The following is a 54,711-nucleotide window of genomic DNA, read 5'->3' as shown; positions in this document are numbered from 1 at the left end:
CTGTGGTCCTCTCCCCCGTGCCTGGCCCCAACGACCCACACGAAAATTTACTGTACGGTACGGCGACCGCGTTGGTGTGCTTTTTAACTGCGTCTTAACCGGTCTAACCGCGCAGGAGTAATCCCCGGCCGACGAGTCCGTCAACGGCCGCCTCCAGCAGTGCTTCATAGCCGTCGGGCAGTCCATGCCGGGCTTCGATCCGGCTCGCTAAAGTCTGCATCGAGACGGGGCGCTGGGCGGATTGCCAGATGACGGGTCCGATTCCGCTCAGCCTGGTGAGTTCGGTTTCCGTCAGGACCAGCAGGTCATCGCCGATCTCCACCGCGTCAACGACGTCGCACCTCCGCAGCCAGCCTGCGGGGATTGGTTCTGATGGTAGTTCGCGGGCCCGGTGAACTGCTGCTGGCTCCGTTTCCGGCTCGGCGAGTGCAGGAGTCCATGCCTTGGTGACCTCCGAGCCTTTATTGCACTCCCTCAAGAACAACGGCGCCAGGCTGTCCTTCAGGTCGGCCGCCTCGGAATAGCTAACCCGGAACACACCGCCGACGCTGTCAATCAGCCGGCACAGGGATTGCAGCGGCTGGACCACGGCAGCCTGGGATGACGTGTCCGGAATCAGCGCAAGCACGGCCTCCACCAGAGGGACCGGCTCGATGACAGGAAGCTGATAGTCCCCGCCGGCAATCCTGTCGAGCAGCGCGATGGCTTTGATCCGGGGACTATCCGGCGCGAGCCGCAAGCCCAGTTCATCCGGACCCACCTGCAGCTTGGCAGCACCTGGCGTTGCCTGTTTGACTGACAGCGGCTTCGGGTAAGGCACAACAGTCCCATCAGTCCGGATGGCAACGGTTTCGTCAGTTATATAGCCTAGGGTCCGGGCGAGCTGCGAGGATGCCGTGGTCTTGCCCGTGCCGGACTTGGCCACCAAGGCGATGACAGCACCTTCGGGATCCGCGACGCCACAAGCGTGGAGCATCGTCAACTCGCCGGCGCGCTCGAGGATGGCAGCGACGGTGACTTCCGACGTCACGGCTTCAGCCAGGTCCTCGAAGGTGTCCGCGCCGAGATGCCGCACGCTTTCGCCGGACAGCCTCGAATCGAAGCACAGGGTTGCTGTGAAGGGCAGATTGAAGGCGCAGGACTCCACATCCGGTGCGATGGGGCGGGGACCGCCCATACATCGGCTCCAAGCCACCTCCATTGCTTGCCGCTGAGCTGGGTTGACGGCTGGACCCCAATTAATTGTGAAACTAGTGCCCAGAACGTCGATGTGCAAATCGCTCGAGACATTCAACTAGTTTCACCAATTCCGGCAACATTCGTGGATTTCTTCCCCTGCGCCGTCAAGCACCCACGCCTCCAGCGCTGTTCCGACATAGCACTCCCAAGATGATTTGCGGTCTCTTTCTGCTGGCCATTAGATCACTAATGGCTTACCCGCGAACCGGACTATCTACGGCTTCCTGAGAGTAGCATTCGCATAAACTGGGGCCAGAACGGTGGACGTGTTGGTGGCAGAGTCGTTAACGGTGACAGTCACTTTGACGGTGTAGTTCAGTGTGCCGGTGTTCGGCGCCGCACCATTGCCCGTTCTGGAATACGATCCGAAAGTGAAAGTCCCAGACGTACCATTGGCTGGCACAGACAGTGCTCCGTGCCAGCTTCCGGCCGTCACGGCTGTGTTGTTGATCGTGCCGATCACGAGCCCGACGCCGGAGTTGGCCGTGGTCGTATCTGCAGGATCAATGGCGATAGCGACACTCACGGACGAGGTTCCCGAGATGACAGCACCGGTCGTCGAGACGGTGAAGCCCTTGGGTCCCGTTCCCAGCACAGATGGTTTTCCCGAGACGATCGGATCAACCGTAGTGGGGACAATGCTTGCAGACAATACCGGCTTCAGAGTGGCAACAAAAACCATGGCGGGCAGCACAGTCTTCTTGGTAGCTGACTCCACAATGGTGACAGTCACGGTGACGGCGTAATTCAAAACGGTGTCTTTCGCCACTGTTCCCGTACCGGTTCTGCTGTACGCGAAGTTGTAAGGCGAGGACTGGCCGCTGGGCGGCAGGGCCGATGCGGTGACAGCGAGACCGACACCAGCCGCCGTCGCAGCTGCGTCGGGCTGGACGTCGATGACGACGGAGATGGCTCCCGTCACAGCCACGCCAGTCGTGGTGACCGCGAAGCCCATGGGTCCCGTTCCGTGCATCTCCGGAGTCCCCCCGACCGTCGGAAGGCCGCTGCCGGCAACAAGGGCTGCCGACAATGTCGGCGTCGGCGTCGTCGACGCCGCCGCAGCCGGCGCGGCAATCGCTGCCGCGATAACCGGCACACTCCACGCGGCACCCTTTACAACGGCACGGCGGTCGAAACTCGCCTTCGGTGCGGCCAGGCTCTTTGTCTCCGACATCTTTTACCCCAAGTTCTAGTGCGGCGGAGAACCCCCAGTCGGGCCAGCTCCTGCCGATCGTTTCGGCATCTTTGGACGACTGTACGCAGAAAAGCATGAATCTTCAATATCAAGATGCTTTATTTTCAAGAACGACAGAATGCGGCCCTATCTTCTCTTGAAGCTGTGAGGGGCCCGTCGCGGCTAGACTCGGAAACCACGCCGCTGGCACGAGTCTCGCTAATGGAAGTTGGGAAAACCTTGGATACGCCTCGCCCCGTTCGGATCCTGACGGTCTGTACCGGCAACATCTGCCGCTCGCCGGTGGCCGAGCGCCTGCTGCAGGCGGGCCTGGATCAGGTGCAGGCCGATGCTTTTGTGGTGCGCAGCGCCGGCACGAGGGCCATGGTGGGCGATCCGATCCAGCCGAGTTCCGCGGACATCATCAGGACCTATGGCGGCACGCCGGACGGCTTTGCGGCCCGCCAGCTGACGCCAAAGATCCTCAGGGAGTCCGATTTGGTGCTGGCGATGACCGCCAAGCACCGCGGCGAGGTGATGCAGATGGATGCCTCATTGCTGAAGAGGACCTTCACTATCCGCGAGTTTGCCCGGATGCTGAAGGCCCTTGAGCAGCGCGACGCTACCGCACCCGGAACCTCCGCCGTCGTCGACATTCCCGCCTTTTGGCGGGAACTCCCCGGCCGGGCGGCATCGGTGCGGCACCTGGCCCTGGCACCGGACGCCACGGACAACGACGTCGTGGATCCCTACCGGCGCGGTCAGGAGTTCTATGACCAGATGGAGGATGAGCTCGCCCCGGCCATCCTCGCCATTCTGCGACTCGCCCGGCTGCACAGCTGATCAGCCTCTTTCCGGCACATGCTGACAGCTATCCTCGGCACGAACCAGGTTGCCTGATGCTGCGCCTCGCTGAGGTAGGGCTGACCCTTGCGCCGGCCGTCAGGCGGGGATGATCCGAAACAGGAAGCGTGTCCGCACCATCACCCAAAGCACGGCCAGCACACACCACGTACGCAGCCGTGTTCACCAGGACGCGGCCGTCCTGCAACGCGGGGATGTCGTCCGCGATCTGATGGCCACCGGACGCCCGTCTGTTGAGAGTGTCCAGGGGCTGGCTGCCCGGGGGGCCTATGCCGCCAGGCGCAGGGCCCGCGCCCGGGTGCGGGCACCGCCGTCGTGCCTAGCTTCGGCCTGGGCGGGAGCCACGATGCTGAGCTGGCATTCCGACTGAAGCGGATCAATGGCGGCCGGCAGGTGGTGGGAGGCCGAGCACTCCCGCAGCTGCTCAAGGGCCGCCGGCTCGACCCGGGCGTGGCTGACATCCAACACCAGGCGGAGCCCTTCTTTCAGGTGGTTTGCGCGCTTGACCACTACGTACAGGGCCTGGAGGCTCTGGGCCGTCACATGCCCTTGCGCTGCTACTTCCGCCTGACCGCAATCGAGGTCAAGCCTGACAAGAACCCGGAGTTTGTGGTTCAAACGATTCCCCTGTTCGTGTGTGTACCGCTTGGCCGCGACGCTGCGACCGCTTTGGCCGCGACGCTGCGACCGCCACCCAGCCTAGGCAGGGAGTGTGACGTAGGCAACAGTCCGCTTCACATCGGGGAAACCTCGCGTTATCTGCCGCTCTATTGAGCCGGAAGTATTGATCGCCGGACCCGGTGTACTGTAGTGGGGTCGCCACGGCGCCCCTCCGGCGCCTGACATTGGCCCAGGACGCGACGCAGGGGACATCTCCGGCGCGATGGCCTCGGATACCGTGGGCGACGACGACGCGGCGAACAAGTTCGAGAACGGCAACTGATTCCCGCCGCGTGATCCGGCGCGGCAGGCCAGGGAGGCCGGGGCGGGGTGGGAGGTCCTTGGACCCATAGTCCGCGGCGGGCAGCGGTGATAGCGTCCGCCCATGGGGAACGCTCCGGAGCCAGCAGCCGCGGCTTCCGCGGCGCCCACGCCCCCGTCGCCTTCTCCCGCAGCCGGGACCGGCCGACGTCGGATACTCCTGGTTCTGGGCGTGCTGCTCGTGCTCGCCGTCGCTGCCTCGGCCGCAGTGTTTGTTCTCACCCGGCCCCGGACCGTGGGACCCGCTCCGGCGGGAGCCACGCCGCCGGCCGCCGGCCCGGCTGCTGCGCCGTCGACGGCACCCACCTCCACGCCGGAACCACCCGCCGTCGCCCTTAACATCCTGCTGATCGGAAGCGACAGCCGGGTCAATGCGCGGGCGGCGGCCGCCGCCGGCAGCGCCTCGGACCAGCGCGGGGACGCCCTCGTGCTCATCCACCTGCCGGCGGACCGGCAGAGCATCTACGGCATCTCGATCATGCGCGATCTCTGGGTGGACATCCCCGGCCACGGCGAGGCGAAGATCAACTCCGCGCTGGCCCTGGGCGGGCTGCCCCTGATGACCCAGACGGTGGAGGCGCTGCTTGGTACGCACATCGACCACACAGTCATGCTCGATTTCCAGGGGTTCGCGGCCATGACCGACGCGCTCGGCGGTGTCGACGTCGATATCAAGCAGTCCTTCACCGGCACCGTGGATGACAAGGTGCATTTTCCGGCGGGCGTGAACCGGCTCAACGGCCTGGAGGCCCTGGCTTTTGTCCGCGAGCGCCATGCCTTCCCTGACGGCGACTACCAGCGGGTCCGGAACCAGCAGACGTTCCTGAAGGCCGTGATGGCCAAGATGGCATCCGACGGCGGCCTGGCGGACCGCGACACCGTCCGGAAACTCGTCACGACGGTGCTGCCGCACGTGACCCTGGACGCGAGCTTCACCCCGGCGTCGCTGGAGGACCTCGCCTTCAGCCTCCACAACACGGTCCCCGGGCATGGCGTGTTCTTCACGCTGCCGACCGCCGGTACCGGGACCAGCCGGGACGGCCAGTCGATCGTCCTGCAGGACCGTGCCGGGACCGCCGCACTCTCCGCCGCGCTGGGCTCGGGAACGCTCGCCGGCTACGTGGCGGCCAACAATCTGCAGAACGGCAACTGAAGCGCCGCTCTTCGGTACATTGGGTCCATGACCCAGACACCCGTCCAGCCGTCCCCGCAGCCTCCCGTCGCCCGGAAAGTCCCCTCGGTGCGCACCCACCACGGCGACTCCTTCGAGGACAACTACGAGTGGCTCCGGGACAAGGAATCCAAAGAGGTCGTGGACCTGCTCAAGGCAGAGAACGACTACCAGGAGGCGGTGACCGCGCACCAGGAGCCGCTCCGCGAGGCCATCTTCCAGGAAATCAAGGGCCGCACCCAGGAAACCGACCTCTCCGTCCCCAACCGCAAGGACGGCTGGTGGTACTACACCCGCTCGGTCGAAGGCAAGGAGTACGGCATCCACTGCCGCGTGCGCGGCCAGGACACCGGGGACCGCGTCGCGGACTGGACTCCGCCGGCGGTCGAGGCAGGCGTCGTGGTTCCCGGCGAGGAGGTCCTCCTCGACGGCAACATCGAGGCGGAGGGCAAGCCGTTCTTCGCCGTGGGCGGGGCCGCAACGACCATCGACGGCACCCTCTACGCCTATGCCGTGGACAACGCCGGCGACGAGCGTTTCACGCTGCGCATCAAGGACCTCCGCACCGGCGAGCTGCTGCCGGACGTGATCGAGAATGTCTTTTACGGTATCTCCTTCTCCCCCGACGGCAGCCGGATCTTCTACACCGTGGTGGACGATTCCTGGCGGCCGTACCAGGTCAAGTCCCACGTGCTCGGCACCCCGGTCAGCGACGACGAGGTCATCTATCAGGAGGACGACGTCGCCATGTGGCTCGGCTTCGAGCTCTCCGCCGACCGGCGCCACCTTGTGCTGAGCATCGGTTGCTCCGAGTTCAGCGAAACCCGCCTGCTGCGCTTTGATGACCCCGACGCCGGACTCCGCACCGTGATCTCCCGCGACGAGCGCATCCTGTACGAGGCCGAACCGTTCCTGCTGGCCGACACCTCCGGCCGCGGCCAGGAACGGATCCTGCTCACCCACAACAAGGACGCCATCAATTCCATGGTGTCGCTCGTGGACCCGGCCGAGCTCGCGAAGCCGCTCGACGAGCAGCACTGGAGCACCGTCGTCGCGCATTCCGAGCAGGTCCGGGTCAACGGCGCCGGGGTGACGTCGACCCACTTGGTGGTCTCGATCCGCAAGGACACGATTGAACGGGTCCAGGTCCTGCCCCTGGCCGGGCTGGGCACCCCGGAGCAGGGCGCCGCCGTGGAACCGGCCTTCGACGAGGAGCTGTACACGGCCGGCGTCGCGGGCTCCGACTACGAGGCCCCCGTAATCCGGATGGGCTATACCTCGTACTTCACCCCGTCCCGGGTCTACGACTTCGTCCTGCCCACCCCGGAGCTTCCGGCCGGTGAACTCCTGCTGCGCAAGGAGAGCCCGGTACTGGGCGGCTACTCGCCGTCCGACTACGTCGCCACCCGGGAATGGGCCACGGCCGACGACGGGACCCGCGTCCCGCTCTCGGTCCTCCGGCACGCCTCGGTCCTGCAGGATTCAACGGCGCCCGGCCTGGTGTACGGTTACGGCTCCTACGAGATGAGCATGGATCCGGGCTTCGGGATCCCCCGGCTTTCCCTGCTGGACCGGGGCATCGTGTTCGTGATCGCGCACATCCGCGGCGGCGGCGAACTGGGCCGGCACTGGTACGACGACGGCAAGAAGCTGCGCAAGAAGAACACGTTCACCGATTTCATCGCCGCGACGGACTGGCTCGCGGGATCTGGCTGGGTGGACCCGGCCCGGATCGCCGCGATGGGCGGCTCCGCGGGTGGCCTGCTGATGGGCGCCGTCGCCAACCTGGCACCGGAAAAGTACGCCGCCATCGTGGCGGCCGTTCCGTTCGTGGACGCGCTGACCACCATCCTGGACCCCGAACTGCCGCTCTCGGCGCTGGAGTGGGAGGAATGGGGCAACCCGATCACCGACCCGGAGGTGTACGAGTACATGAAGTCGTACACGCCGTACGAGAACGTCCGGGCCGTGGCCTACCCGAAGATCGCCGCGGTCACCTCGTTTAATGACACGCGGGTACTTTACGTGGAGCCCGCCAAATGGGTGCAGCGGCTGCGCGAAGTGAACACCGGCAGCGAGCCGATTGTCATGAAGATCGAGATGGAAGGCGGCCACGGGGGCGCCTCGGGCCGGTACGTGCAGTGGCGCGAGCGGGCCTGGGACTACGCGTTCGTGGCCGATTCCCTCGGCGCCACCGAGCTGCTGCCGGGGGCCGGGCTGAAGTAGATCCTCCACCCCCATCGGTTGCTCCGCAGGCGCCCTTTTGAGGCTTCACAAGGGCCGTTGCGGAGCAACCGATGAAGGCGCGCCGGGCGCTCGCCCATTCTCCAAGGTTGGCCGCTATGAGAACTCTCATAGCGGCCATTTTCGTCGAATCGGCGGGTTTGGCTGTGCGGGGACCCATCGGCTGCTCCGTAGGCGCCCTTTTGGGGGTCCATTAGGGCAGTTGCGGAGCAACCGATGGGCTGCCTGTTGCCTAATTGGTCATCATGCTTACTATTTACTGGCATGATGGGCACTTCGACGTGGAACCCGGCCGCTGGGGGCGGGGCGTCGCTGGGCTTTGACCGGGCACAGGGTGCCGGAGATGGAGTTTGTTGTGAGCGTTGAGCAGGGAATGACCCCGTTGACTGATGATGAGCTGATGGCGCAGGGCGGCACGGCCCTTCCGGACAAGGAGGTTGCGTCCGTCCTGGACCTGAACGCCGACCTGAACCTGGGCATCAGCGCCGCGGCGCCGATCGACCTCGGCGTCGCAGCCAACGCCAACGTTGCCGCCCCGATCGACGCCGGCGCCTCGGCCAATGTTCTCTCCGTCGGGTCCGAATCGCAGGCACTGGCCGATCAGGGAACCCTCATCAACCAGGGCATCACGGGCGATGCCACGGCGCATTCCGTGCAGGACAGCGGCATCGACCAGGGCACCGCCGCCGCCCCGGCCACCGCGCCCGCCTCCACCGATCCGGCCCCGGCCACGGCTCCAGTCACAGATCCGACCACGGGCCTGGGCGGCACAGACTTGGGCGGCACGGCCCCGGACCTGGGCGGCGCGCTGCCGACGGATGTCGCCGGAGCCGCCGGTGCCGCTGGGGCCCTGAACGGCAACCTGCTCAATGTCGACGTGAACCTGGACGCCAATGCGGGCATCGCAGCGCCCATCAACGGGGCCGTGGCCGCCAACGCCAACGTGGCCGCGCCGATCGACGCGGCCGTCGGCGCCAACATCGGCTCGATCGACAGCAACGCGTACGCAGTTGCCCACCAGGACGCCATCATCAACCAGGACATCCACGGTGATGCCACGTCCTCGGCGGATCAGCAGTCCACCCTGAAGCAGTAGCACCTCGATGAGCACTGTGCACGGAGGGCCGTCCGAACAGGGCGGCCCTCCGGTCCTGCCTGCCGGCGGCGGTGCGGGAACTGCCGGCGCCACTGCCGCTGAAACTCCTGCTGAAGCTGCCGCCGCGAGTGGCCGCCCGGCGTCGTCCGTGGCGGTCAGCCGGCAGCCCGTTCCGGCGCGGGCCGCCGGCATCCAGCTGATCGGGGAGGCGAAGGGGTCCGGCTACAAGGAAGCCCCGTCCCTGGTGCGCCGTTCCGACGGTCAGACCATCCAGCTCACCCGCCTGCTGTACCTCGTGCTCGAGGCGATCGACGGCCGCCGGGACACGGAAGAAATCGCCGAGCACGCCAGCAACAGTTTCGGACGGCTGGTCAGTGCCGATAACGTCCGGACGCTGATTACCTCCCAGCTCCTCCCCCTCGGACTCCTCCGGCGGGCGGACGGTTCCGAGCCCGAGGTGAAGAAATCGAACCCGCTGCTGGGCATGCGCTTCCGGTACTCGGTGACCGATCCGGAACGCACCCGGAAGCTCACAGCACCGTTCGCCACGCTGTTCCACCCCCTGATTGTGGTGGCCGTGACTGCTGCCTTCCTGGCCACCTGCTGGTGGGTGCTGATGGTCAGAGGGCTGGCGTCGGCCACGCATGAAGCATTCGCCAACCCCGGCCTGGTGCTCCTGATTCTGGTGGTCACCGTGTTCTCTGCCGGTTTCCACGAATTCGGCCATGCCGCCGCTGCCCGCCGCGGCGGGGCAACCCCCGGCGCCATGGGCACGGGACTGTACCTGATGTGGCCGGCCTTCTACACGGATGTCACCGATTCCTACCGGCTCGGGCGGGGCGGCCGCCTCCGCACCGACCTCGGCGGACCGTACTTCAACGCGATCGTGGCCGTCGCGATCATGGGCTTCTGGTGGGCCACCGGCTTCGATGCGCTGCTGCTGGTGGTGGTCACCCAGATCCTGCAAATGGTCCGGCAGCTGATGCCGATGGTCCGTTTTGACGGCTATCACATCCTGGCCGACGCCACCGGCGTCCCGGACCTGTTCCAGCGGATCAAACCCACCCTGCTCGCCTTGATACCCTGGCGCCGCACCGACCCCGAAGCCCGGCTCCTGAAGCCTTGGGCGCGGGCGGTAGTCACCATTTGGGTGCTGGTCACGGTTCCCCTGTTGGTCTTCAGCATGGTCACTATGGTGCTGACCCTGCCGCGCGTCCTCGGGACCGCCTGGGACAACGGACTGAAGCAGCAGGCCATGCTCTCCCACAGCATCTCCACCGGCGACTTCGCCGACGCCGCCGTACGGGTGATCGCGATCGCCTGCCTGGCGCTGCCGGTGCTCGGCATCCTCTACGTTCTGCAGCGCCTGGTCCGCCAGCTCGTCGCCGGGCTGTGGCACAAGACCCGCGGCAAGGCGCTGCAGCGGGCCACCGCCATCGCCGCGATCGCGGCTGTCACCGCCGGCCTCGGGTGGGCCTGGTGGCCCGGCGGGGACGCCTACCGCCCCGTCCAGCCCTACGAGCGCGGCACCCTGAGCGACGCCACCGTGGCACTCTTCCCGGCCACGGGCCGGATCGCGGAGGGCCAGTCAGGAAGGACCGTTGCCTTGTGGCCGGAGGGGGCCCGGAAACCCACGCGCGACGAGCCCCAGCTCAGCATGGTCCTGGTGCCGCGGCAGGCCGGCACGGCCGGCACCGCAGGTCCTGCGGACGCCGCGGCGGCGCCGACTGCTCCTTCCTGGGTTTTCCCGTTCGACAAGCCGGCCGCTCCCCAGGACGACGGCAACCAGTCCCTCGCGGTCAATACCACCGACGGTTCCGTGGTGTACGACGTCGCCTTCGCCCTGGTCTGGGCCGATGACGGCGACGCGGTGGACACCAAAAATGAGGCCTATGCCTTCGCCAGCTGCGCGGACTGCGCCGCAGTGGCCGTGGGTTTCCAGGTGGTCCTGATTGTGGGCCAGACCGATGTGATCGTCCCGGAGAACCTCTCGGCGTCGGCCAACTACAACTGCGTACGGTGCCTGACCTATGCCTTGGCGAGCCAACTGGTGCTCACCCTGGACGGTCCCCTGAGCAGCGACGGCACGGCCAGGCTCAACGCGCTGTGGCAGGAGATCGCCGCGTACGGCCAGGACCTGCGGAACCGGCCACTTTCGGAGATCCAGGACCGGCTCAGCGCGTACAAGGAACAGATCATGGCGGTCATCAAGGCCGATCCCAGTGCTACCCCGGCCGGGTCCTCCGGCACGGCCGGGACGCCGGGGGCCACCCCTGGTGCGACGCCGGGGGCCAGCCCCTCCGCGACACCCGGTGCGACATCCGGCGCCACGGGAGCCACCCCGGGCAGCACGCAGGCCCCGTCACCGGGCGCCGGCGGGACCACGGCGCCAACCGGCGGTGCTGCGCCGACTGGCGGTGCGGCGCCGTCGGGTCCCACCGCGGGCTCCGGCGCCACGGTGCCGGCAGAGCAGCAACCGACTGCGCCAGCTCCCGCATCGGGCACGGTCTCACCAGCGCCCGCATCCACCGCGCCGCCCGCACCCTAAGCTGGGGACCCGAACGGCACCCGATCTGACGCAGCTGGCCGCAATGAGGACTTCATTCCGGCCATCTGCGTCAGATCGGCGTTCCGCCACATCGGCGTTCCGCCAGGTCGGTGCGTCCCGGCGTCCTCAGCCGCCGGAACCCGGTTAGCGGGCCTTCCACTCCTCCTCGAGGAGGGCGTACACCACTTCCGTGGCCCACTGGCCCTTGTAGTGCCACTTGTCCACCTGGGTGGATTCCAGGCGCATGCCGAGCCGTTCGCAGAGCGCCGCCGAGGCAGTGTTCAGGGCATCGAGCTTGGCGTCGATCCGGTGAAAGCCGAGCTCCTCGAAGCCCAGCTTGAGCAGCGCCCGGGCGGCCTCGCTCGCGATGCCCCGCCCCCGGGCCTTCGGCGCCAGGCTCCAGCCGATCTCGGCTTGCCCCGGGCCCGGAAGCCACTTCAGGACCACCTCGCCAAGCAGCCCGGGCGAGTCCTGGGCCTCGATGGCCAGGGCCACCCAGTCGCCCTCCTTCTCGAACTCGAAGTTGGCGTACTTGCCCACGGTCTCCATCGACTGGGTGTAGCTCTTGGCCTCGCGGGGCAGGAACCGGGCGGTCTCGGGCAGGCAGTGGTACGCGTGGAAGGCGTCGAGGTCGGCGGCTTCGAAGCGGCGCAGCACCAGCCGTTCGGTGCGGAGTGGCAGCGGAGGGAGGGGCGTGGGTTCCGTCATGTCCCCAACGCTACCCCCCGCCCAACTGGCTCGCAGTTGAGGCCGTTTTGGGGGCTCAAAACGACCCCTGCTGCGAGCTAGTTGGGGCGGCTACGGAGCAACGGACGCCTGGGCGACGACGGCGGCCGTCGCCTCGGCGATCGCGCGCTCCTCGTCGGTCGGCACGACGAGGATGGGCAGGGCCGACGTCGGGGTGGAAATGACGCGGGGTTCTTTGGACCGCTCCCGGTTCAGCCCGGCGTCGAGCTCCACGCCCAGGGCACCGAGCCGCTGCGCCACAAGGGTCCGGAACTGGTGCGAGTTCTCGCCGATCCCGGCCGTGAACACCAGGGCCTTCGCGCCGCCGACAGCCACGTGGTACCCGCCGATGTACTTCGCGAGCCGGTAGGACGCGACCGCAAGGGCCATGGCCGCCTTGGCGTCGCCGGCCTCCGCGGCCTCCACGACCGAGCGCATGTCGTTGTTTCCGGCAAGACCCTTGAGCCCGGATTGCCGGTTCAGCATCGAATCCAGGTCCTCGGGGGACCAGCCGGCCCGGCCTAGGAAGACAAGGATGGACGGATCGAGATCACCGGAGCGGGTGCCCATGACCAGGCCCTCGAGCGGCGTGAAGCCCATGGATGTGTCGATGGACTGGCCGCCGCGGATGGCCGTGACCGAGGCGCCGTTCCCCAGGTGGGCGATGACGGCGTCGAACTCTTCGACCGGAACGTCCAGCAGGGCCGCCGCCCGGTGCGCAACATACTCGTGCGAGGTGCCGTGGAACCCGTAGCGGCGGATCCCGTGGTTCGTGTAAAGCTCGTCCGGCACGGCGTAGCGCCAGGCGTGCTCCGGCAGGGTGCGGTGGAAGGCGGTGTCGAACACGGCGACCTGCGGCAGCTGCGGCCACTTCTTCGAGATGGCGCGGATGCCCAGGACGTTTGCCGGGTTGTGCAGCGGCGCGAGCGGGTTCAGCCGTTCGATGGCCCGGGTGATCTCGTTGTTGACCAGCACCGGCTCGGCGAAGCGTTCCCCGCCGTGCACCACGCGATGGCCCACGGCATCCAGGGCCCGGTCCCCCAGGGCTGCGTGGATGGCCGCGTCCACTTGTTCCAGGGCTTCGGCGTGGTCGCGCGGGCCCTCGATCTGGCCGTCCCCCTCGCCGCCGGTGCCCATCCCGATCTTCTCGATCAGGCCTTCGGTGAGCACGCTGCCGGCCTCGACGTCACGTACCTGGTACTTGAGCGACGATGAGCCGGAGTTGATGACGAGCACGAGCACGGGGCCTCCTAAGCCTTGGCTTCGACGGGAAGTTTGGTTGCTGGCTGGATCTCCGCGGACTGTGCCTGGACGGCGGTGATGGCCACCGTGTTCACGATGTCCTCCACGGTGCAGCCGCGGGAGAGGTCGTTCACCGGTTTGCGGAGTCCCTGCAGGACGGGCCCGACGGCGACAGCACCCGAGGACTGCTGCACCGCCTTATAGGTGTTGTTGCCGGTGTTGAGGTCCGGGAAGATGAACACGGTGGCCTGCCCGGCGACGGTTGAGCCGGGCATCTTGGACTGCGCGATCGCGGCATCCACGGCGGCGTCGTACTGGATGGGGCCCTCGACGGCGAGATCCGGGCGGCGCGCCTTCACCACTTCGGTGGCCTCCCGGACTTTGTCCACCGCCTCGCCGCTGCCGGATCCGCCGGTGGAGTAGGACAACATGGCCACGCGGGGCTCGACGCCGAACTGGGCGGCGGTCTCGGCCGAGGCCAGGGCGATGTCCGCCAGCTGCTCAGCGTTCGGGTCCGGATTGACCGCGCAGTCGCCGTAGACCAGCACCCGGTCCGGCATCAGCATCAGGAACACGGAGGAGACGATCTTCACGCCGTCGCGGGTCTTGACGAACTCCAGGGCGGGACGAATGGTGTGGGCGGTGGTGTGCGCGGCTCCGGACACCATGCCGTCCACCACGCCCAGCTGCACCATCATCGTGCCGAAATAGCTGCCGTCCAGCATGACTTCCAGCGCCCGGGCGAGGTCCACGCCCTTGTGCGCCCGCAGCTCCGCGTACTTCTCCGCAAACTGCTGGCGCAGCTCCGACGTCGCGGGGTCCACGATGCTCATGCCGGAGAGGTCGATGCCCTGGGTGGACGCCAGCTCCCGGACCGCCGACTCGTTGCCCAGGATCGTGAGGTCGCAGACATCGCGCCGGTGCAGAATCTCGGCCGCACGCAGGATCCGCACGTCGTTCCCCTCCGGCAGGACGATATGCCGGCGCTGCAGCCGGGCCCGCTCAATGAGATCGTGCAGGAACCGCAGCGGCGTCATCCGTTCCGGCCGGGGCAGGTGCAGCCGCTCCAGCAGCTCGGCCTCGTCCACCCGCCTGGCCCACAGGCCCAGGGCGGAGGCCACCTTGCGGCGGTGTCCGGACCAGATCTCGCTGCGCACCTCGGAGACCCGCTTGGCGGTCACGTAGGTGTCGTCCGGGGCGGCGAAGATCGGGAACGGGGCCTGCGCCAGCAGCGAGTAGATGGTGGGATCGGGAGCCAGTCCGCCGGTCAGGATCAGCGCGGACGGGACGGGGAATTCGGGCGAGAACGACGACGCCAGGCAGGCGACCAGCACGTCGGCACGGTCACCGGGAACGATCACCAGGGCGCCGTCGTCGAGCACGTGCAGGAAGTTGGCCACGTTCATGGCCGCCACTTTGACCGAATGCACGTCACGTTCCAGGTCCGGCAGGCCGGCCACCTGGCCCAGACCCAGGGCGGAGGCGACCTCGCCGGTGGTCGGCCTGGCGATCGACTCAAGTTCCGGCAGGACGTACACGGGCCGGCCTGAGGCGCCGGGGCGGACGGCCGCGGCAATGCCGTCCAGGTCCTCCGGGTCGGCCCGGTTCACCATGATCGCCAGGAGCGTGCAGCGTTCGGCGAGGAGTTCCTTGCGGGCAACCTCGACGGCGTCGGCCGCTTCCGCGACAGTCCGCCCCTTCGCGCCCACCACAGCCACGATGGAGGCGCCCAGATTGTTCGCGAGGCGTGCGTTGAGGTCGAATTCGACGGCGGCGTCCTGGCCGGTGAGGTCCGTTCCCTCCACAATCACCACGTCGCAGTGGCGTGACATTTCGGCGAAGATCTCCACACAGCGGGCGTCGATCTCCGCCCGGTTTCCCTCGGCCAGCAGCCCGCGGACCTCGGTAAACGTCAGGCCGCCGCGGCAGCGCTGGTCGTCAAGATCGAACCGGGCCTTCATCAGGGCCACCATAGGGTCCGCCGCGGCGTCGTTGCCGTGAACCACAGGCTTGAAAAAGCCGATGCGGTCAGCATGGCGGTGCAGCGTGTCCGCCAGCCCCAGCGCTATGAGCGACTTCCCGGATCCCGGTGTGGTCGCGCTGACGTATATCCCCTTGGCCATGATCCGCCCTTAGGTCGTGTCGTGGTGGTGCTCCGTCCCTCCATACTTTCACCAGTTGCCGCAGTTTCTCCACGCGGCGCCCGGAGCCCACGGGGCAGGTCCCGAAATATGCCTGCTGTTCGGGCGGATGGCCCGCCAGCTCTTGACAGCGGGCACCCAAATGGGATTACCTAATGAACATTCGGTAAATAAAGCTGGAGGCAACGACGCATGGCTGAACTGACGATTTCCGGTGACACCCACCCCATCCTCAAAGACGACTACGCATCGGAGTGGATGGGCATCGAAGTTGTGGCACTGGACGACGGACATGCCACGATCCGCATGACGCTCCGCCAGGAAATGCTCAATGGATTCGGTATGGCCCACGGCGGAATGATCTTCGCCTTCGGCGACACAGCTTTCGCGCTGGCCTGCAACCCGGCCAGCCCGAAACCCGGCGAAGCCGGGATCGACACAGACACCATCACCGTGGCGTCCGGCGTCGACATCAACTTCCTCAAGCCGGCCTTCCGCGGCCAGGTCCTGACCGCCGTCGCCAACCGTCGCGCCAGCACAGGACGCAGTGGTCTCTACGACATCCAGATCTACGCCGCCGATCCAGGCACGGGCGCGACTGCGGCACCGCAGTCGGCACCCGCCGGCCCGGCTCCCGCCGCCACGGTTCCGGGCGAACTCCCCACCGACATCGCCCCGGGCGAACTCATCGCTGAGTTCCGCGGCCGCAGCCGCACCATCTCCAAGAAATAGAAACAGGGAACCACAGATGACCCAAGAAACTGCCGCCGCCACTACCGACGCTGTCCTGGACCGCGAGGAAACCATTTCCCGCGACGAACTCGAGGCGCTCCAGCTCAGCCGCCTGCAGCACACCGTGGCCTACGCCTACGACCGCGTTCCCCTGTACAAGCGCAAGTTCGACGCCGCCGGCGTCCACCCGACCGACCTGCGCGAGCTCTCCGACCTCGGCAAGTTCCCCTTCACCACCAAGGAAGACCTCCGCCTCGAGTACCCGTTCGGCATGTTCGCCGTGCCGCAGCATGAGGTCGCCCGGATCCACGCCAGCTCCGGAACCACGGGCCGCGCCACCGTGGTGGGCTACACGAAGAAGGATCTCGCCGACTGGGCCAAGCTCGTGGCCCGCTCGCTGCGCGCCTCCGGTGTCCGGCCGGGCATGAAGGTGCACAACGCCTACGGCTACGGCCTGTTCACCGGCGGCATGGGCGCCCACGCCGGCGCCGAGGCCCTCGGCTGCACCGTCATCCCGATCTCCGGCGGCCAGACCGAACGCCAGATCACGCTCATCCAGGACTTCAAGCCCGACGCCATCCTGGCCACCCCCACCTACCTGCTGACCATCGCCGACGCCATGATCAAGCAGGGCATCGACCCGGCCTCCACCTCGCTGAAGTACGCCGTGCTGGGTGCCGAGCCGTGGACCGAGGAAATGCGGCACGAGCTCGAGGTGACCATGAACCTCAAGGCGTGCGACATTTACGGCCTCTCCGAGGTCATGGGCCCGGGCGTGGCCGGCGAAGCCGTGGAAACGCAGGACGGCAGCCACATCTGGGAGGACCACTTCCGTCCCGAGATCATCGACGCCTTCGACCCCTCCGTGGTTCTGGGCGACGGCGAACCCGGCGAGCTCGTCTTCACCTCGCTCACCAAGGAAGCCCTGCCCATCATCCGGTACCGCACCAAGGACCTCACCCGGCTCCTGCCGGGCACCGCGCGGCCGGCACACCGCCGCATGGGCCGCATCACCGGCCGCAGCGATGACATGATCATCCTGCGCGGCGTGAACCTGTTCCCCTCGCAGATCGAGGAAATCGCCCTGCGCATCCCCGAGCTCAGCCCGCACTTCCAGCTGGAGCTCACCCGGCCCGAAGGCCATCGGATGGACCAGATGACCGTCAAGATCGAACGCCGGGACACCGTCACGATCGAAAGCGGCACGGCCGCCGCCAAGGTTCTGCAGCAGCAGATCAAGATCCACGTCGGCTCCTCCTGCACCGTCGACGTCGTCGAACCCGGCTCGCTGGAGCGGTCCAACGGCAAGCTGCGCCGGATCTACGACATGCGCCCCAAAGGCTGACCCTGCCCCGCCGGTCCAGCCACCAGGCCAGCCCGGCCCGCCTGACCTTCGGGGCCAGGCTGGCCGGGCTGACCGACCGTTCATGAGAAACTAGCGAGTATGCCCAGTACAGCAACCAACACCAAGCGCGGCCGCCCCGGCTATGACCAGCAGTCGGTCCTGCTGATCGCCGTCGACGTCTTCAACCGCCACGGCTACGACGCCACCTCCATGGGCATCCTCGCCGAGAACCTGGGCATCTCGAAGTCCGCGATTTATCACCACGTGCCGTCCAAGGGCGATCTGCTCAAGCTCGCGCTGGATCACGCCCTCGGCGGCCTCGAGGCCATCCTGGACCGGCCCGAGGCGCAGACCGGCTCGGCCGAGGCCCGGCTGGAATTCGTGGTCCGTCAGACCATCTCGGTCCTTGTGGAACGGCTGCCGTTCGTCACGCTGCTGCTGCGCCTGCGCGGCAACACCGAGATAGAGCGGAATGCGCTGGAACGCCGTCGCACCTTCGACCACAAGGTGGCGGCCCTCATTTCCGCCGCCCGCGACGAAGGCTCGCTGCGCCAGGACATCGATCCCCGCACCGTCACCCGCCTGCTGTTCGGCACCATCAACTCGATCGTCGAGTGGTACAAGCCCGGCGGCTCGCTATCCCCGGAGAAGCTGGCCGACGACGTCATCACCATGGCCTTCCACGGCCTCCACGTCCCGCAGTAGGCCCCCGCTTCCTGCGCCCTGTTGCGGCCTGATCGCCGTACCGGCGCGTCCGGGTCAATGTGCCCTCGCCCGGCTGACGCAGAAGACTGCTGAATCCGACAGGAGCCCTCGTCGCATGAAAGGATCAGCGGCTACTGGACGACAGTGCCGGTGGAATGCACCACGGTTCCGGTGCTTTGGGTTCGCCCGCTGATGTCGATCTGCAGCTGGCTGCGCTGCAGGGGCGCTTCCAGTGCGTAGGAGAGCTCCAGAAGGGTGGATGATTGAATGCGGTGGATGAGGTCCTGGACGTCGGCCCTGTCATTGACCGTCACCCTCAGGCTCAGGTCGGGAGCTCTGGCTGTTCCTCTCAGCAGGACCGCGGAACTAATGACACCGGGGAGGGTGTTGATCCGGTTTTCGACGGCGGCGGCGAGGACGGACGGGTCGCAGAAGGTGAATCCCTGACTGCCGTCGTCATGGAGGCGGTAGGCGCCTGCCGTGTTTTTCCTTGGGATCTGGGCGGTAATCCACAGCAGCCCGAGCACCGCGATGATGACGCCAATGATCAGTAGGGTGGCCGCCACCCACGGCTGCGCAAAGAACGCGTGCAGGTCACCGGTGACGACGGACTCCCAAAAGCGGGCGGTGTTCAAAAGAGCATGCAGTGTCCCGTTGGACTGCAGGAGCAGAGCAGTGCCGACGGCCAGGACAAGGATGCCGAGAACTGCTAGCCAGATCCGGTTCAGGGTCCCTGCGGTCTGTCTCATCGGAAACCATCCTTCAAATAGTCGCGGCGGGCGGGTGCGCGAATAGTCTTAGTCTCTGGACCGGACCGTGGCGGTAACCTGCGGAACCGGGGAGAGCCCGGTTTCTTCCAGACGGGCCCGGACAGCCTCGATGATCCTGGTGCGCAGGTCCCCCGGCTCGTGCAGGGAAGTCTTCACGCTCAGGTGTACGCGCCGGGTGGTGGCTGTTGCTGCGGCCGAGCCGACACCGTCGATCTGCAGGCACCGGGCTTTCGCCAGGCGGGCGACGGCGCGGCGGGTCATCACTGTTTCCCGCTCCTGCACCGGCGGCGCCTCAGCCCCCGCGCCGCTGCGGGAATCATCGATTGTGAGGGCATTGAACCCTCCGGGAATGATGGCGCACAGCAACAGGATCACCCCCGCCACGATGGCGGCTATCCCGATCTGCCGGACGGCGGGGTCGTTCCACGCCAGCGCGGTGAGCCAGTCGCGCGGTCCCTGCAGGAGGGTGGGCCACGTGCCGTTGACTAGCCGGGTGATGGTCAGCCAGACCAAGGCGACGCCGACTGCCAGAAGCAGGGTTCCGGCGATGAGTGACGGGACGGCGCGGCTGGGACGGTGCCGCAGGCGCGACGACCGTTGGCCGTGCCGGCTCATAGCAACCTCCTTCGTCCGTTGGTCTCGGTGGTGAGCCACGAGATCCTGATGTCAACCTCGCGGACGTCAACTCCGGTCAACTCCGTCACCCTGGTCCTGATCCGGCCGCGCAGAGCCTCGGTGGCCTGGCGTAACGGCACCGGGTACAGCATCCCGACCTCGACCCTTAGAGTCGCGATGTTCCCGGCCAGTTCCACGGATGCCTTGGGCCGGGCGGAGAGGTCAGCACGGTTCCCGATGCCCAGAAATCCGCCGGAGGAACCGCCGGCGGAGGACTCGTCGCTGGCGACCTGGGCGGCGATTTTCTCGATCACCCTGGCTGCCAGGACGGTCTGGCCCCGCGTGCCCGTCTCGACGAAGTCCGGGCCGGCGTCCCCGTCCCCTGGCAACGGCAGGGCGTGGGCTCCTGGCGGGTTCATCGGCTCGATGCTCTACCGAACAGGGCCTGCAAGTCGAGTTTTCCTTCCGCGACCCGGCCGACCAGCAGTCCGATAAATCCGAGGATCACCGCGGACAGCAGCGCCAGCCAGCCACCGAAGCCCAGAACGATTCCCAGTACTAGTCCTATCGTCATGCACCAGCGTGTAGTAGACATAGCCATCCTTTTTCCTCATCGTCCCGTTCCCCTTGGCGGAGGGTTCTGCGACGGGTGGTTACTGCAGTTGGGTCTTCTGGACCTGCTGGTCGTCGTGTTCTTCGTCGGGCAGGTGGACATCGGTAACGTTGATGTTCACTTCGAGCACTTCCAGCCCGGTGGCGCGCTCAACGGACTGAATGATGTTGCGGCGGATGGCCTGGCTGACCTCCACCACGGAGAACCCGTAGTCGACGACGATGGAGACGTCGATGGCTGTCTGACGTTCGCCCTTTTCCACGCTGACGCCGCCGCTGACATTGGTCTGGGAACCGGGAATGCGTTCCGTCAGTGCACTGAACGCCCGCCGGCCAGCACTGCCCATGGCGTACACACCGGGAACCTCGCGGGTCGCTATGCCGGCCAGCTTCTGCACTACGGTTTCCTCGATCGTGGTGTCGCCGCGATCGGTGTGCAGTGCGTCCCTCGCCTTCACCTGTTCCAGCGCGCCGCCGCGCATCTGATCGTCGGGTGTGGCCATGACGCCGCTGGCAGTTCCGGGGGTTTTGGGTGTCTCTGTCATGGAAAACATCTCCTCGTGGACTGGTGATCGTACTTACACCGGTAAAGACGAAACCCGACAGGAATCGTCACGTGATGGCGCAGATTATTTTCTTCACTGGGCAACGGAGCCTCGGCATGGTTCCCGGCGTTGCCCGGCTGTGGCATATTTGGCCAGATACCGGTAAGTCACCGGACGGGATGGACAGCGCATGGGTGATCATGGCCCCGGCTTCGAACCGGACCTGGACGAAGGGAGCATCGTCGCCCGTGCCCAGGACGGCGACCTGGCAGCATTCGAACACCTGGTGCTCACTTATCAGTACAAAATTTTTCGGCTGGCGTATCGGATGCTCAACGACCATGGCGAAGCCGAAGACATCGTGCAGGAGACTCTGACAACGAGCTGGCGAGGTCTTCCCATGCTCGCTGACGTCGATGCATTCGGTGGCTGGATCTACCGGCTGGCGACGAACAAATGCCTGGACCTGCTGCGTAAGCGGTCCGCCCATGCCGTGAACTGCATCCAACCGGAGGACATGGACACCATACCCGAAGCCTGCGCCCGCGCGGTGCCGGCCGGTTCGGATCCGGCCCATGAGGCTGAATGGTCCGCCGAACAGGATGGCCTGACCGCAGTCCTAAACACGCTTCCCCCGGCACAGCGGGCCTGCTGGCTGCTGCGGGAAATGCACGGACGCAGTTACGCCGAGATTGGTGTCACACTGAAGATCAGCCCGACAGCAGTTCGCGGCACACTCGCCCGGGCACGGCACCAGATAGCAGGAGGGATGAGCGAATGGCGCTAGAAGACATCCCCCGGCTCGGCTGCGGCCGAAGCATCGACCGCATCTGGGCCACCATCGCCCGGCCACCCACCGCACACGAAGAACATTGTGAACAATGCCAAACTGCCAGGACCCGACTGCAAAGACTCGGCGAAGCAACCCGTTCACTGCGCGAAAGCGACCTTCACGATCCCGCACTGAAACCCCGTCCCGGGATCGAAAACGCCATCATGGATGTGGCTCGCGCTGAAGTCCGCCGCGGTAGCAGCATCCTCCTGCGCAGCGCAGACAACGGCACCACGGAGATCAGCGAACAGGCCCTGAGCTCCCTCATCCGCGTCGCGGCGGCAGCGATCCCCGGCGTCTACTCACGACGCTGCCGGATCGACATACGTTCCGCCACCGCCAGTCTCGCCGGTGAAGACCACCCCTCCGGGACCACCGGGACCGACGCCAATGATGGTCCTCGCCTCATCGTCAATCTTTGGGTGGCCGCCGCCCAGGGGATCGTCATCCCTCGGACAATGGAGGCGTTGCGACAAGAGATCAGCAACGCGCTTCCGGCCGGCGTCGGTATTGGCGCCGGAACCGTCAATATCACTGTTGAGGACCTTTACGATGTCTGACCAATCCCTCAAGGGCTCCATCATCACCAGCCGGCTCATCGCCTCCATCGCCACACGCACCACACTGGAAACACCCGGAGTCCTCAGACTTGAACCCACGATCCAAGGCTTCCTGGCGCGGCTCGGTCCCGCCGCCTTGCAAAACCTCCGCAATCCCGGCAGCCAGGACGGCACCTACCGGCAAAACGGCGTCACGGCGACAATCAGCGGCGGCACCGCACGCGTCCATCTCGATATCGCCACCGACATCGCCTACACCGCCCTCGACGTCGCCGAAACAGTTCGACGACGAGTGCGTGAAAACATAAGCCACACCGGCCTCACACCCGGCACGATCGACGTCACCATCCTCGCCATAGAGCCCCACCGCGGCGCAACAATGCTGTAGCCCGGGGGCATTAACCGGCTCCGCCACCCGCTCGCGCAGCCAGGGGGCCAACACCGCCGATCCCACCCGGCTGCCACCTTGTATTCAAAGCCAGCAGGGCGCCAGAGACCCGGCAGCACGGATTACAAAGGGAAGAGGCACAACAATGGAACTGGTTCAGCTCATCCTGATCATCGCCGGAATCGTCGTCGTCCTGGCGGTCCTGTCCGCGCTGATGTCTTTTGGCCGGCGCAGAGGTGAAAAACGGGTACATGACAAACGACGGGCCACGGACGGGGACACAACGGCCCAGGACCCCAACGAAGACCGCCGCGACCCATAACGGTTGCCATTTCTCACGCCCCTGCCCCGGTTGCGGCCCGGCACAGATCCCGCCCGAGCGGTCCGGGGGCACTTTGAGGGCGGCGGCACCGGTATCGCCGACCAAAACCGGCGTGTCCTCGTCAATGTGCCCCCGCCTGCCCGACGACGGCGGCTTCCCCGGACCAAAGAACAGCGCCCCGGCAGGCCCGGACGCTGTTCCCCTCGGGTGTATTGGGTGAAATGCTGTTGGTTAGAGCTGGTAATCAGCTACCGTGGTGATGTTCTCGTGCACGCAGAGAATATTGTGCTCCGAGTCCATGAACCAGGCGCACTTCTCGGAGTCCGTTGTGCAAATGTGGTTCTCGGTCTTGAGATCCGGGAGATCGTAGTCCTGGAACGTTACGCCCTTGGCTTCCATCTCCCTGACGGTGCGTTCGATCTCGCTGACTTCGAAACTCAGGGTGGTGTGCTCTGAATGCATCCCATCCTTGACTGGCATCAGCTGCAGCATGGGGCCGCCTTCTGAGCCGAACATTTCGCTTCCGTCCTCAGCCACGCCGTGGTGCGGGAGTCCCAAGGTGTCCGCGTAGAAATGCCGGGCACGCTCTGCATCATCGACTGGCAGGACTGTTGTGGCTTTACTGAGTACTAGGGACATTTCGCCACCTCCTACGAGCAAGATTTTACGCCGCAGCCCGGTGAAAAGAGCCCGCCAATTGCCCCCTCCACCACTGTTGCCCTATCACTTATGGCTGCTGTTCCGGGGTTTAAGCAGCCACAAATGATAGGGCAACGGGAAGGGGTTACTTTTCGACGAGGGTCAGGACGTCGTAGGTGGCCACGATTTCGTCGTTCTGGTTGGTCAGGACCGCGTCCCAGGCCACTTCGCCGTATTCGTCGGTCTCGCGAGGGGTGATCTTCTTGGCGGTCAGGGTGACCCGGATGGAGTCCCCGGCCGCCACGGGCGTGATGAAGCGCAGGTTCTCCAGCCCGTAGTTGGCCAGGACCGGGCCCGGCGCGGGCTCCACGAACAGGCCGGCGCCCCACGCCAGGAGCAGGTAGCCGTGCGCCACGATGCCCGGGAAGAACGGGTTGGCCGCCGCGGCTTCGGGGTTGGTGTGGGCATAGAAGGTGTCGCCCGTGGAGTTCGCGAACTTCGTGATTTCCTCCAGGGACACTTCGCGCAGCTCCGAGCGGATGGCGTCGCCGATGTGCAGTGTGGCGAGGGACTTCCGGAACGGGTGCTGGCCCTCGGTCTCGAGCGTGAAGTTGCGGTCCGCGCCCGTGTGCCAGACGCCCGTGACCGCGGTCAGCATGTTGGGCGAGCCCTGGATGGCGGTGCGCTGCATGTGGTGCATGACGGAGCGGATGCCGCCGAGCTCCTCGCCGCCGCCGGCACGGCCCGGTCCGCCGTGGACCAGATGCGGGACCGGGGAACCGTGACCGGTGGAGCTGCGGGCGTCCTCGCGGTTGAGCATGAGCACACGGCCGTGGTGGGCCGCGATCCCGGTGACCAGCTGCTGCGCCACGGCGGGATCGTTGGTGCAGACCGAGGCGACGAGCGAGCCGCCGCCGCGGGCGGCGAGCCGGACGGCGTCGGCCAGGTCGGTGTAGCCGATCACCGAGGACACCGGGCCGAAGGCCTCGAGCGAGTGGACTTCCTCGGCTTCCGGGTCGGCCCAGCTCAGCAGGACCGGGGACATGAAGGCGCCGCCGTCGACGACGCCGACGCTCCCGTCCGCGCTGGTGACCTTCGGCGAATCGAGCGTGCCGTAGGCAAGCTCGCCGCCGGCGTCGAGCATGGACTGGACGGCGGCGCGCACATCGGCGAGCTGCTCCCGGGAGGCCAGCGCGCCCATCGTGACGCCCTCCGCGCGGGGGTCACCGAGCACGACGCGTTCGCGGATGCGCTCCCCCACGGCGGCGATGACGTCCTGAACCTGCTCCTGCGGAACGATCGCGCGGCGGATCGAGGTGCATTTCTGCCCGGCTTTGGCCGTCATCTCGGTGACGAGGGACTTGATGAAGGCGTCGAATTCCGGCGTGCCTTTGACCGCATCCGGGCCCAGGATCGCGGCGTTGAGGGAGTCGGTCTCGGAGGTGAAGCGGACGCCGCCTTTGACCACGTTGGGGTGGGACTTCAAGGTGTTGGCGGTCGAGGCCGAGCCCGTGAACGCCACGAGGTCGCGGTAGTCCAGGTGGTCCAGCAGGGTGCGGACGGAGCCGGAAATAAGCTGCAGCGAGCCCTTGGGCAGGATGCCGGACTCGTCGATTGCCTTGACGACCGCCGCGGCCACGTAGCCGGTGGGGGTGGCGGGCTTGACGATGGTCGGGACGCCGGCGATGAAGGCCGGGGCAAGCTTCTCCAGCATGCCCCAGACCGGGAAGTTGAAGGCGTTGATCTGCACGGCAACGCCCGGGATGCGGGTGTAGATGTGTTCGCCGGCGAAGGAGCCGTCCTTGGACAGCACCTCCATGGGCCCGTCGACCACCACCTGGGAGTTAGGGAGCTCGCGGCGGCCCTTGGACCCGAACGTGAAGAGCACGCCGATGCCGCCGTCGATGTCGATCATGGAGTCGATCTTGGTGGCGCCAGTCTGCGCCGAAAGGGCGTAGAACTCCTCGCGCCGGCCATTGAGGTACTGCGCGAGCTCTTTGAGCTTGAGCGCGCGCTGGTGGAAGGTCAGCTTGCCGAGTTCCGCCTGCCCGGTGGTGCGGCCGTAGTCCACGACGGCGGCGAGGTCGAGTCCTTCGGTGCTCACCTTGGCCAGGAGTTCGCCGGTGCTGGCGTCCAGGACGGGCGCGGCGCCGGCGGCGGAGGCCGCGTCGGGAGTCCACCAGGAACCCCGGATGAAGCTGGGAACGATCTCTACGGTGTCTACTGTGGGTACGACTGTGGTGGTCATCGTTGACGGGTCCTTCCAACGCGGGGCAAGATCAACACGGCCAGCATTACTGACCGTCCGTTCGGTAATATGTCTACAGTACATGAATGAGGCTTGCCGCACACTAGCTACGGCAGCACAGACCGGCCAGGCCATTGGCCGGCCGGCAACGAAGGAGACGCTATGACGCCCGAGACCGGCAGCACCGAGTTGTGGAAGATCACCCTCGGGGAACTCGACGAGAAGATGGGCGTGAAGATCGTCGAGGAGTCCGTGGACCGCGTGGTGGCGACCATGCCGGTCGAGGGCAACCGGCAGTCGTTCGGGCTCCTTCACGGCGGCGCCTCGCTGGCCGTGGGCGAGGCCGTGGGATCCTGGGCCGCCGTGATCCACGCCAGCACCCTAGGCAAGACGGCCGTGGGCGTCGACGTCTCGGCCACGCACCACAAGTCGGCCCGCGAGGGGACCATCACGATCACGGCAACCCCCATCCACCTTGGCGGTACCCTGACCACCCACGAGGTCCTGATCACCAACGAGGCCGGCCAGCGGCTCTGCACGCTGCGGATCACCAACCTGCTGCTGGACCGCAAGTCCTGACGACCGAGTTCGCACCCCGGGGTTCCGTCCCGCACCCCTGAGGTCGCCCCAGACTTGCGGGGTCGCCGTAACCGTACGGCGACCCCGCAGCTTTCCGGCGAGCTGGGGCCCGGGCCCGCCTACACCGCTCTCCCCGCGTGATGTAGGGCCGATCGACCCGGAAGGCCCAACGACCGGACTGTTAGCTTGGAAGTGCTGAGTTGCCCGGCACCGCTGGGCGCAACCGGTCACACCGGAAGGGACCCATCATGCTCTCAGACACCTCACTTCCCGTCATCAAGGCAACGCTTCCCGTGGTCGGCGAGCACATCGAGGAGATCGCCAAGCGCTTCTACAAACATATGTTCGAGGCGCGGCCGGACCTCCTGGACGGCCTCTTCAACCGGGGGAACCAGGCGGACGGCCGCCAGCAGCAGGCGCTCGCCGGATCCATCGCGGCGTTCGCCGGCATGCTCGTGGACAAACCGGATCAGGTCCCGGACCATCTGCTCTCCCGCGTGGCCCACAAACACGTCTCGCTGGGGCTAAGCCCGGACCAATACCAGGTTGTCCACGACCACCTCATGTGGGCGATCGTGGATGTCCTCGGGGATGCTGTCACCCCGGAGGTCGCCGCCGCCTGGGATGAGGTCTACTGGCTGATGGGGAACCTGCTCATCAACAAGGAACGCGGACTGTACAACGCCGTGCACCTCTCCCCCGAGACCATATGGCGGACGTGGCGGGTGGTGCGGCGGATCCAGGAGACGGACGACGTTGTCTCCTTCGTCGTCGAACGGACCGACGAGCGCGACGTCAAGCCGTCCCTGCCGGGGCAGTATGTGACCATCAAGATGGCCATGCCCGACGGCGTACACCAGCCCCGGCAATACAGCCTCACCAAGGCCGACGACGGGCAGCACCGGCAGTTCGCGGTGAAGCGCGTCCACGGGCTCGCGACTCCCGACGGCGAGATGTCCACGCTGCTCCACAACGATGTCCAGGTGGGCGACGAGGTGGTGCTCTCGGCACCGTTCGGCGACGTGGTGCTGGAGTACACGGACAGGCCGCTGGTCATGGCCAGCGCGGGGATTGGGATCACCCCGATGGCCGGGATGCTGTCGCACCTGGTGAAGTCCGGCTCCCAGCGCCAGGTGATGCTCCTCCATGCCGATGACAGCGAGGCGTCCTTTCCGCTCCAGGCGCAGGTCCGGGAGGATCTCGCGACGCTGGCGGACGGGACCTTGAAGACGTGGTTCCTGACTCCCGCGGAGGCCGGAGAGTCGTCCGGCTCCGTGTTCTCCGGGTTCATGGACGTCAGCGCGGTGGAGCTCCCCGACGACGCCGAGTACTACCTCTGCGGTCCCCTGCCGTTCCTGAAGTCGGTGCGCAGCGCCCTGATTGCCGGCGGCGTCCCTGCCAAGGACATTCAATACGAGGTTTTCGGCCCGGATCTCTGGCTGGCTGACTTCCAGTAGCCGCCCTAGCTAACGCACCGCCCGACGCCGGGCGAAGATCACGAAGGCCGCGCCCAGCAGCAAGGCACCGGCGCCGGGACCGGCGGCGTACAACAGCCCTCCGGCGCCCGTGCTGGCCAGCTGGTTTGCGCTGCCCGCGGGCGTGCCGCCCACCGTGACAGAGGCGTCCGACGGCGGGACGGTAGACGGCGCAACGGGAACCTGCGCCGGAACTGGCGACTGCGCAGGAGTTCCGGGCTGCTGGACGGCCGGCTGCTGGGGAGCCGCCGGGACTGGCGGGATGACGGTGAAACTGCTGGTCGCGGAGGGGCTGTCCGTCTGGCCCGGAGCCGTCAGCACCGCGGTCACCGACACTTTCCCGAAGACCGGCTGATCGGCCACGTTGATGCTCCAGCGGCCGTCTGGTGCGACCAGTCCGGTCCCGGTGAAGTCACCGGAGAGCCGCACCGTACGGCCGGGCTCCCCCGTTCCCTCAATCGTTTCAACGGCGGTCAGCCCAGGGCCGCCCGTCCGGGCGTCTGCCGGAGCCGTGATGACCGGGGCCGCGAGGCCGGAGACCTTCACGGACAGCGAGACCGCTCCGGAGCGGCTGAAGCCGTTCACGGTTTCCGCGGAAAACGTGAAGGAACCGCCCCACTCGGGTGCGGGGAACTGCCAGTTTCCTGACGCGTCCACCGGCACTTCCAACGGCTGGCCCGGCTTCTGGTCCGGGTTTGAGCTTTGGACGGTGATGCGGACCTTGGAATTCGGCGCCACCACGGAGGCCGGCCCGGCATCCACGTGGCCCGTGATGGGCTCGCCGGCTGTGAGGGTTTCGTTGGCGGCCGCGGCGAGGGTCGGCTTGTTCAGGAACAGCTGCAGCTGGACTCCTCCGGGGATGCGGCCGGTGGCGTCCTCGAGCGTCGTCGCGATGGCGCGGGTCTGGACGCCGCCGTCGCTTTCCGCCCCGGTGTGCGTGCCCACCGCGAAGTTCCCACTGATCCACGGGCCGCCCGAGTCGCCGGGGCGGGACTTGACCGTGGTGGAGTCAAAGCCGTTCAGCGCCCGGAGATCGTTGTCGTAGTCCGGCGGCAGGGAGTCCGGACCGGCGATGACCCACGTTCCCACGGAGTCCACGGTTCCGCACGACCAGCCGAGGCTCCGGCCGGAGCGGCACACGGGCTGGCCCTGGAAGGGAGCCACGGTTCCCACGATCTTCACGGAGGTCGGCCCAGGATCGGCGGGGTTGTCCCACCGGGTGACGGCGGGCTGGAGGTCCAGGCCGCTTCTGATGCCTTGGAGGACGGCGATGTCCGTGCCCACATTGGTCCCGTCCGAGGCAACCTTGGTGTTGCCCGGACCGCCGAACTGGCTGAACCCGAAGGAGCCCAGGGTTCCCGCGGCTGCGCCGGAACCGGCTCCGCCGGCCGCCGGCGCACCCGCCGGGTTTTCAATCTCGGCCTGTTTCGCGGCGCCGTCAGCGGCGCAGTGCCCGGCCGTCAGGACCACGGGGTCGCCCGCGGGGCCGAAGGCTCCGAACCCGGCCGAGCACACGGTCCGGCCGTCAATGATGTAGCCCTCACCGCCAAAGTAATCCTCTTCCGTGGCGATCCGGGATCCTTGCTCCAGCGCTACGTTGGCGTAACGGGCCACAAAGTCCGCTGCGGACATCTTCGGCTTAGTGCCCGGCGCTGTCGCCGGCGTTGTGTCCGGGCCGGCGAGCAGGCCGGCGCTGGAGGCCGGCCCGGTTTGCGCCGTGGTGGTGCCGCCGGTTCGGATGACGAAGTGGCCGTTGGCGTAGGTGACAGCCTGGAGCCCGGCGGCGCCGACGTCGCGGACATAGGCCTCGAACAGTTGCTGCGTGCTGGAGGCAAGGAGCTCGGCGGCCGTGGGGACCACGGCCGCGGATGCAGGGGCGGCCAGCACGAAATCGGCAGGGCCGGCCTGATTTAGATGGTCCACGCCATTCATTTGGTCCACGCGGTTCAGTTCCGCCACACGGGCCCGGAGCTCGGGGCCGTCGCCCTCGACGACGATCGTGCCGCCGTGGAGGCTCATCCCCACATAGCCGGGGAGCGCACGGAGGGAGGGTGCGGCGTCGGCGGCCCGCCGGGCTAGGGCCCCCGCGGCGTTGAATTCCGCGAGGGTCATGCCAAGGTCCCGCTGCACGGCTTCGGCGAGGCCGGCACCGCTGATGGGCGCCGTGGCAGGCGCCGGAGCAGAGTCAGCCGGAGCAGAGTCAGGCGCAGAAGACGCAGCCGAAGGCTCAGCCGGGGAAGACGCGGCCGGCGCCGCCGCCGCCGTCGTCGTCGTTGGGAGCGGCGAGGGCGAGGTTGAAGGTGACGGCTCGGCCGGGACCGGCGCCGGCGTTCCCGCACCGGTTTCGGCCACCGCCGGCATGGCCGACACAGTTCCGGCGGACACGGTAGCGGCAAGCGCGATCGCGAGGGCAGCGGCGGCACGCACCATCAGCTGGAACTTCGGAGTCTTCACCCGGTTACTCTAGCGTCCCAATTTGGCCAGGATGGCCGTCAACTCCCGGTCCGTTATGCCATTGTGGCGTAAGAAATTTTCGGTCTTCACGTGGCGAACGAACCGCAGCAGGCTTTCGCCGCGGGATTCCAGCAGGGGCACCAAGACGTCCTCGGGCAGGAAGCGTTCGTGCGGATGCGGGACGGCGGAGCGCCCGTGATGCTCGTTGATGCCCCGCATGGAGCGCTGGTAGGCACGCACAATGGCTTCGTCGCTGTGCCCCGCGAGGTCCTGGAGCATGGCGGCGATCATGCCGCTCCGGTCCCGCCCGGCGGAGCAATGGATGATCACCCCGCCCTCCGCGGCGGCCACCGCTTTGAAGACGCCGGCCAGCAGGTCCGGGAACAGCCTGGCGTTGTCGGCATAGGATGCGGGGTCGTTCAGGTACGGCGCGCAGAGTTCACGGAATTCGCTGTTTGCCGGGTCTTCGGTGGGAGCCAGCACGACGTCGAAGGCCGCCAGGGCTGCTTCGTCCACCGGCGGGTCGGTCTCCCGGCGCCGGATTTCGGCCTCATTGCGGAGGTCGACGACGGTCCGGATGCCGTGGTCGTACGCCTGCCGCCAGCCGGTCTCGGTCAGCCATTCGCGGCGTCCCATGCGGTAGACGTCCCCGGCCACGTGCCAGGCGTTGACCGCGCCCTCCCAGCGCATCGCTCTGTGCACCGCCATCCCTTTGGCTTGGCCACCCGACGCGGTAGGAATCGTCATCCTGAAAGCTAATCACACGCCCCGGCGCGGATCCACGGCAGGATTCCCAAAAGACATACACAATGGGAATATTGGCATGGTGCGGGTTCCCGCTTCCGCAGAGTAGCGGAGCACCCGGTAGCCGCCGGACTCCTTTTCAGTTCGCCTGCCGCCGGGACTGGCACCCCTTCGCGATGCGATTTCAAAGCATGGGCCCTGAAGCCAGCGTGTTACTGAGGAGAACACCATGGGGAGTCTGAAACTTCGACGCCGGCGAACGGCCCTGGCAGCCGGTCTCGCCGCCCTGGCAATGGCGGCCGGTTTGGCGGGGGTGCCGGCGCAGGCGGTGGGCACGACCACGTACATCGCGCTGGGAGACTCCTACGCCGCCGGGCTGGGGGCCGGTCCGTATCTGGATAGTTGTTACCGCAGCGAGAACACCTATTCCGAGCTCGCTGCCCACGCGCCAACCATCAAGCTGGTCGCCAACGCGGCCTGCAGCGGCAAGACGACCCAGGACGTCGTGAACACCCAGCTGAGGCAGCTGAACAAGACCACCGACCTCGTCACCATCACAGCTGGCGGCAACAATCTCCGGTTTGGGGCAATCCTTGCGTACTGCAGTGCCGCCATGGTCAGTCCCGTCGCGGGGCGGCAGTGCGCCGCGGCGACGGACTTCGCGGAGGGCGAGATCTCCAGCCATAAACTGGACGGTGACGTGACCGCGATGATTCAGAGCGTGAAGGCTGCCGCCCCCAACGCCAGGGTTGTTGTGACGGGCTACCCCTACCTCTATGATCCGGTCGCCCCGGGTCAGACTGATCCGATGTCTCTGTTCATCTATAAAGCCACACACCTGGCTGACGGCCTGAACGGCTCCATCGCCGCCGCGGCCGGGGCCGCCGGAGCGGAGTACGTCGATGTACGGGCCGCTTTCGCCGGTCACGGCGTCAATTCCGCGGCCCCGTGGATCAATCTCAACCTTTTGGCCCCGGCCAGTCCCGAAAACTACCACCCGAACGCCAAGGGCTACGAGGCATACTTCGCCTCGCTGAGCGCGGCCAAGGCCTACTCGACCCGCTGACGCCGTCTGGCCAGCCGGGCCTCGAGGCCGTTGCGGACCATGGGCCACTCGTGCTCGAGGATGGAGAAGACCACCGTGTCCCGCAGGACGCCGTCGGCGGTGCGGGAGTGGCTGCGCAGGACACCGTCCTGCTTGGCTCCCAGCCGGGCGATCGCCTCGCGGGACTGGTGGTTGAGCCAGTGTGTCCGGAATTCGACCGCCGGGCACCCGAGCGTTTCGAAGGCGTGCCGCAGCATCAGGAGCTTGGAGTCTGGGTTGGTGCCGCTGCCGTGCGCGGAGGCGGCGTTCCAGGTGGATCCGATCTCGACGCGCGGCGTGACCGGATCGATGTTCATGTAGGTGGTCATGCCGATGACCGCGCCGGGTGTGCCGGTGGCCGGATCGATCAGCCGCGTGGCGAACGGCAGCATGGATCCCTGCTCCTGGAGCGTGAGCCGGCGGTCAATCTCCGCGGCCATCCCCTCCGGCTCGGGGACGCCGGTGTACCAGAGCTTCCACAGTTCGCCGTCGCGCACCGCGTCCACGAGGCCGTCGTGGTGGTCCTGGCTCAGCGGTTCCAGGACGACATATTTTCCGGTGAGCGTGATGGGATGAATGCGGTTCACGGGACCATCCTAGGTGCGGGACATGGCGGTTTGCCGGATCACGGGCGGCCCGGAGCCAGGTTCGGTCCCAAAGCCGGGCCTTCTGGATAGGCTGGGGCCCATGATCACAGTCACCGGTACGGTCCGCTCCGCCCTGGATGCCAGTAACGCCTTCGCATACCTCGCCGCTTTCGAGCACACGCCGGAATGGGACCCCGGGACGCCGGTGGTCAAGAAGCTCTCCGACGGCCCGGTGGCTGTGGGCCACCGCTATCACGCCGAAGCGGAGTTTCGCGGCAAGCGGCAGACGCTGATCTACGAGGTCGTGGAGCTGGCCGGGACCCGCATCACACTGCGTGGCGAAAACAAGTCTGTCATCTCCGTGGACACGATCGACGTCATGCCTTCGGGCTCCGGATCCGAAGTCCGGTACACCGCAGAATTCCAGCTCAAAGGATGGCTCAAGCCTGCCGAACCGTTCGTCAGGCCGGCCTTCCAGTCACTTGCGGCTCCGGCCATGGACGGCATGAAGAAGGCGTTGGACGCGCGGGCATCAAGGTAGTCCGCGCCGGCCCGGCCAGTCGTTCAACGCCGATCAGTCGTTCAGGGCACGGTCGGCAGTCCCGGCCCTGCGGTCAGTCGGTCCAGTCGAAGAAGCCCTTGCCGGTCTTGCGGCCCAGTTCTCCGCGGGCCACCTTGTCGCGGAGGATCTGCGGCGGGGCGAAGCGCTCCCCCAGGGTGGACTGCAGGTATTCCGCGATCCCGAGGCGCACGTCGAGGCCCACGATGTCGGTGGTCCGGAGCGGGCCGGTGGGGTGCTTGTAGCCCAGGACCATGGCGTTATCGATGTCCTCGGCGGATGCCACGCCCTCTTCGACCATGCGCATCGCTTCGAGGGCGATCGCGACGCCAAGCCTCGAGGAGGCGAAGCCGGGAGCGTCGTTGACGACGACGGCGGTCTTGCCGAGCGCCTCCACCCAACCGCGGGCGGCCTGGGCCAGGGCATGGGAGGTCTGTTCGCCGAGGACCACTTCGATCAGGGTCGACGCCGGCACCGGGTTGAAGAAGTGCAACCCCAGGAAGTTCTGCGGCCGCTTCAGCTCGCGGGCCAGCCCGTTGACGGACAGTGATGATGTGTTGGAGGCGAGGTAGGCGTCGTCGTCGAGCCGTTCCTCGATGCCGCGCAGGGCGGTGACCTTCAGGTCCCAGTCCTCCGGCACCGCCTCGACCACCAGGTGCCGGCCGGCGAAGCCGTCGTAGTCGACGGTGACGGCGAGCCGGGAGACCATCTCGTCCAGATTGCCGTCCACGGCGCCACGTTCGATGCTCTTGGCCGCGGCGGACTCGACCCGCTCGCGGGCGGCCTCGGCCGAAGCCTCGTCGCGCTCGACGACCAGGACATTGGCGCCCTTGATCAGGAAGGCGTGGGCGATGCCGGCGCCCATGCGGCCGCCGCCGAGGACCCCGACGGCTGCGGGAAGGTTGGCGGGGAGTACGGAGTTGCCCATGGCTAGTTCTTCTTCTCGGATTCGTTGTCTGCCGTCTTTGCGGCAGATTTCTTGTCGGATTTCTTGTCAGATTTCTTGTCCAGGAACGCTTGCATACGGTCGAATTTTGCCTGCGATTCGAAGAGGATCCCCTGCGCCAGCTGGTCGATGAGGGGGTGTGCCTCGGCCGGGGCATGGAACACGGACTTGGTGATCCGCACGGCGAGCGGGTCCTGCGCGGCGATCCGGTCGGCGAGCTTGTGCGCCGCGGCCATGAGTTCGGACGGTTCATGGATTTCGGTGATGAGGTTGACGGCCAGGGCGCGTTCTGCGCGCAGCACGGCGCCGGCGAGCAGCATCTCCTTGGCCACGGGCTCCCCGACAAGCTCTTTGAGGCGCCAGCTGGCACCGGCCGCGGCCAGGATGCCGAGGCCGGTTTCCGGGTTGCCGATCCGGATCGACGGGGTGCCGATCCGGAAGTCGGCGGCGTAGGCCAACTCGGCGCCGCCGCCGAGGCAGAAGCCGTCCAGGGCCGCGATGACGGGCATCGGCAGCTTGGCGATGCGGACGAAGATGGTGGAGTTGATGCCCTGCAGCGCGTCGTCCCGGCGGCGTTCGCGCAGCTGTCCGATGTCGGCGCCGGACGCGAAAACTCCGTCGGCGCCGGCGATGATGAGGATCCTGGGGTGCTGCTCGAGGTAGGCGCACACGGCGTGGAGTTCGTCGACCATCTGTTGGTCGATCGCGTTGCGGACCTCGGGGCGGTTGAGGACCACCACGACGCGGTCCTCGCGCTGTTCGACCAGGAGCGTGCTGAAGCCGGCCGGGTCGAGCGTCTCGGCCGCCACTACACGCGCTCCAGCAGCATGGCCGTGCCCTGGCCGACGCCGATGCACATGGTGGCGAGGCCGATTCTGGCGTCTTCGCGTTCCATCCGGCCCAGCAGCGTGATGGCGATCCGCGACCCGGACGAACCCAGCGGGTGGCCGAGGGAGATAGCGCCGCCGTCGCGGTTGACGATCTCCGGGTCCAGGCCGAGCCGGCGCATGCTGGCCAGGGACTGGGTCGCGAACGCTTCGTTGAGTTCGACGGCGCCGAGGTCACCGACGCTGAGCCCGGAGCGGGCGAGCACCTTCTGAGTGGCCGGGACGGGGCCGATGCCCATGATTTCGGGCTCACAGCCGGCCGAGGCGCCGTCGATGATGCGGGCGCGCGGCGTGAGGCCAAGCTTCTGGATGGCGGCTTCAGAGGCCACGATGATGGCGGAGGCGCCGTCGTTGAGGGTGGAGGAGTTGCCGGCGGTGACAATCGAGCCGCCCTTGACGACGGGCCGGAGCCCGGCGAGGACGTCCATGGTGGTGCCTGCCCGGGGTCCCTCGTCGGTGTCCACGACGGTCTCGCCCTTGCGGGACGTGACGGTCACGGGGACGATCTCGTCGGCGAAGCGGCCTGCGGCGATCGCGGCGAGAGCGCGTTCGTGGGAGCGGACGGCGAAGGCGTCGGCGTCCTCGCGGGAGATGCCGTCAACCCGTCCCACTTCCTCGGCCGTCTCCGGCATGGAGTAGGTCATCTTCCCGTCCCGGGCGAGCTCGCCCTTGGCGAACCGCGGGTTGACGAAACGCCACCCGATGGAGGTATCGAAGATTTCGCCGGGTTTCGCGAAGGCCGTCCGGGGCTTTTCCTGGACCCACGGCGCCCGGCTCATGGATTCGACGCCGCCTGCGATCACGATGTCGGCGGCACCGGACTTGATCATCTGGCTCGCCATGATGATGGCGCTGAGGCCGGAGGCGCACAGCCGGTTCACGGTGATGCCGGGGATGTGCAGGGGAAGCCCGGCCAGGAGAGTGGCCATCCGGGCCACGTTGCGGTTCTCTTCGCCGGCGCCGTTGGCGTTGCCGAGGATCACCTCGTCGATGCTGTCCGGGTCGACGCCGGCGCGGACCACGGCTTCGCGGACCACCAGTGCGGCCAGGTCATCGGGGCGGACCGCGGAGAGAGCGCCGCCGTAGCGGCCGACCGGGGTGCGGGCACCGCCTACAAGAAAAGCCTCGACCATGAGAACATCCTTCACCAAGAAAGCGGGGCCGGCAGCAGACTAATTTACCGACCGTTCGTTCTATAAAGATTACACGGCAGGGCAAGCGGGTCAACCGGATGCCGCCGGATTACGCGACGACGACGCCCAGTTGCGTTGCGAGCAGCGGGGCCAGCAGGGTGAGCTGGTAGTCGTCGATCACGAGTCCAGCCAGGCTGCCCAGGCCGCTGATCGTGCGGAAGTCGGTGCCGCGGAGGTCGAAGTCCTTCAGCCGGGCCCCGGTGAAATCGAGGGTGCCGATCGTGCAGTTCTTCAAGGCGACCCGGGTGGCGGCGCAGGAGCCCAGATCCAGCTCGTTGATGATGCAGTCGCTGATCTGCACGTCGGTGAGCTTGGATCCGCGCAGGTTCACGTAGTCGAGCTTGCCGCCGTCGATCCGCACAGACTGCCAGCCGCTTTCGTAGAGCTCCGCCGATCCCCAGCGGGGATTGCCGATCTCCACGTCGCGCAGGCTGGTCCGGGCGGCCGTCAGCACCGGGGCGTAGACCTCGGTGAGGATGCAGTCGCGGAAGGTGGCGCCGCGCAACTGGGTCTCATTGAACGACACCCCGGCGAACTCGCACTCGGCAAAGTCCGTGCCGCCAAGGTCCAGGCCGTCGGCCGACGCGCGGCTGTACCGGACGCCGTCGTACCGTACACCGCGCCGAAAGTCCGGGGCGGGCTCGTCCCGCAACTCCCCCGGCCGAACCGGCGCGAGGCGAGGGGCGGTGACTTTGGGCGCCTTGGCCGCCCCGGCGTGCCGGACCATCAGAGCGACTCGGCCTTGGCCGCGATTTCCGCCAGGTCCTTCGCGAGCGCCTTGCGGGTGATGCGCATGCCGAGCGGACCGAACACGGTGAGCATGATCTTGCTGAACCGGGTGGGGCTGGTGAGCTCGGCACCGAACGTCAGCGTGAGGTCAGTGCCGCCGTCGCGCTCCGCCAGGGAGAAGCGCGAGGTGTAGTCGGCGCCGCCCTGGAGAGCCTTTACGGTGGTGCCGCCGCCCCGGCCGTTCGACGGCGCCTCGCACTGGGAGACCCACATCTCCACCGTTTCCGAGCGCCCCATCATGGCGCGGGTTTCCTTCCAGCGGGTCCCCACGGCATAGGGGCCATCGGTGAGCATCTGGATCGCGTCAACGCCGGACAGGGTTGCGGCAGATGCGGGAATGTCCGACACCACCGCCCAGACCGAGTCCGCCGGAGCCTTGATGTGCTGCGTGAGAGTGGTCTTCTGGTCCATGACTCCGAGCCTAGCCCGGGGAGCGCCCGCCGGGAAAAGCCAACAGGGTTCGCCCCGCCCTGCCGTGGCCGGCGGCAACATCCACCGATCAGCTCGCGGCACCCTTTTTGGGCGAGGTCTCTTGAAGTAGTAAGCATGCTTTGTGTTATGGTGTTTGGACAGTGAATTTCTACCGGAAACGAAAGGTGGCCTGCACCATGGGTGTTGGAGACAAGATTCAGAACGAAGCGGAGCACCTTGGCGGCAAGGCCAAGGAAGCGGCAGGAAATGCGACTGACAACGACCGGCTGCGGGCCGAGGGCCAGCGCGACCAGGTCGTAGCCGATGCGAAGAAGGTCGGCGAAAACGTCAAGGACGCTGTCAAAAAGGACTAGTCCTTTCAAGAATTGCGGCGCCGGACTTTCCTTTGGGGGATGTCCGGCGTCGCTTTTTTGTGCCCTCCGGGCGAACATCCTGCAACAATGGCCGGAACAGCCACAGAGGGGACAGCATGGCACGCACCGAGGCAGACCACGGCAAGCCCGCAAGCCGGGGTTTCAGCAACGTCGACCTGAGCCAGGCCAGCGCCGCGGCCGGCGGTTCGCCGGTGCTGCGAGGTTACCTGGCGACGCCGAAGGGCGAGGGGCCTTTCCCGGCGGTCCTGATGATCCACGAAGCCTTCGGCCTCAACGACATCACTGTCCGCCACGCTGACAGGTTGGCGGCGGCGGGTTACCTGACGCTGGCCGTTGATCTGTTCAGCGACGGCGGCGCCCGCCGCTGCCTTGTGGCCACCATGCGAGCGCTGGCGGCGGGCGAGGGCCGGGCCTTCACCGATCTGGCGACAGCCCGGGACTGGTTGCTGGCATCCGGGCGTACCACCGGCAAAATCGGCGTGATCGGGTTCTGCATGGGCGGCGGTTTCGCCCTGCTCCTGGCCAATGACCGCTTCGACGCGGCGGCCGTCAACTACGGCCGGCTCCCCAAGAACCCCGAGAAGGCCCTGGCCGGCGCCTGCCCGGTGGTGGGCAACTTTGGCGGCAAGGACCGCAGCATTCCCGGCGGGGCGGCGAAGCTTGAGTCCGTCCTGGACCGGCTCGGAGTGGAGAACGATGTCAAGGAGTTCCCCTCGGCCGGGCACGCGTTCCTCAACGACGCGGAGGCCGGGCCGAGGGCGCTGCGGCCGCTCTTCCGGGTCATGGGCGTCGGCCCCGATCCGCAGTCGGCTCCGGAAGCGTGGCAGCGGATCGAGGACCACTTCGCTGAGCATCTGAAGGTCTGAGCATCTGAAGACCTGAGCATTTGAAGGTCTGAGCGCCCGCCTTTTCCGCATCGACTGCTCCGTAACCGCCCTCATGGCGTTCCAGAAGGGCGGTTACGGAGCAATCGACGGGCACACTAGTGGCGGCTCCTAGCTGTAGAGCTCGCTCTTGGGTGCGTTGTGCTTGACCTTCTGCCAGCCCATCCACAGCATGAGGGCGAAGAACGGAACGGTGGCGAGGGTCCACAGGCCCAGGTGGAAGACCTCGCCGGTCTTGCTGGTCATGGTGTCGAAGCCGATCAGCACGGTGATCGCAAGGAGCGCAAGCAGTCCGGCCCAGCTGGTCCAGGGCGAGCCCGGCATCGGGAGGCTGGAAACGCGGCCCTTCTGGTGGCGCAGCGCGATCTGGCTGGCGAAGATGGCGCCCCACGTGAAGATCACGCCGATCGAGGCGGTGTTCAGCGCGAGGTCGAAGGCGTGCGAGCCGCCCAGCCAGATGTTCAGCAGGATGCCCACGAGGTAGAAGGCGGCGATGGCGAGGATGGCCGCGTACGGCACGTGCCGCTTGGACATCTTGGTGAGCCACTGCGGGGCATGTCCGTTGTTGGCCATGGTGCGGAAGACGCGGCCGATCGAGTACAGCCCAGAGTTGCAGGAGGACAGGGCTGCGGTGATGACGATCATGTTCATGACATCGCCCACCCAGCCAAGGCCCATCTGGCCGAAGACGGTGACGAACGGGGACACGCCGGCCTTGTACTGATCCGACGGCAGCAGCATGGCCAGCAGCAGTACGGAACCGACGTAGAAGACCACAATGCGCAGTACGACGGCGCGGATCGCCTTGGGCACTTCGCGCTTGGCGTTTTCCATCTCGCCGGCGGTGATGCCGACGAGTTCGATGCCGTTGTACGCGAAGATCACGGCGTTCAGCACCAGGACCATGACGAGGGCGCCCTTGGGGAACATCCCGCCGTCGTCGGCAAAGAGGTTGGCCACCGAGGCGTGGCCCGCGCCCACCTTGGCGTTGGTGACCACCATGAAGGTGCCCACAGCCAGGAAGATCAGGATGGCGCCGACCTTGAGGCAGGATGCCCAGAATTCAAACTCGCCGAAAGCCTTGACGCTGAACAGGTTCACGGCCACCAGCAGAGCGAGCGCCGCAATCGCGGAGGCTTCCACCGGCACGTTGGGGAAGAAGAACTGGAAGTACAGGCCGATCGCGATCAGTTCCGCGATCCCGGTCATGCCCCAGTTGATGAAGTACATCCAGCCGGAGATGAAAGCGCCCTTTTTGCCGAACATTTCGCCGGCGTAGCTGACGAAGGAGCCCGAGGTCTGGCGGTACATGATGAGCTCGCCAAGTGCCCGCATCAGCAGGTAGGCGATCACGCCGGCAATGGCGTAGGAGAAGATCAGCGCCGGGCCGGTGGAGGCCAGACGACCGCCGGCTCCCATGAACAGGCCGACGCCGATTGCGCCGCCCATCGAGATCATCGTCACGTGGCGGCCGCTCAGGGTCTTCTTGTAGCCCTCGGCGCTGAGAGTCGAGTCGACGACGGCGGGTTGCGCCGGCGCGCTCTGAAGTTCGGTGGAAGTACTTTGTGGCACAACAGTTCCTTGCAGGTCGGATTAGGGCCGGGACGGGACCGGGATTCGGTTACACAACATGCGGGTTCGCCCCGGCGGGGCGGCAGCGTGTACCGAACCTCACAAAGTCAAAGCTTCGCTCGGCTCATCCATCGTACTAGAATTCCCGGCCGCACCGTGACGCGGGCAACACCAGACGGGCATTATTCCTAATTAATGATGACCGATCTGCTCAATGGCCGAATAATCTTCTATTTGCTGTCCACAAATCCCGGCGCATCGTTCAGTTGCGTTACGGCGCCGTCCCGCATGGCGTACCGGCGCCAGTTCCCGGCCTCGACGCCGTGCCCGGCGCGGTTCCCGCTGCTGTTTGCACGGGCGCACTTGCTGAACCACTCCCCCAGCGCGCGGTCATGGCTGACTATGACCAGCGTCCCTAGGAAGTCGGAGAGGGCCGCTTCAAGCTGTTCCACGAGGACGGGCGCCAGATGGTTGGTGGGTTCATCCACGAGCATGGTCCCGAACCCGCCGAGCAGGAGCCGGGCCAGCGCCAGCCTGCGTTGTTGCCCTGCGGAAAGGCTGCCCACCGGTACGTGGAATTCGCTGGTCCGGAAGAGCCCCAGGTGCAGCAATGCCTCGGCGTGCTCATCGATGTTGCCGCCCAGGCCCGCGGCAAAAGCAGGCAAGAGCCGCAATGCCGGACGCCGCGGGAGTTCCAACTCCTGCTGCAGGTACCCGATCCGGCCGTGCCTCACGACGGTGCCCTTGGCCGGTTCCAGCGTGCCCGCGAGCACGGAGAGCAGCGTGGACTTGCCTGCGCCATTGGGGCCTGTGATGAGGTTTTTCTGGCCCGCCTCCACCCGGAAGTCCGTGGCCTCCAGGCGGCCGTGCACGGCCACCCCGTTTGCTTCAAGAGCGGGACCCGTCGCAACGTCCGCCTGCAGATCCGTTGCCAGCTTCAAGGGCACCGGGGGACGGTCGATGGGGTTGGCCTCCAGCCGGCGGAGACGTTCCTGGGCATTGCGGACCTTGCTAGTGACCGCCTTTTGCCACGTGCCGGCCTTGAAGTCGAACCCCATTTTGTCGCCGTCGCGTTGGCGGGCATAGCCCATCCTTCCCGCGACTGTGTCCGCCTGGAGCCGTTCGGCAGCCATCGCGTCCAGCCACCCCTGGTATTGCTGCGCCCATCGCTGGCGTTCGGCAGCCTTCTCCCGCAAGTAACCTTCATAGCCGTTGCCATAGCGGTTGACCGTCCGGCGTTCGGCATCAACCTCAATCACGGTTGAGGCCACTTTGCGCAAGAGCACGCGGTCGTGGGAGACCACCACCACGGTTCCGCGGTGCGCCGCCAGCCGCGCCTCCAACCAGGCCGTACCGCTGGCGTCAAGGTGGTTGGTGGGTTCGTCCAGGAGGAGGATGTCCGCGGGATCGGCCAGTACGCAGGCGAGTGCCACGCGTTCCTGTTCCCCGCCGGAGAGTGAGCCCAGTGTCCGCATCCGGTCCAGCCCGCCCAGGCCCAGCCTGTCCAGCGCCGCCTCCACCCGGGATTCCGCGGCGTAGCCTTCCCGGAGCTGGTACTGCGTCTGCAGGTTTCCGTAGCGCTCCAGTTCGTCCGCTTCCGCACCGGCAAGCCCGTCCTCCAGCCGGTCCAGCTCGGCCTCCAGGGCGCGCAGCGATGCCAGTGCGGCGTCGATCGCGTCGCTGACGGTGAACTGATCGGGCAGGCCATGCGCCTGGGCAAGGTAGCCGACACGGCCTTGGCTGACGGCGGTGCCCTCGTCCGGGGCCTCGAGGCCGGCCAAAACCCGGAGCAGCGTTGATTTTCCCGCGCCGTTTTCGCCGACGACCGCCACATGTTCACCGGCCGTGATGGCCAGTTCGACGCCGGCAAAGAGCTGGCGGTCCCCATAACCATGGGATACGCCCGAAAGGCGGAGATGTTCGCTCAAGGAGTCCTCGCAAGTAAGTGCCCAGCCTGCCGGCGGCGGCTTGCGTCCTCAAGTATCGCACCGTCGACTCTTGCTGAGGTACCGAGGCGACTGCCGCATGGCGTACGTGACCGCGTCCCTGCGCCCCGGCGCTAGGCTGGGGGCATGGGCACAGCTCTCCGCACACCGCCGGCGCCGCAGCCGGAGCTTTACCGGTTCTCACGGCTGGACTTCATCACTGCCGGACTCTATGTGGCCGTGGCCGCATTCTTCGCCGTGGCGGGCGAACTGCTGGCGCCGCTGCTGCTGCGGTTGTCCCCCAATCCGGCCGTGGCGTCCTATGCGGTGAACCTGATCTTCTACGCAACCATCGGCATCCTGGCGCTGACCGCCGCGCGGCGCGTTGCCGCGCGGGACCTCCGCGTCCTGGCCACGAGGCCCTGGTTCACCGCGCTCATGGTGCCGCTGTCCGTGGTGGTGATGCTCATCCTCACCGCCGTGTTCGTGGCCGTCAGCGGGCCGGTGCAGACCTCCGCCAACCAGGCCGGGCTCCAGGCGCTCATGCAGCAGGTCCCGGTATGGCTCATGGTGCCCCTGCTGGTGATCGTGGGCCCGTTCGTCGAGGAGTACATCTTCCGCCACCTGCTGATCGGCAAGCTGAGCCGCCGGGTCAACCTCTGGCTGTGCTGCGGCCTGTCCGTGGTCCTGTTCGCGGCCCTGCACATCGTGGGCCAGGAGCAGATGACCCTGCAGGTGCTGATGCCGTACCTCGCCATGGGTGCCGTCCTGGTGTTCGTGTACGTCTGGACCGGCAAGAACGTGATGTTCTCCTACTTCGTCCACGCCTCCAAGAATCTTCTGGCGGTGGTCTTCATCTACGCGATTCCGCCGGAGGTCCTCGAACAGCTGCAGCGGATCCAGGGCTAGGCCGACGCCACGAACGGAGATGGCGGGAACGTCGGCGGAGGTCTTCCGGTGCGGACACCTACCGCCGGCCGTCCCGGCGTCGTAGGTTCTTCCCATGACACTGAACATTCAGATCGTGGTGGACTGCATCGACCCGCACGGGCTCGCCGACTGGTGGGCCGAAACCCTGGACTGGGCCGTGGAGCAGCAGGATGAGGGCTTCATCCGTTCCATGATCGAGCAGGGTTTCGCGACGGAGGCGGAAACCCTGACGCATCACGGCAAGCTCGTCTGGGGTGCCGGCGCCGCCATCGTCCCGCCCGAAGAACTCGACACCAAGGCGCCCGCCCGCCGCATCCTGTTCCAGTCGGTCCCCGAGGACAAGACCGTCAAGAACCGGGTTCACTGGGATGTGAGGCTGGCCGGCGCGGACAAGGATGAGGTGCGCGCCGCCCTGGAAGCGCGCGGCGCCACGTTCCTCTGGACGGCCCGCCAAGGACCCCACGAATGGCACACCATGGCGGACCCGGAAGGCAACGAGTTCTGCATCAGCTGAGCCGATTACTAGACTCGGACTGTGAGCAACGAAATCCCCGCCAAGGTATCCGACGTCTTTGACCCCCAGCGGTGGCGCACCGTGTCCGGTTTCGACGACTTCCAGGACATGACCTACCACCGCCAGGTGGAGCGCTCCGCCGACGGAGAGGTGGTCCGGGACCTGCCCACCGTGCGCATCGCCTTCAATCGCCCCGAGGTCCGCAACGCCTTCAGGCCCGGCACCGTGGACGAGCTCTACCGCGCCATGGACCACGCCCGGATGACCCCGGACGTGGCCACCGTGCTGCTCACCGGGAACGGCCCCTCCCCCAAGGACGGCGGCCACTCGTTCTGTTCGGGCGGGGACCAGCGGATCCGCGGCCGCGACGGGTACCGCTATGCCGAGGGGGAGACGAAGGAGACCATCGACCCGGCCCGCGCCGGCCGGCTCCACATCCTGGAGGTCCAGCGGCTCATGCGCACCATGCCCAAGGTGGTGATCGCCGTCGTCAACGGCTGGGCAGCCGGCGGCGGGCACTCCCTCCACGTGGTCTCGGACCTCACCATCGCCTCCCGCCAGCACGGCAAGTTCAAGCAGACCGACGCCACCGTGGGAAGCTTCGACGCCGGTTACGGCTCGGCCCTGTTGGCCCGTCAGATCGGCCAGAAGGCCGCCCGGGAAATCTTTTTCCTGGCCCGCGAATATTCCGCCGAAGACATGGTCCGGATGGGCGCGGTCAACGAGGCCGTGGACCACGAACGCCTCGAGGACGTCGCACTGGAGTACGCCGCCGACATCGCCCGGCAGTCCCCGCAGGCCATCCGCATGCTCAAGTTCGCGTTCAACCTGGCCGACGACGGTCTGGCCGGCCAGCAGGTCTTTGCCGGCGAAGCGACCCGTCTGGCCTACATGACCGACGAGGCCGTGGAAGGCAAGGACGCCTTCCTCGAAAAGCGCGACCCCGACTGGTCCAAATTCCCGTACTACTTCTAAGGCGCGCTGTGACTTCCGGAGCCATCAACATCGAACCTGCGCTCAAGGCGCTGGCTGCTGCCCTCCACGGCGAGGGACCCGCCGTCGAACTCTCCGCAGGGTCCGACGGCGCTCCGGTGCTGGCGTTCCCCGCAACGCCCGGCATCGAGGACGCAGCCGTCGTGGTGCGGACGTCCGGGTCCACGGGCACGCCGAAGGCAACCGTCCTCACCGTGGACGCCCTGGCGGCGTCGTCGATGGCGACCGCCTTTGCGCTGAAGGGCGAAGGCCAGTGGCTGCTGGCCCTCCCCGTGCAGTATGTGGCCGGCCTGCAAGTGCTGGTCCGTTCCCTCTTTGCGGGCACCCGCCCGTGGGTCATGGACATGTCCGGCGGCTTCACCCCGGAGGCCTTCACGGCCGCGGCTTTGGAGCTCACGGACAAGATCCGTTTCACCTCGCTGGTGCCCACCCAGCTGCAGCGGCTCCTGGACTCGCCCTCGGCCGAGACGCTGGCCGTGCTGCGGCGCTTCAACGCCGTCCTGCTCGGCGGCGGCCCCGCGGCCCCGGAGCTGCTCGCGGCGGCCCGTGACGCCGGAGTCAAGGTGGTGACCACCTACGGATCGGCCGAGACCTGCGGCGGGTGCGTGTACGACGGCTTCCCGCTCGAAGACGTCCTGGTCCGCGTGGCGGAAGACGGCCGCATCCTGCTGGGCGGGGCAACCGTCGCCGCCGGGTATCTGGATGCCCCCGAGCCCTCGGCCGGCGCCTTCATCGAAGAGGACGGCGTCCGCTGGTACCGGACCAACGACCTCGGCGAACTGGACGCCGACGGCCGGCTCACCGTGCTCGGGCGGGCCGACGACGTCGTCATCACCGGCGGCCTCAAGGTTTCGGCCGCGCACGTCCAAGCCGTGCTGGAAAAGCTCGACGGCGTGCGCGCCGCCTTCGTGGCCGGCGTGCCCTCCGCGGAGTGGGGCCACGCCCTGGCCGCGTACGTCGCGGTGGCCGACAGTTCCCCGGAAGGCCTGGCCGCGTTCGCCGACGGCCGGAACGAAACTTGGGGGACGGTGCTGGGTGCGCTGGCGCCGAAAACGGTCCTGCCCGCCGCGGAACTGCTCATGCTGCCCAACGGCAAGCCGGACCGCCTCGGCATGACGGTCCTGCTCGATGCCCTGCATCAGGGAAAATAGACAAGCGGCTTCCGGCTTCTGGCCGGGTATTGAACCAACCAACGAGCATTCAACGAACCAATGAGGTACTGACCGTGGCCACAGCCGCACAATGGATCCAAGGCGCCCGACTGCGCACCCTGCCCGCCGCGATTGCGCCGGTGCTGATCGGCAGCGCGGCGGCTTACGAGATGGATTCGTTCATCCTGCTGAACGCCGTGCTGGCCGCACTGGTCGCCCTGCTCCTGCAGATCGGTGTCAACTACGCCAACGACTACTCGGACGGCATCCGCGGTACGGATGAGGACCGGGTGGGCCCGCTCCGGCTGGTGGGCTCCGGCGCGGCCAAGCCCGAACAGGTCAAACGGGCCGCGTTCGCGGCATTCGGGCTGGCGATGCTGTTTGGCCTGATCCTGGTGATCATCACGCAGGCCTGGTGGCTCATCCTGGTCGGCATCGGCTGCGTGCTGGCCGCCTGGGGCTACACGGGCGGCAAGAACCCGTACGGCTACCTCGGCCTGGGCGACGTCTTTGTGTTTGTGTTCTTCGGCCTCGTGGCAACGCTGGGCACCACCTACACGCAGGCCGGCCAGCTCAGCCTCGCCGCCATTATCGGGGCGATCGGCACGGGGCTGATCGCGTGCGCCCTGCTGATGGCGAACAACGTCCGCGACATCCCGACCGACAGGAAGGCCGGAAAGAAGACCCTGGCCGTGCGGCTCGGCGACAAGCATGCCCGCGAAAGCTACGTCCTGATGCTCGCCGTCGCGATCCTTCTCGTGATCGTCCTGGCCCCGACCCGCCCGTGGATGCTGATTGTGCTGCTGCTGATCCCTGCCAGCCTCATGCCGTCCTGGCTCATGATCTCCGGGCGGCGCCGGAAGAGCCTCATCCCGGTCCTGAAACAGACCGGACTGATCAACCTCGGCTTCGCGGCACTGTTTTCACTGGGCCTCGTCCTGAGTCACGGCTTCTAGCACGCTATTTCCAAGCACGGATCCTAGTCCGCGGCCCCGAGCTGCTGCCGAGCCATGGCAGGCATTCCGGGCCGCCGGGTTCCGGCCCAGCGCTGTTAGGAGTCTTTGGGGCGGGCGTCCGTGTGGACGGCAATGTCGGGGTTCGCATCCACCATCCGGTCTTCGGCCTCGGCGTCAGCCACCTCGCCGGCACTGCGCAGCGGCTTGGCCTTACCCGAGAACCGGTGGTGGATGGTCGCGGTGGCCGCGTCGCGCTGCTTCTGGAAGAAGAGGAAGCTGATGGCGAAGGACATCATCCCGGCGCACAGCGCGGCCAGGAGCACCCCCAGCTGCAGATAGAGGAAAAGTGCGAAGAGAGGCGCAAACAGCGCCAACCGAATCAGGGAGTATTTGAGGAAAGCCACACCCCAAGTTTAGCCGCCAGGACGGCAGCCCGGCTGCGGCCGCCGAGCTTCCCGCGGCTGCGGCGCCCCTGGCCTGTCCGGGGGCAGTACCGGTGGCCGGAGCCGCGGGCCGGACCGGGGGCCGGTGATCGGCGCCGTCGGGCCGCTTGACGGCTAGACTGAAGATATGCTCCGTGTAGTGGTCCCGATCGTCATACTGGTCGTATTCGTCTATGGACTTGTCGACCTCATCCGGACTGACAAGCGGTTGACCAGGGGGATCTCCAAAACGGCCTGGATCTTCGTACAGATCCTCCTCCCCGTGGTCGGCGCCATCCTGTGGTTCCTGATCGGACGCCCCCGGGCCACGGACACCGCGCCCGTCGCCTACAGCCACCCCGTAGCCCCAGACGACGACCCCGATTTTCTGCGCAACCTTGAAATCCGCCGCCGCAATCAGGCCGAGGCCGACAGGCTCAAGAGGCTCAAGGACCAACTCGATGCCAAGGAGCGCAAGCTTGACGCCGGCAACGGGGACGCGAGCCGCCCGGAGAGCGCCGGCGATGCCCGCGAACCAGGCGACGCCGGCACGCAAGGTACCGACGAGGTCAAGTAGCAGTACTCCGGCCCTCATTCCCCCGGCCCACCAACTCCGCGCCATACTGACTGCGGCCATTCGCCCCAGATGGCCGGAATCCCCGCCTCAAAGTGGCCATCTCCGGCAAATGGCCCCCACTCATCCACTCCGCGGCTGCTGCTCACACGGCCCACTCCTCCCCCACACCCTGGCCGCTCTGTGGACAACTCCCGAGCCTCCTCGATGCGGGCGCAGAATGCTCATATGCGCGAGCCCAGTGAGCTACCCCCGCACCTTCGACACCGGCCCTTCACCGTGGCCGAGGCCCGCACTGCCGGGCTGAGCCGACGACGGACCCGGGCCCAGGATCTCGCCAGCCCCTGTTACGGAGTGCGCGCCACCGCCGCCGCCCCGGATAGTTTGCTGGCACGCGTGCACGCCCTGACGGCGGTGACGGGCGCAGTCGTGAGCCATCTGTCTGCGGCCGTGCTGTGGGGCTTCCCCCTGCCGCGCGCCTTGGAGAACCTGGCTGTCACGAATGGCCGCCAAACGGGGTAGCTTGGCGGCCATTCGTGGCGGATCGCGGAGGCGTTGCAGCCCTGGGGTGCGGTTTACAGCCCCGAGTAGGAGTGCAGGCCGTTGAAGAACTGGTTCACGATCGTGAAGTTGAAGACCACGCACAGGTAGCCGACGATCGAGAGCCAGGCGGCACGGGTTCCGGTCCAGCCACGAGTGGCGCGGGCGTGCAGGTAGCCGGCGTAAACCACCCAGATCACGAAGGTCCAGACTTCCTTCGTGTCCCAGCCCCAGAACCGGCCCCAGGCCTTCTCCGCCCAGATGGCGCCGAACATGAGCGTGAACGTCCAGCCGACGAACGCGATCGCGTTGATGCGGTAGGACAGGTTCTCCAGGCTCAGGGCGTTCGGCACGAGGCGCATGAATCCCAGCTTGTCGGCACCTCCCGCGGCGATGGTCTTCTGCCGGTGCGACTGCACGAGCTGCAGCGCGGACATGGCGAAGGTCAGGGTGAACAGGGCCGAGGACATCACGGCGATGGAGACGTGGATGATCAGCCAGTAGCTCTGCAGCGCGGGCACGAGGTGCCCCACGGGCGTCCAGAAGGCGATGGAGGCCGCAACGAGCATGATGATGGCCAGGCCGATCACGAACGTGCCCAGGAAGCGCAGGTCGCGGCGGATCAGGACCAGCAGGAAGACGGCAACGGCCACGAAGGCACCGGTGGTGAGGAATTCGTACATGTTGCCCCACGGCACCCGTCCCGCGCCGAGCGCACGGGTGATCACGCCGGCCGCATGGATTGCGGCGCCCAGGACGGTCAGCGCGACAGCCACCCGCGCGGGGACCCGCCGCTCGCCGCCGTAGCGCATGCTGCCGTCGGCGGTGTAGCCCGCCCCTGCCGCGCCGCTACGGCCGGAGGAAGACGACGTCGGACGTTCGGCACGGCCGACGGGCCCGCTGACATCCGAATCGGCGCGGTCAGCGTCGCCTCCGGCGGCCACCGCACCGACTCCGACAGGGACGCGCGCGGCCGCGGCCGTCTGCCCGGAGAGTTCCGCCGCCTTGAGGTCCACAGCCCGCAGCATCTTGCTGCTCTTGGCCAGGTCCCAGGCGAAGGCGATGAAGGCCACTGTGTATGTGCCGGCGGCCAGCAACATGAAGAGCTCGCTGTACTGGCCCATGGTTTCGTTGATCGCGAACAGCATTACTGATCCTTCTTCGACTCAGAGGAGCCGGCTGTTGACTGAATGAAGTCTTCTTCGGGGTGTTCAGGGGAGGCGTTCGTGCCGCCGGCACCGCTCTCGGCGGTAGCCGCCCGGTCATTATCCGCCGTCCTGCTGGGAGCGGGCTGGGAACCGGGCGCGGCGTCCTCGCCCAGCAGCCATTCGCTGGACAGGAGTTTGCGGATGGCCGCGGCTTCCCCGGCCAGGCGGTGGTCCTCGCCGCGGGCCAGGAGACCATATTCCACCATGGTGCGGCCGTCCTCGTGGGTGCCGGTCCGGACCCAGACGCGGCGGCGGTTCACGTAGAGCGAGGTGACCAGCCCGGCGACGGCCAGGAGCGCGAAGATCAGCGCGTAGAGCTGGCCGGGGTTGTGGTGGATGTCCACGCCGACGTAGCGCTTCACGCCGTCGAAGCTGATGGATCCCTTGCCGTCGGGCAGCGTGTAGCTGCTCCCGGGCGCCAGGACGATGCCCTTGGTGGGCAGGTTCCGCGCATTGAGCGGCGTCAGCTTCTTGACGTCGAGTTCGAAGACGTTCTGGGGTGCTCCCGCGTTCAGGCCGAGATCGCCGAAGTACGAGTTCAGGGTCAGCTGCGGGTTGATGAGCTCCGGATCACCGCTGAAGGACACGCCCTTGTCGGTGATGAAGGCCGTCGGCAGGAAGAACCCTGCGAACGCGAGCTGCTCCGGCTTGGCGTCCGGGACCTTGATGACCACGGAAGAGTAGTAGTTCTCGCCCTGGAGTTTGGCGACCACGGGCCCCTGCATGGCGATGTTCCCGGCGGCGTCGCGGACAGTGACCACGGGGGCGTAGCCGTTGCCCGTGAGGTACACGCTGGTGCCGCCGAGGCTCAGGGGGTCGTTGACCTTGAGCAGTTCCTTCTTGGCCGGCGCGTCCGGGTTTTCCTTCGTGGTCACTTCGGCCGTGAAATCGATGGGCTGTCCGAACTTGCCCTTGGATTCACGGTCGAAGGTGATGTCGAACTTGTCCAGCTGGACGGAATACGGCTGGAGCTGGCTGCTCTGGAAGTTGGTGCCGGGCGTGAACTGGTCATAGCCGACCAGGGTGTTGACGAAGGTGTCGCCCTCCACCAGGATCCGCTGCCCGCTGTAGCCGAAGAGGCCGCCGGCCGCCACCGAGACCAGCACCCCGATCAGCGCTGTGTGGAAGACGAGGTTACCGACTTCCCTCAGGAAGCCGCGCTCGGCCCCGAGGGAGGGCCGCTCGCCGTCGCGGTCCCGGACATCAACCCGGTATCCGCGCTTCTTCAGCAGCTCCGCGGCGTCGGAGATAGCCGCCGACGCCGGGATCCCGGCGTCGGCCGGAATCACCAGGGTGCCGTATTCGGGGAGCCGGGACAGCCGTGCCGGGGTGCGCGGAGGCTGGGAACGCATCGCTTTGTAGTGCGCGATGGCGCGCGGGATCACGCAGCCGATCAGCGAGATAAACAGCAGGAGGTAGATCGCGGAAAACCACGCCGAGGAGTAGACGTCGTAGAGCTGGACCGAGTCCAGGATCTTGCCGTAGTCCGGGTGGTCCTGGATGTACTGCGTGACAATCGACGGGTTGGCGGGCCGCTGCGGGAACAGCGAGCCGGGCACGGCGGCGACAGCCAGCAGCAGGAGCAGGAACAGGGCCGTGCGCATGCTGGTCAGCTGCGTCCACGCCCAGCGGAGCATGCCCAACGGACCCAGCGAGGGCATGACGGCCTCGGACTTGGGGGACTTCTTCTTCTTTACGTTCACGCGCTCGCTCATCAGATCGGCAATTTCACATCGGTTTGGAACCAGTACTGCAACCCGGAGACCCAGGTACCCCACACGCCGCTGGCCATCAGGATGCCGAGCAGGACAAGGATGCCGCCGCCGGTGCGCTGGATGGCGAGCCGGTGCTTGCGGAAGAAAGACATCACGCCGATGCCGCGGCGCACAGCCAGCGCGATCAGCAGGAACGGGATGCCCAGCCCAAGGCTATACACGAAGGCCAGGAACGCCCCCTTCGCCGCGGACGAGCCGCCGGAGAGGCTGAGGAGCTGGACGGCGGAATAGGTGGGACCGATGCACGGGGCCCAGCCCAGCCCGAAGGTGATGCCGAGCAAGGGCGCACCCCATAGTCCGGCCGGCGGTTTGGCATGGATCTTGGCATCGCGCTGGAGCCAACCGAAGCCGCCCATGAACACCACGCCCATGATGATCACCAGGATGCCCAGGAACTGGGTGATCCACTTGTTCTGCGAGCCGGTGATGAGGCTGCCCAGCTGCCCGAACGCCCCGCCAAGCAGCACGAAGATCACGGAGAAGCCAAGGACGAAGAGCCCGATTCCGGCCAGCATGCGGCCGCGCCTTTGTTTCTGCAGGTCGACGCCGGTCAGCCCAGTGACGTAGCCGAGGTATCCGGGGACGAGCGGAAGGACGCAGGGAGAGAGGAAGGAGACAAACCCGGCCAGGAGGGCAACGGGAATGGCCAGCAGGAGCGATCCGTTCAGGATGGCTTCGGCGAAGGGGCTGTTCACAGTGTGGACCGCGCTACTCGGCCACGGCGGCGGCGATGAGGGATTTGAGGGTGCCCTGCTGGATTTCGCCGAGCACCCGGGACGCGACGCGGCCCTGCTTGTCCAGCACGAGGGTGGTGGGCACAGCGCCGGGGGGCACGAGGCCGGAGACGGCCAGCAGTACGGCGCCGTCTTTGTCGTTGAAGCTTGGGTACGTCAGCTTGAAGGTCTGGTCGAACGCGTCGGCCGTGGGTTTTTCGTCGCGCAGGTTGACGCCGAAGAACTGCACGCCTTGGTTCTTGAATTCCTGGTGCAGCGACTCGAGGGTGGGCGCTTCGACCCGGCAGGGGGCGCACGCGGCGAACCAGAAGTTCAGCACGGTGACTTTGCCGGTGAAGTCCGCGGAGGTGACGGCGGTTCCGTCGAACAGCGTCCCCTTGAGCTCCACGGGACTCTTGCGGTCCGCGACGGCGAATTCGGTCACGGATCCGTCGCCGGCCACGTAGTTCTTGTTGTCCCCGGCTTTGGCCTGCTTGGCGAGGGCATCGTCCTGGGCGCAGCCGGACAGCCCGAACACGACGGCGAGGGCGGCCCCGCCGGCCGTCAGGACGTTGCGGCGGGACAGCGGAGTCCCGGCGCGTCGGTTCTCTGCCATGGTCAGGCTCCCGGGGTGCTGGCGGCACCGGGCAAGAGGGCGGCAGCAGGCTCGCTGTAGTCAACCCGCACGAGCACGCCGGCGTCGTCGAACACCAGGGACGTCAGCGAGGTCAGCGTGCACTCGCGCTTCCGCGGATCATGCCACAGCGGGCGGCCCTCGGCACTGAGCCGCGTGGCCCAGATGGGCAGCTGGTGGCTGACCAGGATGGCTTCGGCCCCGTCACCGCCAAGCTCGATCGCCCGGACGCGTGCGTCCTGGACCGCCGCAATGACCCGCGCAGCCTGCTCCTTGTAGGGCTCACCCCAGGACGGCCGGAGCGGGTTGTACAGCTTGGTCCAGTGCTTGGGCCGGAGCAGCTCCGCCTTGGAGACGTGAAGACCCTCAAAGTAGTTGGCCGCCTCGATAATGCGGGCGTCGGTGGCGATCTCAAGGCCCAGGGCCGCGGCAATCGGCTGGGCCGTCTCCTGCGCGCGGGTCAGCGGCGACGACGCCAGGTGGACGATCCGGGCCCCTTGTTCGGACCGCTCGCTGAAGTGTTCGGCCAGCGTGCGGGCCATCTCCCGGCCGAGTTCGGAGAGGTGGAATTCCGGCAGCCTGCCGTACAGGACACCATCGGGATTGTGGACCTCGCCGTGGCGGAGCAAATGAACAGTGGCTTGGGGCATGTCTACCAGTTTCTCAAAGATGACGGTCGATCTGAAATCTTCTACGGAAGGTAGAACTGAAGAGTTTTGAAAAATGTTCCCTGGAGTTGGAATAAAAGATGCAAATGCATGTTTATACTGGGTGAAGCAGTTAGTTGAGATTTCAACCAATGAGGTTTCAAGTAACGATCAGACGAACCGCAGCAGGACCCACCCGACTCAAGGAGCATCACCATGGCACTTCCCGCAAACGTCACCACCGGCACCTGGACCCTCGACCCGTCGCACAGCGAGATCGGGTTCACCGTCCGCCACGCAGGCATCAGCAAGGTCCGCGGCCAGTTCACCGACGCCGCAGCCACGCTGGACCTCTCCGAGAACGTCACCGACTCCAAGGTGAGCGCTTCGATCAAGACCGCGAGCTTCGACTCCGGCGATGCCAACCGCGACGGCCACGTCCGCGGCGAGGACTTCTTCGACGTCGAGAAGTTCCCGGAGATCTCCTTCGTCTCCAACACCATCGTCCCCAAGGGCGACGCCTATGAACTCCAGGGCGACCTCACCATCAAGGGCATCACCCGCCCGGTGGCCCTCGAGACCGAATTCAACGGTGTGGCCGTCGATCCGTTCGGCAACACCCGCGCCGGACTCACCGCCGAAACCACCATCAGCCGGAAGGACTTCGGCCTGACCTGGAACGCAGTCCTCGAAGCCGGCGGCGTGCTGGTCAGCGACAAGGTTGCCATCAACCTGGAACTGGCCTTCATCGCTCCCGCGGCATAGTCATTACTCTCCCCGCTGGCCACTCGACGCCGGGTGGCCGGTTCCGGCGCCCTGCTTCATCTTCGCGATGAAGCAGGGCGCTGTTGTTTGTGTTGCTGGTTCCGCTGCAGCTTCCGCTGCTGTTTCCGCGCGCGCTTCGCGGGCTGAGGCGGGGCGGTGGAGGCCTGCCGGGCTTCTTCATCAGCCTGGCAGCAACCGCGCTGATGTGGCTGCCAAATTCACAGGCTTGGTTTGTCGCCCATCGGGGCCGAACCTAGGCCTGCCGCGCCCCGGGATTCCGTCTGATGGCAGTGGCGGACGCGTGGCCCAACCGCCCGTCCCGCTTGCCGTCCAGCCGCGGCCCAACCGGTGGACGAAAGAGGGTTGAGAATACCTCTGCGGAATGATCCGCACGGCGGCCGGCCCGCGGTACGGTGGAGCTAAACCATGCTGGGGGCAGGGCAGGATCGCTGGTCCCGGTGGCCGATTCCGTGATCGACTCGCAAAGGACCGCTTCATGAGCAACCCTCCAGTCCCGCCTTCACCTCCCAACGGCTCCGAGCCGGGAGGGGAGTCCACCCCGGCCGACGGTCAGAACGCGCCGCAGACTCCGCAGTACGGCCAGCAGACCCCGCCGGCCTACGGCCAAAACGCCCCGCAGACCCCGCAATACGGCCAGCAGACCCC

At 66.9% G+C, this 54,711-nt stretch carries 57 protein-coding genes; 28 read left to right on the top strand and 29 right to left on the bottom strand.

Annotated features, from left to right (window positions below):
• Window positions 1-103 precede the first annotated feature (103 nt).
• On the bottom strand, window positions 104-1,177 hold the full coding sequence (locus tag BLR03_RS07020; RefSeq protein ID WP_254788239.1) for a hypothetical protein: 1,074 nt from the start codon (window positions 1,175-1,177) through the stop codon (window positions 104-106).
• Between the two features lie 276 nt (window positions 1,178-1,453).
• Entirely contained in the window at window positions 1,454-2,161 is a 708-nt protein-coding gene (locus BLR03_RS07015) for a hypothetical protein (RefSeq protein ID WP_139184474.1), read from the bottom strand.
• Here BLR03_RS07015 and BLR03_RS07010 point away from each other — a divergent pair.
• Window positions 2,148-2,432 carry a hypothetical protein gene (locus BLR03_RS07010; protein ID WP_139184473.1) on the top strand — a complete coding sequence of 95 codons (285 nt, stop codon included), beginning with the start codon at window positions 2,148-2,150 and terminating at the stop codon, window positions 2,430-2,432. The two genes, BLR03_RS07015 and BLR03_RS07010, sit on opposite strands and share 14 nt — an antisense overlap.
• A gap of 221 nt (window positions 2,433-2,653) precedes the next feature.
• On the top strand, window positions 2,654-3,256 hold the full coding sequence (locus tag BLR03_RS07005; protein ID WP_091251157.1) for an arsenate reductase/protein-tyrosine-phosphatase family protein: 603 nt from the start codon (window positions 2,654-2,656) through the stop codon (window positions 3,254-3,256).
• A gap of 288 nt (window positions 3,257-3,544) precedes the next feature.
• Here the strand turns inward: BLR03_RS07005 and BLR03_RS07000 are convergent, their stop codons facing one another.
• Complete coding sequence (locus tag BLR03_RS07000) at window positions 3,545-3,820, bottom strand: hypothetical protein (RefSeq protein ID WP_368086948.1); 276 nt, start codon at window positions 3,818-3,820, stop codon at window positions 3,545-3,547.
• 502 nt (window positions 3,821-4,322) lie between these two features.
• On the opposite strand from BLR03_RS07000, the gene BLR03_RS06995 reads away from it, so the two are divergent.
• The 4 genes from BLR03_RS06995 (at window position 4,323) to BLR03_RS06980 (ending at window position 11,317) form a co-directional block, all read left to right on the top strand.
• The gene (locus BLR03_RS06995) at window positions 4,323-5,411 is read left to right on the top strand and encodes an LCP family protein (protein WP_091251155.1); all 1,089 of its coding nucleotides are present in this window, start codon (window positions 4,323-4,325) and stop codon (window positions 5,409-5,411) included.
• Between the two features lie 27 nt (window positions 5,412-5,438).
• The gene (locus BLR03_RS06990) at window positions 5,439-7,655 is read left to right on the top strand and encodes a S9 family peptidase (protein WP_091251154.1); all 2,217 of its coding nucleotides are present in this window, start codon (window positions 5,439-5,441) and stop codon (window positions 7,653-7,655) included.
• Window positions 7,656-8,028: 373 nt separating this feature from the next.
• On the top strand, window positions 8,029-8,769 hold the full coding sequence (locus tag BLR03_RS06985) for a peptidoglycan-binding protein (protein ID WP_368086947.1): 741 nt from the start codon (window positions 8,029-8,031) through the stop codon (window positions 8,767-8,769).
• A 7-nt stretch (window positions 8,770-8,776) separates the two neighbouring features.
• Window positions 8,777-11,317 (top strand): hypothetical protein, encoded by a 2,541-nt coding sequence (locus tag BLR03_RS06980; RefSeq protein WP_091251152.1) that lies wholly within the window; start codon window positions 8,777-8,779, stop codon window positions 11,315-11,317.
• 144 nt (window positions 11,318-11,461) lie between these two features.
• Here BLR03_RS06980 and BLR03_RS06975 read toward each other — a convergent pair whose 3' ends face one another.
• From BLR03_RS06975 to pta, 3 genes are all read right to left on the bottom strand, one after another.
• The gene (locus BLR03_RS06975; RefSeq protein ID WP_091251150.1) at window positions 11,462-12,025 is read right to left on the bottom strand and encodes a GNAT family N-acetyltransferase; all 564 of its coding nucleotides are present in this window, start codon (window positions 12,023-12,025) and stop codon (window positions 11,462-11,464) included.
• A 90-nt stretch (window positions 12,026-12,115) separates the two neighbouring features.
• Entirely contained in the window at window positions 12,116-13,285 is a 1,170-nt protein-coding gene (locus tag BLR03_RS06970; protein ID WP_091251148.1) for an acetate kinase, read from the bottom strand.
• Between the two features lie 8 nt (window positions 13,286-13,293).
• Window positions 13,294-15,408 (bottom strand): phosphate acetyltransferase, encoded by a 2,115-nt coding sequence (gene pta, locus BLR03_RS06965; protein ID WP_091251146.1) that lies wholly within the window; start codon window positions 15,406-15,408, stop codon window positions 13,294-13,296.
• A 210-nt stretch (window positions 15,409-15,618) separates the two neighbouring features.
• Between pta and BLR03_RS06960 the strand changes: the two genes are divergently transcribed.
• From BLR03_RS06960 to BLR03_RS06950, 3 genes are all read left to right on the top strand, one after another.
• Entirely contained in the window at window positions 15,619-16,158 is a 540-nt protein-coding gene (locus BLR03_RS06960) for a hotdog fold thioesterase (protein WP_091251144.1), read from the top strand.
• Window positions 16,159-16,174: 16 nt separating this feature from the next.
• Window positions 16,175-17,503: a phenylacetate--CoA ligase PaaK gene (gene paaK, locus BLR03_RS06955; protein WP_091251141.1), complete on the top strand. Its 1,329-nt coding sequence runs from the start codon at window positions 16,175-16,177 to the stop codon at window positions 17,501-17,503.
• Window positions 17,504-17,602: 99 nt separating this feature from the next.
• Entirely contained in the window at window positions 17,603-18,208 is a 606-nt protein-coding gene (locus tag BLR03_RS06950) for a TetR/AcrR family transcriptional regulator (protein WP_091251139.1), read from the top strand.
• A gap of 131 nt (window positions 18,209-18,339) precedes the next feature.
• Here the strand turns inward: BLR03_RS06950 and BLR03_RS06945 are convergent, their stop codons facing one another.
• The 5 genes from BLR03_RS06945 to BLR03_RS06925 all read right to left on the bottom strand — a co-directional run bounded on the left by BLR03_RS06945 (window position 18,340) and on the right by BLR03_RS06925 (window position 20,687).
• Window positions 18,340-18,957, bottom strand: coding sequence for an Asp23/Gls24 family envelope stress response protein (locus BLR03_RS06945; protein WP_091251137.1), 618 nt, complete (start codon window positions 18,955-18,957; stop codon window positions 18,340-18,342).
• Between the two features lie 48 nt (window positions 18,958-19,005).
• Window positions 19,006-19,593: a DUF6286 domain-containing protein gene (locus BLR03_RS06940; RefSeq protein ID WP_091251135.1), complete on the bottom strand. Its 588-nt coding sequence runs from the start codon at window positions 19,591-19,593 to the stop codon at window positions 19,006-19,008.
• The gene (locus BLR03_RS06935; protein ID WP_139184472.1) at window positions 19,590-20,012 is read right to left on the bottom strand and encodes an Asp23/Gls24 family envelope stress response protein; all 423 of its coding nucleotides are present in this window, start codon (window positions 20,010-20,012) and stop codon (window positions 19,590-19,592) included. Before BLR03_RS06935 ends, BLR03_RS06940 begins: the two co-directional genes overlap by 4 nt.
• Window positions 20,009-20,167: a hypothetical protein gene (locus BLR03_RS06930; RefSeq protein ID WP_254788234.1), complete on the bottom strand. Its 159-nt coding sequence runs from the start codon at window positions 20,165-20,167 to the stop codon at window positions 20,009-20,011. The genes BLR03_RS06935 and BLR03_RS06930 overlap by 4 nt, the downstream gene beginning before the upstream one ends.
• A gap of 79 nt (window positions 20,168-20,246) precedes the next feature.
• Complete coding sequence (locus BLR03_RS06925; protein WP_254788252.1) at window positions 20,247-20,687, bottom strand: Asp23/Gls24 family envelope stress response protein; 441 nt, start codon at window positions 20,685-20,687, stop codon at window positions 20,247-20,249.
• A gap of 253 nt (window positions 20,688-20,940) precedes the next feature.
• On the opposite strand from BLR03_RS06925, the gene BLR03_RS06920 reads away from it, so the two are divergent.
• From BLR03_RS06920 to BLR03_RS24320, 4 genes are all read left to right on the top strand, one after another.
• On the top strand, window positions 20,941-21,537 hold the full coding sequence (locus BLR03_RS06920; protein ID WP_091251127.1) for an RNA polymerase sigma factor: 597 nt from the start codon (window positions 20,941-20,943) through the stop codon (window positions 21,535-21,537).
• Window positions 21,528-22,142 (top strand): Asp23/Gls24 family envelope stress response protein, encoded by a 615-nt coding sequence (locus tag BLR03_RS06915; RefSeq protein WP_091251125.1) that lies wholly within the window; start codon window positions 21,528-21,530, stop codon window positions 22,140-22,142. Before BLR03_RS06920 ends, BLR03_RS06915 begins: the two co-directional genes overlap by 10 nt.
• Window positions 22,135-22,530 carry an Asp23/Gls24 family envelope stress response protein gene (locus BLR03_RS06910; protein ID WP_091251123.1) on the top strand — a complete coding sequence of 132 codons (396 nt, stop codon included), beginning with the start codon at window positions 22,135-22,137 and terminating at the stop codon, window positions 22,528-22,530. Before BLR03_RS06915 ends, BLR03_RS06910 begins: the two co-directional genes overlap by 8 nt.
• A gap of 145 nt (window positions 22,531-22,675) precedes the next feature.
• Window positions 22,676-22,852, top strand: a complete 177-nt coding sequence (locus BLR03_RS24320) for a hypothetical protein (protein ID WP_175460432.1) — start codon at window positions 22,676-22,678, stop codon at window positions 22,850-22,852.
• A 231-nt stretch (window positions 22,853-23,083) separates the two neighbouring features.
• Here the strand turns inward: BLR03_RS24320 and BLR03_RS06905 are convergent, their stop codons facing one another.
• Window positions 23,084-23,491 (bottom strand): VOC family protein, encoded by a 408-nt coding sequence (locus BLR03_RS06905; RefSeq protein ID WP_091251121.1) that lies wholly within the window; start codon window positions 23,489-23,491, stop codon window positions 23,084-23,086.
• A gap of 145 nt (window positions 23,492-23,636) precedes the next feature.
• Window positions 23,637-25,739, bottom strand: coding sequence for a phenylacetic acid degradation bifunctional protein PaaZ (paaZ, locus tag BLR03_RS06900; RefSeq protein ID WP_091251119.1), 2,103 nt, complete (start codon window positions 25,737-25,739; stop codon window positions 23,637-23,639).
• A 162-nt stretch (window positions 25,740-25,901) separates the two neighbouring features.
• Between paaZ and BLR03_RS06895 the strand changes: the two genes are divergently transcribed.
• The gene (locus tag BLR03_RS06895) at window positions 25,902-26,318 is read left to right on the top strand and encodes a PaaI family thioesterase (protein WP_091251117.1); all 417 of its coding nucleotides are present in this window, start codon (window positions 25,902-25,904) and stop codon (window positions 26,316-26,318) included.
• 248 nt (window positions 26,319-26,566) lie between these two features.
• A complete protein-coding gene (locus BLR03_RS06890; RefSeq protein WP_091251115.1) occupies window positions 26,567-27,775 on the top strand; it encodes a globin domain-containing protein in 1,209 nt (402 codons plus the stop codon).
• Window positions 27,776-27,784: 9 nt separating this feature from the next.
• Here the strand turns inward: BLR03_RS06890 and BLR03_RS06885 are convergent, their stop codons facing one another.
• The gene (locus BLR03_RS06885) at window positions 27,785-29,905 is read right to left on the bottom strand and encodes a S1 family peptidase (RefSeq protein ID WP_091251113.1); all 2,121 of its coding nucleotides are present in this window, start codon (window positions 29,903-29,905) and stop codon (window positions 27,785-27,787) included.
• A 43-nt stretch (window positions 29,906-29,948) separates the two neighbouring features.
• Here BLR03_RS06885 and BLR03_RS06880 point away from each other — a divergent pair, with 43 nt between their 5' ends.
• Window positions 29,949-30,260: a hypothetical protein gene (locus BLR03_RS06880; protein ID WP_091251111.1), complete on the top strand. Its 312-nt coding sequence runs from the start codon at window positions 29,949-29,951 to the stop codon at window positions 30,258-30,260.
• Here the strand turns inward: BLR03_RS06880 and BLR03_RS06875 are convergent.
• Window positions 30,257-30,937, bottom strand: coding sequence for a tyrosine-protein phosphatase (locus BLR03_RS06875; RefSeq protein WP_091251109.1), 681 nt, complete (start codon window positions 30,935-30,937; stop codon window positions 30,257-30,259). The genes BLR03_RS06880 and BLR03_RS06875 overlap by 4 nt on opposite strands.
• Before the next feature lie 283 nt (window positions 30,938-31,220).
• On the opposite strand from BLR03_RS06875, the gene BLR03_RS06870 reads away from it, so the two are divergent.
• The gene (locus tag BLR03_RS06870) at window positions 31,221-32,057 is read left to right on the top strand and encodes an SGNH/GDSL hydrolase family protein (protein ID WP_091251107.1); all 837 of its coding nucleotides are present in this window, start codon (window positions 31,221-31,223) and stop codon (window positions 32,055-32,057) included.
• Here BLR03_RS06870 and BLR03_RS06865 read toward each other — a convergent pair.
• The gene (locus tag BLR03_RS06865) at window positions 32,042-32,662 is read right to left on the bottom strand and encodes a GNAT family N-acetyltransferase (protein WP_091251105.1); all 621 of its coding nucleotides are present in this window, start codon (window positions 32,660-32,662) and stop codon (window positions 32,042-32,044) included. The genes BLR03_RS06870 and BLR03_RS06865 overlap by 16 nt on opposite strands.
• A gap of 100 nt (window positions 32,663-32,762) precedes the next feature.
• Here BLR03_RS06865 and BLR03_RS06860 point away from each other — a divergent pair, with 100 nt between their 5' ends.
• Window positions 32,763-33,203, top strand: a complete 441-nt coding sequence (locus BLR03_RS06860; RefSeq protein ID WP_091251103.1) for an SRPBCC family protein — start codon at window positions 32,763-32,765, stop codon at window positions 33,201-33,203.
• Between the two features lie 73 nt (window positions 33,204-33,276).
• On the opposite strand, the gene BLR03_RS06855 is transcribed toward BLR03_RS06860, so the two are convergent.
• From BLR03_RS06855 to BLR03_RS06835, 5 genes are all read right to left on the bottom strand, one after another.
• Window positions 33,277-34,149: a 3-hydroxyacyl-CoA dehydrogenase family protein gene (locus tag BLR03_RS06855; RefSeq protein WP_091251101.1), complete on the bottom strand. Its 873-nt coding sequence runs from the start codon at window positions 34,147-34,149 to the stop codon at window positions 33,277-33,279.
• 2 nt (window positions 34,150-34,151) lie between these two features.
• On the bottom strand, window positions 34,152-34,976 hold the full coding sequence (locus BLR03_RS06850) for an enoyl-CoA hydratase/isomerase family protein (protein ID WP_091251099.1): 825 nt from the start codon (window positions 34,974-34,976) through the stop codon (window positions 34,152-34,154).
• Complete coding sequence (locus BLR03_RS06845) at window positions 34,976-36,187, bottom strand: thiolase family protein (RefSeq protein WP_091251097.1); 1,212 nt, start codon at window positions 36,185-36,187, stop codon at window positions 34,976-34,978. Before BLR03_RS06845 ends, BLR03_RS06850 begins: the two co-directional genes overlap by 1 nt.
• A gap of 109 nt (window positions 36,188-36,296) precedes the next feature.
• On the bottom strand, window positions 36,297-36,974 hold the full coding sequence (locus BLR03_RS06840; protein ID WP_091251096.1) for a pentapeptide repeat-containing protein: 678 nt from the start codon (window positions 36,972-36,974) through the stop codon (window positions 36,297-36,299).
• Window positions 36,974-37,447 (bottom strand): SRPBCC family protein, encoded by a 474-nt coding sequence (locus tag BLR03_RS06835; RefSeq protein WP_091251094.1) that lies wholly within the window; start codon window positions 37,445-37,447, stop codon window positions 36,974-36,976. Before BLR03_RS06835 ends, BLR03_RS06840 begins: the two co-directional genes overlap by 1 nt.
• 197 nt (window positions 37,448-37,644) lie before the next feature.
• On the opposite strand from BLR03_RS06835, the gene BLR03_RS06830 reads away from it, so the two are divergent.
• Complete coding sequence (locus tag BLR03_RS06830) at window positions 37,645-37,821, top strand: CsbD family protein (RefSeq protein WP_091251322.1); 177 nt, start codon at window positions 37,645-37,647, stop codon at window positions 37,819-37,821.
• A 116-nt stretch (window positions 37,822-37,937) separates the two neighbouring features.
• Complete coding sequence (locus BLR03_RS06825; RefSeq protein WP_091251093.1) at window positions 37,938-38,708, top strand: dienelactone hydrolase family protein; 771 nt, start codon at window positions 37,938-37,940, stop codon at window positions 38,706-38,708.
• 129 nt (window positions 38,709-38,837) lie between these two features.
• On the opposite strand, the gene BLR03_RS06820 is transcribed toward BLR03_RS06825, so the two are convergent.
• The gene (locus BLR03_RS06820) at window positions 38,838-40,298 is read right to left on the bottom strand and encodes an amino acid permease (RefSeq protein WP_091251092.1); all 1,461 of its coding nucleotides are present in this window, start codon (window positions 40,296-40,298) and stop codon (window positions 38,838-38,840) included.
• Window positions 40,299-40,528: 230 nt separating this feature from the next.
• Window positions 40,529-42,226: an ABC-F family ATP-binding cassette domain-containing protein gene (locus BLR03_RS06815; protein ID WP_091251090.1), complete on the bottom strand. Its 1,698-nt coding sequence runs from the start codon at window positions 42,224-42,226 to the stop codon at window positions 40,529-40,531.
• Window positions 42,227-42,370: 144 nt separating this feature from the next.
• Between BLR03_RS06815 and BLR03_RS06810 the strand changes: the two genes are divergently transcribed.
• The 5 genes from BLR03_RS06810 (at window position 42,371) to BLR03_RS06790 (ending at window position 46,767) form a co-directional block, all read left to right on the top strand.
• Window positions 42,371-43,132 carry a CPBP family intramembrane glutamic endopeptidase gene (locus BLR03_RS06810; RefSeq protein WP_091251089.1) on the top strand — a complete coding sequence of 254 codons (762 nt, stop codon included), beginning with the start codon at window positions 42,371-42,373 and terminating at the stop codon, window positions 43,130-43,132.
• Between the two features lie 94 nt (window positions 43,133-43,226).
• On the top strand, window positions 43,227-43,667 hold the full coding sequence (locus BLR03_RS06805; RefSeq protein ID WP_091251087.1) for a VOC family protein: 441 nt from the start codon (window positions 43,227-43,229) through the stop codon (window positions 43,665-43,667).
• 21 nt (window positions 43,668-43,688) lie between these two features.
• Window positions 43,689-44,642: a 1,4-dihydroxy-2-naphthoyl-CoA synthase gene (locus tag BLR03_RS06800; protein ID WP_091251086.1), complete on the top strand. Its 954-nt coding sequence runs from the start codon at window positions 43,689-43,691 to the stop codon at window positions 44,640-44,642.
• A gap of 8 nt (window positions 44,643-44,650) precedes the next feature.
• Window positions 44,651-45,811, top strand: coding sequence for an AMP-binding protein (locus BLR03_RS06795; RefSeq protein WP_254788231.1), 1,161 nt, complete (start codon window positions 44,651-44,653; stop codon window positions 45,809-45,811).
• 74 nt (window positions 45,812-45,885) lie between these two features.
• Complete coding sequence (locus tag BLR03_RS06790; protein WP_091251084.1) at window positions 45,886-46,767, top strand: 1,4-dihydroxy-2-naphthoate polyprenyltransferase; 882 nt, start codon at window positions 45,886-45,888, stop codon at window positions 46,765-46,767.
• A gap of 95 nt (window positions 46,768-46,862) precedes the next feature.
• Here BLR03_RS06790 and BLR03_RS06785 read toward each other — a convergent pair whose 3' ends face one another.
• Window positions 46,863-47,171, bottom strand: a complete 309-nt coding sequence (locus BLR03_RS06785; RefSeq protein WP_091251082.1) for a DUF4229 domain-containing protein — start codon at window positions 47,169-47,171, stop codon at window positions 46,863-46,865.
• Window positions 47,172-47,337: 166 nt separating this feature from the next.
• On the opposite strand from BLR03_RS06785, the gene BLR03_RS06780 reads away from it, so the two are divergent.
• Complete coding sequence (locus BLR03_RS06780; protein WP_091251080.1) at window positions 47,338-47,766, top strand: PLD nuclease N-terminal domain-containing protein; 429 nt, start codon at window positions 47,338-47,340, stop codon at window positions 47,764-47,766.
• Between the two features lie 225 nt (window positions 47,767-47,991).
• Window positions 47,992-48,285 (top strand): hypothetical protein, encoded by a 294-nt coding sequence (locus tag BLR03_RS06775; RefSeq protein WP_091251079.1) that lies wholly within the window; start codon window positions 47,992-47,994, stop codon window positions 48,283-48,285.
• Between the two features lie 53 nt (window positions 48,286-48,338).
• Here the strand turns inward: BLR03_RS06775 and ccsB are convergent, their stop codons facing one another.
• From ccsB to BLR03_RS06750, 5 genes are read right to left on the bottom strand one after another with little or no spacing between them, the layout of a single operon-like run.
• Window positions 48,339-49,451, bottom strand: a complete 1,113-nt coding sequence (gene ccsB, locus BLR03_RS06770; RefSeq protein ID WP_175460431.1) for a c-type cytochrome biogenesis protein CcsB — start codon at window positions 49,449-49,451, stop codon at window positions 48,339-48,341.
• Complete coding sequence (locus tag BLR03_RS06765; RefSeq protein ID WP_091251078.1) at window positions 49,451-51,226, bottom strand: cytochrome c biogenesis protein ResB; 1,776 nt, start codon at window positions 51,224-51,226, stop codon at window positions 49,451-49,453. The genes ccsB and BLR03_RS06765 overlap by 1 nt, the downstream gene beginning before the upstream one ends.
• A complete protein-coding gene (locus BLR03_RS06760) occupies window positions 51,226-51,981 on the bottom strand; it encodes a cytochrome c biogenesis CcdA family protein (RefSeq protein ID WP_091251076.1) in 756 nt (251 codons plus the stop codon). Before BLR03_RS06760 ends, BLR03_RS06765 begins: the two co-directional genes overlap by 1 nt.
• A 13-nt stretch (window positions 51,982-51,994) precedes the next feature.
• Window positions 51,995-52,615: a TlpA family protein disulfide reductase gene (locus BLR03_RS06755; protein WP_091251074.1), complete on the bottom strand. Its 621-nt coding sequence runs from the start codon at window positions 52,613-52,615 to the stop codon at window positions 51,995-51,997.
• 2 nt (window positions 52,616-52,617) lie between these two features.
• Window positions 52,618-53,283: a histidine phosphatase family protein gene (locus BLR03_RS06750; protein ID WP_091251073.1), complete on the bottom strand. Its 666-nt coding sequence runs from the start codon at window positions 53,281-53,283 to the stop codon at window positions 52,618-52,620.
• A 213-nt stretch (window positions 53,284-53,496) separates the two neighbouring features.
• Here BLR03_RS06750 and BLR03_RS06745 point away from each other — a divergent pair, with 213 nt between their 5' ends.
• Complete coding sequence (locus tag BLR03_RS06745) at window positions 53,497-54,045, top strand: YceI family protein (protein WP_091251071.1); 549 nt, start codon at window positions 53,497-53,499, stop codon at window positions 54,043-54,045.
• Window positions 54,046-54,711: the final 666 nt, after the last annotated feature.

Source organism: Arthrobacter sp. ok909 (assembly GCF_900104405.1).
Taxonomy (GTDB): Bacteria; Actinomycetota; Actinomycetes; order Actinomycetales; family Micrococcaceae; genus Arthrobacter; species Arthrobacter humicola.
The sequence above is the reverse complement of the archived record's forward strand: the minus strand, read 5'-3'. Positions and strand labels throughout refer to the sequence as shown.

What these genes read in the sequence shown, in the direction of transcription:
- BLR03_RS06885 (WP_091251113.1), bottom strand. Translation starts at nt 29,905, where the DNA reads ATGACCCTCGCGGAATTCAACGCCGCGGGGGCCCTAGCCCGGCGGGCC.
- BLR03_RS06895 (WP_091251117.1), top strand. Translation starts at nt 25,902, where the DNA reads ATGACGCCCGAGACCGGCAGCACCGAGTTGTGGAAGATCACCCTCGGG.
- BLR03_RS06830 (WP_091251322.1), top strand. Translation starts at nt 37,645, where the DNA reads ATGGGTGTTGGAGACAAGATTCAGAACGAAGCGGAGCACCTTGGCGGC.
- BLR03_RS06860 (WP_091251103.1), top strand. Translation starts at nt 32,763, where the DNA reads ATGATCACAGTCACCGGTACGGTCCGCTCCGCCCTGGATGCCAGTAAC.
- BLR03_RS06945 (WP_091251137.1), bottom strand. Translation starts at nt 18,957, where the DNA reads ATGAGACAGACCGCAGGGACCCTGAACCGGATCTGGCTAGCAGTTCTC.
- BLR03_RS06990 (WP_091251154.1), top strand. Translation starts at nt 5,439, where the DNA reads ATGACCCAGACACCCGTCCAGCCGTCCCCGCAGCCTCCCGTCGCCCGG.
- BLR03_RS06775 (WP_091251079.1), top strand. Translation starts at nt 47,992, where the DNA reads ATGCGCGAGCCCAGTGAGCTACCCCCGCACCTTCGACACCGGCCCTTC.
- BLR03_RS06940 (WP_091251135.1), bottom strand. Translation starts at nt 19,593, where the DNA reads ATGAGCCGGCACGGCCAACGGTCGTCGCGCCTGCGGCACCGTCCCAGC.
- BLR03_RS06925 (WP_254788252.1), bottom strand. Translation starts at nt 20,687, where the DNA reads ATGCGCGGCGGCGCGCTGGAACAGGTGAAGGCGAGGGACGCACTGCAC.
- BLR03_RS07020 (WP_254788239.1), bottom strand. Translation starts at nt 1,177, where the DNA reads ATGGGCGGTCCCCGCCCCATCGCACCGGATGTGGAGTCCTGCGCCTTC.
- ccsB (WP_175460431.1), bottom strand. Translation starts at nt 49,451, where the DNA reads ATGCTGTTCGCGATCAACGAAACCATGGGCCAGTACAGCGAGCTCTTC.
- BLR03_RS06835 (WP_091251094.1), bottom strand. Translation starts at nt 37,447, where the DNA reads ATGGACCAGAAGACCACTCTCACGCAGCACATCAAGGCTCCGGCGGAC.
- paaK (WP_091251141.1), top strand. Translation starts at nt 16,175, where the DNA reads ATGACCCAAGAAACTGCCGCCGCCACTACCGACGCTGTCCTGGACCGC.
- BLR03_RS06840 (WP_091251096.1), bottom strand. Translation starts at nt 36,974, where the DNA reads ATGGTCCGGCACGCCGGGGCGGCCAAGGCGCCCAAAGTCACCGCCCCT.
- BLR03_RS06825 (WP_091251093.1), top strand. Translation starts at nt 37,938, where the DNA reads ATGGCACGCACCGAGGCAGACCACGGCAAGCCCGCAAGCCGGGGTTTC.
- BLR03_RS06780 (WP_091251080.1), top strand. Translation starts at nt 47,338, where the DNA reads ATGCTCCGTGTAGTGGTCCCGATCGTCATACTGGTCGTATTCGTCTAT.
- BLR03_RS06875 (WP_091251109.1), bottom strand. Translation starts at nt 30,937, where the DNA reads ATGCGCTGGGAGGGCGCGGTCAACGCCTGGCACGTGGCCGGGGACGTC.
- BLR03_RS06870 (WP_091251107.1), top strand. Translation starts at nt 31,221, where the DNA reads ATGGGGAGTCTGAAACTTCGACGCCGGCGAACGGCCCTGGCAGCCGGT.
- BLR03_RS06960 (WP_091251144.1), top strand. Translation starts at nt 15,619, where the DNA reads ATGGCTGAACTGACGATTTCCGGTGACACCCACCCCATCCTCAAAGAC.
- BLR03_RS06845 (WP_091251097.1), bottom strand. Translation starts at nt 36,187, where the DNA reads ATGGTCGAGGCTTTTCTTGTAGGCGGTGCCCGCACCCCGGTCGGCCGC.
- BLR03_RS06910 (WP_091251123.1), top strand. Translation starts at nt 22,135, where the DNA reads ATGTCTGACCAATCCCTCAAGGGCTCCATCATCACCAGCCGGCTCATC.
- BLR03_RS06765 (WP_091251078.1), bottom strand. Translation starts at nt 51,226, where the DNA reads ATGAGCGAGCGCGTGAACGTAAAGAAGAAGAAGTCCCCCAAGTCCGAG.
- BLR03_RS06750 (WP_091251073.1), bottom strand. Translation starts at nt 53,283, where the DNA reads ATGCCCCAAGCCACTGTTCATTTGCTCCGCCACGGCGAGGTCCACAAT.
- paaZ (WP_091251119.1), bottom strand. Translation starts at nt 25,739, where the DNA reads ATGACCACCACAGTCGTACCCACAGTAGACACCGTAGAGATCGTTCCC.
- BLR03_RS06995 (WP_091251155.1), top strand. Translation starts at nt 4,323, where the DNA reads ATGGGGAACGCTCCGGAGCCAGCAGCCGCGGCTTCCGCGGCGCCCACG.
- BLR03_RS06745 (WP_091251071.1), top strand. Translation starts at nt 53,497, where the DNA reads ATGGCACTTCCCGCAAACGTCACCACCGGCACCTGGACCCTCGACCCG.
- BLR03_RS06915 (WP_091251125.1), top strand. Translation starts at nt 21,528, where the DNA reads ATGGCGCTAGAAGACATCCCCCGGCTCGGCTGCGGCCGAAGCATCGAC.
- BLR03_RS06950 (WP_091251139.1), top strand. Translation starts at nt 17,603, where the DNA reads ATGCCCAGTACAGCAACCAACACCAAGCGCGGCCGCCCCGGCTATGAC.
- BLR03_RS07010 (WP_139184473.1), top strand. Translation starts at nt 2,148, where the DNA reads ATGGCTCCCGTCACAGCCACGCCAGTCGTGGTGACCGCGAAGCCCATG.
- pta (WP_091251146.1), bottom strand. Translation starts at nt 15,408, where the DNA reads ATGGCCAAGGGGATATACGTCAGCGCGACCACACCGGGATCCGGGAAG.
- BLR03_RS06810 (WP_091251089.1), top strand. Translation starts at nt 42,371, where the DNA reads ATGGGCACAGCTCTCCGCACACCGCCGGCGCCGCAGCCGGAGCTTTAC.
- BLR03_RS06855 (WP_091251101.1), bottom strand. Translation starts at nt 34,149, where the DNA reads ATGGGCAACTCCGTACTCCCCGCCAACCTTCCCGCAGCCGTCGGGGTC.
- BLR03_RS06935 (WP_139184472.1), bottom strand. Translation starts at nt 20,012, where the DNA reads ATGAACCCGCCAGGAGCCCACGCCCTGCCGTTGCCAGGGGACGGGGAC.
- BLR03_RS06975 (WP_091251150.1), bottom strand. Translation starts at nt 12,025, where the DNA reads ATGACGGAACCCACGCCCCTCCCTCCGCTGCCACTCCGCACCGAACGG.
- BLR03_RS06930 (WP_254788234.1), bottom strand. Translation starts at nt 20,167, where the DNA reads ATGACGATAGGACTAGTACTGGGAATCGTTCTGGGCTTCGGTGGCTGG.
- BLR03_RS06905 (WP_091251121.1), bottom strand. Translation starts at nt 23,491, where the DNA reads ATGTCCCTAGTACTCAGTAAAGCCACAACAGTCCTGCCAGTCGATGAT.
- BLR03_RS06920 (WP_091251127.1), top strand. Translation starts at nt 20,941, where the DNA reads ATGGGTGATCATGGCCCCGGCTTCGAACCGGACCTGGACGAAGGGAGC.
- BLR03_RS06890 (WP_091251115.1), top strand. Translation starts at nt 26,567, where the DNA reads ATGCTCTCAGACACCTCACTTCCCGTCATCAAGGCAACGCTTCCCGTG.
- BLR03_RS06805 (WP_091251087.1), top strand. Translation starts at nt 43,227, where the DNA reads ATGACACTGAACATTCAGATCGTGGTGGACTGCATCGACCCGCACGGG.
- BLR03_RS06755 (WP_091251074.1), bottom strand. Translation starts at nt 52,615, where the DNA reads ATGGCAGAGAACCGACGCGCCGGGACTCCGCTGTCCCGCCGCAACGTC.
- BLR03_RS06980 (WP_091251152.1), top strand. Translation starts at nt 8,777, where the DNA reads ATGAGCACTGTGCACGGAGGGCCGTCCGAACAGGGCGGCCCTCCGGTC.
- BLR03_RS06880 (WP_091251111.1), top strand. Translation starts at nt 29,949, where the DNA reads ATGGGCGCCGTGGCAGGCGCCGGAGCAGAGTCAGCCGGAGCAGAGTCA.
- BLR03_RS24320 (WP_175460432.1), top strand. Translation starts at nt 22,676, where the DNA reads ATGGAACTGGTTCAGCTCATCCTGATCATCGCCGGAATCGTCGTCGTC.